Below are 57,671 nucleotides of genomic sequence, written 5' to 3'. Positions count from 1 at the left end.
TCTACAATGGATCAAATGAATCTGGCAACTAGCGAACGCGCCCAATTGGCTACTTTACTTTTAGAAAAAGGGCCAAATGTTCCAACACTTTGTGGTGATTGGAGTACTCAAGAATTGGCAGCCCATCTTCTTATGCGAGAAAATCGTCCATGGATCGCTGCTGGTATGTTTCTTCCAGGTGGGCATCGTATTGTTGATGATGCGATGGGAAAAATTGTTCAACAACCCTTTGAACAAGTAATTATGCAGTGGATGGAGGGGCCGAAATGGGGGCAGCTAGGAAGGTACTTTGATTCGGTAGCTAATCGGATTGAGCACTTTGTGCACCATGAGGACGTGCGTCGAGGTGAAACTACGGTGGGGCAGTGGCAGGATCTAGATCTATTGCCCACACATGCAAAGCCGCGTATCTTATCTGAGCGACATTCGAGAGAGCTTAATGACGCTATGCGATGGGTTGCACCGCTATTGCTACGTCGTTCTGCCTGTCCGGTGGTCATTGAACCGATAGGATTCTCGCGTTTGGTCGTTGCCGACACAGGGGTTGTGTCAGCTCGAGGTGATTCTGTGGTTCATGTCCGTGGGGATATCGGGGAAGTGGTTTTGTGGATTTTAGGCCGTAACCAAGTAGATCTGTTCGTTGATGGACCCACACACTTACTCAAAAAGTCAAGGCTATAGCGTAGATTCAAAAATCTTGTGCGGATTAGTGTTGTGAATGTGATGAATGTGACTTAACAGTCTAAGCTGGAGGCCATGACTGCCAGAAGCAATTCCTCTTCCTCGGGGATCTCCTCGAATAAGCGACCGCGTACAAGCGGTAGTTCGCCGAGCTCGAAATCGCGTAGGGGTTCTGGCAGCGGTCCCGCAGGGCGCAGTCGAAAAACTACTTCGGGAGTGAGCTATCCAACTAGTTCGGCCAGACGTGCATCAGAAACCTCTGAAGAACGTACGGGCAGTGCATTTCGTGCCGTTGGTTCCGGCCTTGGAACTTTAGTTTCTGCTACTGCGCACGGTGTGGGATCGGTGACGCGTGCGGTGGCACGGACACTCCATAGGGAACGCGACGATGAAGAAATCGATTCAGTTGAAGATGCGTTTTCTTCTGAAGAAACTGTTGTCACAAGTAGGAAAAGAAAACCGTCAAGGATGACGAAGACTAAAAAAGATCTTTTTGATGGCGACATCGAAGATCAGCGCGATGATTATGATGAGGATGCCAGTGCTGGGCGTTTTACGTTGGCACTTAGTGACGAGTCAGTCGATGGTATTGGTTTAATCCTTATTGCATTGGCATTTATAGTGGGAGCCTCGGTGTGGTTTGATATCGCCGGTCCGATTGGTGCCGCGATTGCAGCAGGCGTTCACTTCGTCATTGGGGCGGGAGCATTAATACTGCCTTTGGTACTTGTTGCAATAGCCATTGCCTTGATGCTGGGCAAACTACCTGAGCCTGAACATCAACCTCGACTGCTGCTAGGAACAAGCGTCATCGTCATTTCCATGCTTGGCCTCATTCATTTGTTTGCAGGAGACCCCATGGACTGGCAGGGACGTACGCATGCGGGAGGATTCGTAGGTGCCTATTCAGGTGGACTGATCGCTCGCGGATTTTCTGTTTATCTTGCTATTCCGCTTTTGGTGCTCGTGATTATTTATGGCGCGCTGCGCATTAATAATGTCACGGTGAGAGAGCTTTTTGAAGCTATTCAAGATTCTGTACAAGGGCTTCGTGACGACTCTGAAGATGAAGACGATCCGTTATATGCAGATGCTGACGCTGAGATCGAGGCTCGGAGTCGTGGCGAAGAATTGCACCGTCCACAACCACGGCGCGAAAAGCCCCGTCCGGTTCCAGCACGGAGACGAATGAGTACGCCGCTTGTCGACGACGTCGAAGAAGGCGCTGCTTCTCGTCCGCTTTTCGACTCCACCAGCACAACGCGACCGCAAGAAAGTTCTGTCGAAACTCAGCGTGCTGCGCGAGATGTATCTGAGACGGACGAATTCCCTGCAGTAGATGAGCCTACTGTTGTTGTTCCGCGAAAGCTGGGCGCTCCGCGGATGAGCCTTCCACAGACGCCAGTTACTGATGCGGAAGTTGCAGCAGATATCGTTGCGGCTGGCCGAAAAGCCGTTCAAGATGCTGTTAAGGCCCGAGAAGCTCGCAGCGTGAGTTCAGAGCCGGCGCCGGTTCCATCTCCGGCTCAACCATATGAGGCACCTGAGTCGCATTATGCTGTGCCAAGTACACAGCTATTAATTCCTGGAAAAGAAGCAAAGACCCATTCAGAAGCGAATGATCGAATGATCGAAGCTATTTCTGAAGTATTTGCTGAGTTTAAAGTTGACGCACATGTCACTGGGTTCTCTCGTGGCCCAACAGTGACACGCTATGAGGTAGAGCTGGGGCCTGGCGTGAAGGTTTCAAAAATCACGAATTTGCAGTCGAACTTGGCTTACGCAGTTGCAACTGACAACGTACGACTATTGACGCCTATCCCAGGTAAGTCAGCGGTGGGAATCGAAGTTCCCAACACAGATCGCGAAATGGTCCGCTTGGGTGATGTTCTGAACTCGGAGAGCGTACATTCGGATCATGATCCGATGCTGATTGGACTTGGTAAAGACATTGAGGGCGACTTTGTTGCACATTCGGTGCAGAAGATGCCTCACTTATTGGTTGCAGGTTCTACCGGTTCAGGTAAGTCTGCTTTTGTTAACTCCTTGTTGGTATCACTACTTACTAGAGCTACTCCGGAAGATGTTCGTCTCATCTTAGTGGATCCAAAGATGGTGGAATTGACACCATATGAGGGAATTCCTCATCTGATTACGCCAATTATTACTCAGCCAAAGAAAGCGGCAGCAGCGCTTCAGTGGTTGGTTGAAGAGATGGAGCAACGCTACATGGACATGAAGTCCACACGCGTGCGTCATATTAAGGACTTCAACCGAAAAGTTAAGTCAGGCGAAATCCAAGCACCTTTAGGATCTCAGCGGGAATATCATCCTTATCCTTACATCGTCTGTGTCGTCGATGAGCTCGCGGACTTGATGATGACAGCGCCTAAAGAGATCGAGGATTCCATTGTTCGTATTACGCAAAAGGCACGTGCTGCAGGTATCCACTTGGTCCTAGCTACCCAGCGACCTTCAGTTGACGTCGTCACGGGATTGATCAAGACCAACGTTCCATCGCGACTCGCCTTCGCGACGTCCTCTTTGACTGACTCTCGAGTGATTTTGGACCAAGCTGGTGCTGAAAAGTTGATTGGCATGGGGGATGGTTTGTTTATCCCGCAGGGTGGACGTCCACAGCGTATCCAGGGTGCTTTTGTTACTGATGAAGAAATCCAAGCAGTCGTGGAAGCCGCGAAGGCTCAAGGTGAGCCAAACTACACCGAAGGCGTAACCGAAGACAAAGCTGCTGAAGCTAAAAAAGATATTGATGCCGATATCGGCAATGATCTGGAAGATCTTTTGCAGGCAGTAGAATTGGTTGTTACTGCGCAATTAGGGTCAACTTCGATGTTACAGCGTAAATTGCGTATTGGTTTCGCTAAAGCCGGTCGCCTTATGGATTTGATGGAAACGCGTGGCATTGTGGGGCCATCCGAGGGATCAAAAGCCCGAGAGGTATTAATCAAACCTGAAGAGTTAGAGACAACTCTGTGGATGATTAAAGGCGCTAAGCCGGAAGATGCTCCAAAGGAAGATGATTGGCAACCAGCAGACTCTGGTGCTTCTGATGCTTCGGATTCATCGCATGGCGAACATGCTGCGTATAACCCTTCAAGTAATGCTTTTTAAGTTGGATTTTTAGATGCAGTGCCGTGATGACATGCACTGATGATTTCCTAGGTGCGGTGGGATGATGTGATCGGCTACACTGTGGGATTGTAGTTGGAGGGGAGTACCCCACCCACGGCATTGATCGTCAACACGGTTACCATGCGAGGATTCTCGTAAGATCCCGGTCATGTCGGTTTACTTTGATTTAGGTTATTTGCTCGAGCAAACCTAATCAGAGTAAGCGGGGGAGACCTCCGGTTCATCTGCTCAATGATTGAGACCGGAGGTGTCTTTTTATATGGAAGTAAACGCTGTGACATGGGTGATCACCATTGCGGCGATTGCAGGTTTTTTCGTATTTGATTTCTTTTCTCATGTGCGTACCCCACACGAGCCAACGCTTAAAGAATCAGCGCGTTGGTCCGTGTTTTATGTCGTCTTGGCTTGTGTGTTCGGTGTATTTTTATGGCTGACGTGGGGAGAACCTGGCAACCCTCATCAACACGGAATTGAGTTTTTCACCGGTTATGTAACCGAAAAGGCTTTGAGTGTTGATAACCTCTTTGTTTTTGCTCTTATCATGGGAGCATTTAAAATTCCCCGACAGTATCAGCAAAAGGTGCTGCTGATAGGTATTGCATTGGCCTTGGTCTTCCGGCTTGTGTTTATTCTTCTCGGAGCAGCTGTTATCCAAGCATGGTCGGATGTGTTCTATCTGTTCGGCATCTTCTTGCTGTACACCGCCCTGAAGCTGATTTGGGACGAGGTAACCGATAAGCCGGAGACTGACCCTAGTGACATGCGAATTATCAAATGGTTGCGCAAAGTCGTGCATGTTACCCCGAATTACGAGAAAGATCATCTCTACATCCATCAAAAGGGTAAGTTTGCATTAACGCCACTGTTTATCGCCCTTGTTGCGATTGGCATGATCGACTTAATGTTTGCATTCGACTCAATTCCAGCAATTTACGGTATTACTCAAGAGCCATACGTTGTGTTTACTACTAACGCATTTGCGCTCCTAGGATTGCGGCAAATGTATTTCTTGCTGGATGGACTATTGGATCGTCTTGTCTATCTGGCTTATGGCCTCGGACTTATTTTGGCTTTCATCGGTGCAAAACTGCTGTTGCATGCAATGCATGAAAATAAGCTTCCATTCGTCAATGGTGGGGAGCACATCGCTGTTCCAGAAATTGCTACGCACTGGTCGCTTGTTGTGATTGTAGGTATTTTGGCAATCACAATTGTCGCTTCGATTATTAAGTCCAAGCGTGATGACACTCAAGGTGTTGTTCGCTAAGTACGACTCGCTTGACTATTGAAGCCGTTGATTTTCTGCCTAGGCAGAAAATCAACGGCTTCAATTATTTCGATTTAAATTTTAGGCACCAAAAACGTTTAACACTGGATTCCATGTGTGAACTGTTCGTCCTGAGATGGCTCCTTCGGAGTAGAAGGGGTCTTTGTCCATGAGCGCTTGGGCGTCGTCGATAGTTGCAGTTTCTGGCAAAGAGATGACGAGTAACGCTCCACCGTTGCCGTCGATAAATGGTCCAGAACCGATGAGGACACCGTTATTTTTTAATTCGGCACAAAATTCGCGGTGGTGTGGACGATGCTCCGCAATTTTGGGGTTATTGGGGTCGTATTCGTAGAGAAATGCATATGTGGTCATAGGGCACATAGTAGTAGGCAGACAAAAACGGGGGAGGGTACTTCCGTGACGATGCGTGGTAGTACATAAGATTTTGTTTTGAGGGTAGTGTGAGTGAGTGTGAAACAGGAGCGCGAAAATACGTCAGAGCACAGCACACCATCTAATTGGAACGTTCCTAATGTGCTAACGAGCTTGAGAATCATTGTGATTCCGGTGTTTGCATGGTTCGTTCTTCAAAGTGATGGTCATATCACGCGATGGTTATGGTGGGCTTTTGGAACCTTTGTGGCGTTGATGATCACTGACAAACTTGATGGAGATATAGCGCGCGCCAAAAATTTAGTCACAAATTTTGGGAAAATTGCGGATCCGATTGCCGATAAAGCCCTGATGATTACCGCTTTAGTAACTCTCAATATCATTGATTTAGTACCGTGGTGGATAACGATTGTTATCGTCGCACGAGAGCTCGGTATTACTTTGTGGCGTTTCTTTGAGCTGAAGAAAGGCAACGTCGTCCCAGCAAGTAAGGGCGGTAAAATTAAAACCACTTTGCAGGCTCTTGCTGTAGCACTATATCTCTTGCCATTGCCTGATGCAGTACAACCGATTCAGTTCTTTGTAATGTTGTGTGCAGTTGTGGTGACTGTCGTAACGGGTGCTCAGTACCTAATCGATGCCAAGAAGCTTAAAAATGCTTGACGACGCAACCCAAGCTGCTGTAATCCGTATGGTTGATAAATTAAAACAGCAGAACTGCACAATTTCTACGTGCGAATCACTCACTGCTGGGCTAATGGCGGCGACTATTGCCAATTTACCGGGGAGCAGCCAAGTACTGCGAGGTGGATTGATTACCTATGCCACAGACTCGAAAGTCTCAGTAGCAGGTGTTCCCGCTGCTACTGTGGAGGAATATGGTCCGGTTTCATGGCAATGCGCAGAAGCTATGGCAATCGGAGCTAAGCGACAGTTTCAATCGCAATGGGCTGTTTCTTTAACCGGTGTAGCTGGACCAGCTATGCAATGCGGACAATCCGTAGGAACCGTATGGGTTGGAGTTGCGCTGCCTAACGGAACGATGAAATCAAAATTGGTTGCTGAGATTTTATCTGTTTCTGAACAAGTGGTTACTGGTGATCGTCAAGCGATTAGGCTTGCGGCGGTGCGGGCCGCTGCGATGTGGATAACCGATCTGTTAGGGCTCGTGGGCACAACGGAAAATTGAGCTTATAAGACTCAATGATTGCATGGCATGATGTGTACATTGATTAATGTTGGGAACAAACTAGACACGATCGGCGTTTGACTATTTGATGATGAAATACACTGCGGTACTTGACAAGCCTGTGACAGGAAACGAAACAACCGGATCTTTACCGGAACCCTTGCTTCGTGAGGCTCTAGGTGCTGCTCTGCGTGCTTTTAGAGCAGACAAAGGGATTACACTTCGCGAGCTGGCAGAAACCTCACGCGTGTCTCCTGGCTATCTATCGGAGTTAGAACGTGGGCGTAAAGAAGTTTCCTCGGAGCTCCTTGCGTCGGTATGTCATGCGCTTGGCACTTCAGTTTCTGATGTCCTCATTGAAGCAGCAGGCACCATGGCAATGCGCTCAGCCGAAGCTGATCTAGCTAGAGTGTCTTAGTAGCTGTTACTGCCTGCGCTACTATAGCTTTGCGTGATTTTCACAAAATTTATAAAAAATTTCATCACTAATTGATGTGCTGCAGTCTTCAGTATGCGCAGCGAATACATAATGAAAGGGCGATACGTCGATGGCGAATCCTTTTACTAAAGCATGGAAATACCTCATGGCTTTGTTTGATTCGAAAATTGAAGAGAACGCTGATCCTAAGGTACAAATTCAACAGGCTATCGAAGACGCCCAGCGGCAGCATCAAGAGCTGTCTCAGCAAGCGGCAGCTGTGATCGGTAACCAGCGCCAGTTGGAGATGCAACTCAACCGTCGTCTCGCAGAAATTGAAAAACTCCAAGGAAATACGCGTCAGGCAATCCAACTGGCTGACAAAGCTCGTGCTGAGGGAAATATTCAGAAGGCAACTGAGTATGAAAATGCTGCAGAAGCGTTTGCAGCTCAGCTAGTTACTGCTGAACAGGGCGTAGAAGATACTAAACAGCTTCATGACCAAGCGCTCCAGCAAGCTGATGCAGCGAAAAAGGCCGTAGAGCGTAACGCTATGGTTTTGCAACAAAAGGTAGCAGAGCGTACTAAACTTCTCAGCCAGCTTGAGCAGGCAAAGATGCAGGAAAAGGTTGCGGAGTCTATTCAGTCGATGAATTCGATTTCCAACCGCGACACTCCTAACCTTGATCAGGTTCGTGAGAAGATTGAACGTCGATACGCTAATGCCTTGGGCACTGCTGAATTAGCTCAAAATTCTGTTCAGGGACGGATGGCAGAGGTGGAGCAAGCAGGTATCCAACTCGCCGGCCATTCTCGCCTAGAACAAATTCGTGCAGAGATGTCTGGTGGTCAGCTAGGTGCTGGAAATTCTGCTACGCAGCAATCGATTGAATCTGCGCAACAGGCTACGCCAAGTGCCGCAGATGATGCAGTAGCGCGGAAAATGCGCGAGCTTCGCGGAGAAGCTTAAAGCTTTCTGGATGGCTAGCGCGGATCCACTAGAATATGGATCCGCGCTAGCCATTTTTTAATCTCCAGCTCCGCGCGCCATTAGTGCATCCGCAATCGATCGAGCTCGTTTAATAGAACGAATCATCACAGGAGTACCAAGAGCCGTTAGTGAAAAAGCAACGCCACGTGCTTTTCGGGCATCAAGGACCTCATTAACGGTGTTGAGCATTAGCGGCAAAAGCCGGAGTGTGAGGGAAAAGGCCAGAACCCCTGATTCTACTGGGAAACCATATTTCTTCAGGGGCTGGAGCGCACTTTCAAGAGCATCCATCATAGATGCGAGTGTCGACGTTAGCGTGACGAGCACCGCAGCCATTAATCCTGCGTAGATGGTAAGAACTAAACTTGATGAATAGGACAATCCACGTTGCCACCATTGAAATGCGCCCAGAGTTAGCAAAACTGGTAAGGGAAGCCACAATTGTGACCATGCCACGGGCAAAGGGATTTTGGCCACGAAGTAAAGCGAGATTGCCACAACACAGGAACTTAGTGCTCGAAGGGGAGTAGTCCCCCATACAGTCGAGGCAACGATAAAGGCGATCAGAATACCAAGTTTGATCAGCGGTGGAGTTTTGTGGACAACTGATTCTCCAGGAACATATACGCCTAAAGGTATGGTCTGGATCATAGTGGATTCGCCCTCATTAGGGCTTGGTAATGATCAATAACTTCAGATGGAGTCCCGTCAGCAACGATGGCGCCATCATTGATACAAATGACGCGATCAAAGTCTTCAAGGAAATCTAAGTCATGTGTTACCACAATCAACTGTTGTCGTAATTGTGCAAATTCTTTCCTGATGCGCTCACGATTACGCATGTCCAAAAGTGTTGTCGGCTCGTCTGCAATAATGACATTTGGTTGGATTACCAATACTGCAGCTAGGGCCAATAATTGTTTTTGACCACCAGAAAGAAGATGCGGCGACTGCTCAGCATGATCTTCGAGATTAAAACGTACTAGCATGTCATTGACTCGCTGTTCACGTTCGGATTTGCTGAGTTTGAGTCGACGTAACGAAAAAGCAATGTCATCCTTGACAGTAGGCATGACAATTTGATTTTCGGCGTCAGAAAACACGAATCCAACGGCTCGTCGGATGCTCTTGCCGTCTTTGGCGACATGCATGTCATCGACGGATACTGTGCCGCTCGAGGGTTGACCTAACCCATTGATTAAACGCACAAGTGAAGATTTGCCGCTTCCATTGGCACCGATAATGCCGATTCGTTGTTCACTAAGGGTAAGCGAAATATTGTTAAGAATGCACTTGTCCTCAAAGCGAACCGTGACATCCTGAAAAGAAATTGTAGGCATAGTATTTTGTATGAATGCAGTAATGAATAAAGCAGCGGTACAAGGTGTCGCTGCTTTATTTATACTATTTCATTTTGGATGAAGTTCTTAGATCGGGGAATGCTGCGTGGACTCCGATTGCAATGAAAACTGCTACCACCATCTTAATAACGTCTGGGCCAATGAAAGGAACATTGACGAGTAATGCCTTATTGAAGTCCATACCGGCGCGAAGCATAAGTCCTAGGGTGCCAAATGCGTATTGGGTGACAAGTGCCAGTAACGCGGCTACAAGGAATGCTACAAAGGCAAGGGGTTTTGGTTGCTTTGGTGCGTTATAGGCAATAATGCCGGCAACCAGTACTGATACCAAGTAGCCCACCAAATATCCAACGGTAGGGCCGGGGAGTGCAGCAAGGACAGAACGGCCACCTGCTAGAACTGGCAGACCGATGAGACCTAGAGCGAGAAATAGTGCGGTTGCTAGAAAACCTCGCCGTGCACCAAGAATGAGGCCTGCAAGCACGATGACGGCATTTTGCATTACGATGGGCACGCCTGCGGCGCCGGCTGGAATTGACACAAAAGCGAACACGATGATGAGTGCAGCAAACACCGCGATATAAGCGAGATCGAGAAGGTTTTTTTGAGATGAATAAGATGTAGACACAAGCAGTTACTGTACTGTGTCGTGGAGTTTGCGTCACATATCCAACGTTGCAATATCCATACCGATGAGAATAACGAGGAAGACCAATGCGATTGACTGCCTTCTATCAGAAGCTTGAAGAGGAGTTTGGGCAGATGAAGGGCGCTTGGATCGTTCACTCACATGTACTGAGCAGAACTGGAAAAACCGTCGAAGATAGTATCGAACACGAAGTTGACTTAAGGCAGGTCTGGTTTGATTTATGTGATGATTTTAAGATTCCTGAGCAGCGACGTTAATTCTTGATGTTGATATAACAATTTCTATGTGAGGTGCTTGGAGATTTTTGTCGAACATGTATTCGTGTATTCTGGTTTGAGATAACTGGTGTCGTTGGGTCTAGGGCTTATAGTCAATACCGTTCGTTGGGGCGGATCACCGTACAAACGTAAAATTTACCCCTGCTTTCACCCCGTGGATCTTTTGGGTGAGTGAATACGTCTAAATAAAAGAGAACAAGTTTTAAAGAAACGAGAAAAGGAGCACCGATCAATGGCGCCAAGAAAAAATAGTAAAACGCAGCAACCTACTGGAGATAATCGCAAGAAAGCGCTCGACGCAGCTCTTGCAATGATCGAAAAGGATTTTGGCAAAGGTGCGGTTATGCGTCTTGGTGACGAGAATCGTCCACCTATTAGTGCTATCTCCAGCGGTAACACAGCTATCGATGTAGCTCTAGGAATTGGTGGCTTCCCTCGTGGGCGTATCGTTGAGGTATATGGTCCGGAGTCATCGGGTAAGACCACTGTGGCATTGCATGCCATCGCGCAAGCTCAAAAAGCAGGAGGTATTGCGGCTTTTATTGATGCTGAGCATGCTCTCGATCCTGATTATGCACGGAAACTAGGCGTAGACACTGATGCATTGCTTGTTTCTCAACCAGATACCGGTGAACAGGCTTTGGAGATCGCAGATATGCTTGTGCGTTCTGGTGCAATTGACATCATTGTCATCGACTCAGTTGCAGCATTGACTCCAAAGGCAGAAATTGAAGGCGAAATGGGAGATAGCCATGTGGGTCTCCAAGCTAGATTGATGAGTCAGGCGCTCCGTAAGATGACCGGTGCGCTTTATAATTCAGGAACTACGGCAATCTTTATTAACCAGCTACGTGAGAAGATCGGTGTTATGTTCGGTTCTCCCGAAACAACGACCGGTGGTAAAGCCTTGAAGTTCTATGCCTCAGTTCGGTGTGATGTCCGACGGATTCAGACGCTTAAAGATGGACAAGATGCCATTGGTAACCGGACACGTTTGAAAGTGGTAAAAAATAAGGTTTCGCCACCGTTTAAGATCGCAGAATTCGACATCATGTACGGTGAGGGAATTTCACGTGAATCTTCGATTATTGACCTAGGCGTTGATAATGGAGTTATCAAAAAATCTGGTTCTTGGTTCACGTATGAAGGTGACCAGCTTGGACAAGGAAAAGAAAAAGTTCGTCTCTACCTTAAAGAAACACCAGAGCTGGCCGATGAGATTGAAGATAAGATCTTTAGAGCGCTTCATATTGGAAAATACGCTGCATTGAAGGATGCTGACGATGCGCTGACTGATGACCCAGTAGACATGGTTCCCAATGTAGATTTTGATGACTCGGATGACGAATAATCAATCCGATTCTGCTCGTAGTGGCAATGCTTCAGCTGCGCAGTCAGAAAAGATTGCGCAGCTGAAAGCCGCTCTTCAAAATTTTTCTTCATCAAACAGTAACTTGTTCGATCATGCGCTTGAGGAAGAAAAAGCAAAGGTACGCAAGCGTGCTCTTCTGCTTCTCGACCAACGGGCACGATCTGTTTATGAACTCACCAATCGGCTCATTTCAGCTGACTTCGACCCACACATCGTCGAATATGTCGTTGAAGATCTGATTCGCGCAAACCTGCTCAATGATGAGAATTTTTCTAGAGAATGGGTACGACAGCGTCGTCAACGTCGCGGGAAATCTCGACAAGCCCTAACACGGGAACTTCGGGATAAAGGAATAAAACCTGAGATCATTGCAGACGTGGTGGGAGATATCCAGCCTGAAGATGAGCAAAATATTGCACGAGAACTTGCCTATAAAAAGGCTCGATCATTAAAGGAAGAACCGTGTGACTATCCGGAATACCAAAAAGCATTGCGTCGCACAGTGGGGGTTTTGGCACGGCGGGGATTTTCGCAGTCGATGGCACTAGAGATAGCGCGAGAAGCGATTGATGCAAGGATAGATGAAATAAGGCGGTAGCTACTCGTAGCGTCTCAAAAAAATCAAGATCCATAATTGTGCTCGTGTCACATTGGGCTTGTACAATGTCTGCTCGTGTCATCTGCAACCGAACAAAACACTAATTCTGTCATTAACGATTCTGACTTTTCCTCTGAGCGTGCTGCGCAAGAAGAGACGTTTAACGATATAGAGTCTCACCGCGTACCTAATGTAGGTCAGGGAAGATCCTTTGAGGTAAGAACGTTCGGTTGCCAAATGAACGTTCATGATTCGGAGCGTCTATCTGGATTGTTAGAAGAAGCCGGATACCATGCGGTGGCTGATGGTGAAGAGCCTGATCTTGTCGTGTTTAACACCTGTGCAGTGCGAGAAAACGCAGATAAGCGTCTTTATGGCACCCTAGGACAGTTGCGGTCAGCCAAGGAAAAGAACCCTCGCATGCAAATTGCTGTAGGTGGATGTTTGGCTCAAAAAGACAAAGATACGGTCGTCGCGAAAGCTCCTTGGGTTGATGCAGTTTTTGGTACTCACAATATGGGAGCACTGCCATCGCTTTTGAGCCGATCCGAGCACAACAAACGCGCCGAGGTGGAAATAGTTGACTCTCTCGAGCAATTCCCATCAGTTTTACCTGCAAAACGTGAGTCAGCTTATGCAGGATGGGTATCGGTTTCGGTCGGATGCAATAACACCTGTACCTTCTGTATCGTGCCATCGCTTCGCGGTAAAGAGGTCGACCGTCGCCCAGGTGACATTTTGGCGGAAGTCCAAGCCCTCGTTGATCAAGGAGTCAGCGAGGTTACCCTTCTTGGCCAAAACGTCAATGCCTATGGTGTGAACTTCTCTGATCCTGATATCGAGCGTGATCGTTTCGCGTTTTCCAAACTTTTGCGCGCGTGCGGAAAGATTGAAGGACTGGAACGCCTACGTTTTACCAGCCCTCATCCCGCAGAGTTCACACATGACGTGATTGACGCTATGGCTGAAACCTCCAATGTGTGCCCACAGCTCCATATGCCGCTCCAGTCTGGTTCGGACAAAGTCTTGAAGGAAATGCGTCGATCATATCGCTCAAAGAAATTTTTGGGCATTCTCGATGAAGTACGAGCCAAGATTCCGCATGCGTCTATCACAACTGACATCATCGTAGGATTCCCTGGAGAAACCGAAGAGGACTTCCAAGAGACGCTGAATGTAGTAGAAAAAGCACGTTTTACTAGTGCCTATACTTTCCAATACAGTCCTCGCCCCGGTACCCCAGCAGCAGACTATGCAGATCAGATTCCTAAAGAAGTGGTCCAAGACCGATATGAACGACTCCTCGCGCTACAAGAGCGGATTAGTACTGAAGAAAATTCGAAGCTTATCGGTACTGAGGTTGAACTGCTTGTCCAAGCATCTGGTGGACGAAAAAATGATAAAACTCACCGTATGACTGGCCGTTCTCGTGATGGTCGTCTGGTGCATTTCGATCCACACGGACATATTGACGGAGATATTCGCCCAGGAGATGTGATTACCACTGTAGTAACTGATGCGAAGCCATTTTTCTTAATTGCAGATTCTGGTGTTTTACAGCATCGCCGAACAAAAGCAGGGGATATGAGTGCAGCCGGTAAAGTTCCCACCACTGCTCCAGTAGGAGTTGGGTTGGGTCTGCCGTCAATTGGTTCTCCGGCGCAGAAGCATACAAATACGTCGAAAGACAGTGGATGTGGCTGTTAGCTGTAATGTGGCAGTAACCTAGAGCGGTAATAATTCTAAGGAGAAGAACATGAGCGAATCGTCCGGATCTACTACCGAACAGGAACTAAGAATCAAAGAGATTCGAGCTGCACGATTCGTTCATGTAGGGCGATTTCAATGGCGGTTAATTGGCGCGTGGGTGCTGTTTGCTGTGGGATTAGTTCTTCCGCATTCGGGAAACACCCAAGGATGGCAGGTACTGACTTTTTCTAGCATCGCAGCCGATTCTGGAGTAAAGCTTGCGGAATATATTTTCGTTCTTATCGGCTTTATCGCAGTGATTGTGTGTAACCTTTTTCTAATTCTGACGCGTCGAACAGTTGCCGCAAATATTGGATTTTTGCTCAGCGGTATTGCCTTGCTCATGTCATTATTTGCCATGTGGATGCGACTGCAGAGTAAAGAAAACGAAGGTTCCTCCGGAATCGGAATTGGCTTTGGAATCGAAATCATCGCAGTCGTGGTGTTGGTGTACGCTTTGTCTTTTCTAGTTTTTAGTAAGAGTGAAGAACAGCATCAGATCGAACACCTACGTGCAACTACGGAAGTAACTGATGAGGTCGCACTTGTGCAACGCGACCTCCAAAATCAGCGAAGGGGAGAGGAAAACCCATTGCTGATAGATACCCGCCGACGACAAGCTGCTGAAAAGCGTCGTTCGAAATAAAAAGGTTTTTAAAGAGTCAATTGCCAAATTTGGGTTGATGAAACTCGTTGAAAACCAAGGCGAGAGTTAATTGATCCCATGCGAGTGTTGTGCGAACTATAGTCGCTAAACACCCGTTTTACTTTTGGCCAGGTGTTGTGAATATTTTTTAGCCCAGCAGCTTTGACTTTTGTGCCATAACCCTGATTACGGTGATCGCGATCTACGATGGTTAGACCTTGTTCGGCGAGATCAGCACTGCTATTGCCTCGTTGCAATGCTTCGGATAAGGCAAGTACACTGCCAGAACTGTCACGTAGAATCGTAGTCAAAGTTCGATTCCCTCGCTCTTTATTTGCTGTGGCAGATTGTTGGAGGCGTCGTAAAGTCCATGGCTGTGGCTGTCGTAATAGATCGCCAGTTGGGATATCAGTATTTGATTGGTTGAGAAGTTCTAAAATTCCAGGGATGAGCTCATCTGGGAATACTGAATTCTCGTAACATTCAGTACGGATGCTACCCACGTGGTCTAAGACCAGCGGTATGACAACGTAACCGTGATTTTCTTCGTGTGCTAGGCGGTAGCCACGTTGCATTAACTGATTTATACAAAAACTTTGAGCACTCGTCGCTACTTTTCCGTAGGGAAGTTGCAAGTGAATAATAGAGCGACCCAATTCGATGGCAGTCTCTGAAAGGAGATCGAAACAACGCGTGAGTGCCTGTTGTGCCTCTTTATCTAGGTCTTCACCCTCGAGAGGCTGCAATTCTGCATCAAGAAGGATGCTTGCGGCAAGAACATCAGTATCAGCTGCTAAGTAGACTTCAGTTTCCACATAGGCAAGGGGATAGCCTGTAACTTCACAAGGAGAATCGCCAGTTGTAGAGGGAAGACTCAATAATGGATCTCCGTGTTTGACTTGATCTGGATTGTTCTCAACAGAAAATATTCCGAAGGTCCGAGAATATTGTGCGTAACTGCCTTGTAAAGCTGCTAGTACCGTAGTTGCTGAGCACGAGGTTGCGATATCGCCTGTAATGTCTTGAGCCGCCAGATTTGATGAAAATACGAATGACCGAAGCTCATCACTCGGTTCTACAAGAGAGATATTAGTAGATGGCTTCGGTCGCTGAAATTCGTATACGGCAAGCATGCATTGAGTGTATCAATGCGTACTTGACGTCAGAATTCAGACAGTTAACTGTACCGCGTACATGGTTGGCGAAATTACTACTTAGCGATTTTCGACGGCATTAATTGCGGCATCTGCCCATTCCTGCCACTGTTGGGCTTGAGCGCGAAGCTTCTCTGCTTTCTTGGCGTTACCTTTTGCCTCAGCTTCTGCAGCTTGAGCTGTAAATTCTTCTACTTTAGAAATGAATTGAGCTGCGCGTGCTTGAGCAGCAGGATCGGTGCGTCGCCACTGGGCATCGGCTGCTTCAGTAACACGTTTTTCCAAGTTGGCAATTTTTTCTTCGTATTCACGGACGCGATTACGTGGGACGTATCCGATAGCTTCCCACTTTTCTTGCAGCTCGCGAAGCTTTTCGCGGGCAGAATCTAGTCCTTGCGCAGGGTCAATCAATGGGGTGTACTCGTCGATAAGCGCGTCCTTTGCTTCGGCATTGGCGGCAAACTCGCGGTCACGTTGATCGTTAACAGCATTACGGGCGTTGAAGAAGTAGTCTTGTGCTCCCTTAAACGCTGCCCAAAGTTTGTCGTCAACATCTCGTGGGGCACGACCTGCTGCCTTCCATTCGTTCATAAGCTCCTTGAACGCATGAGCAGTATCGTTCCAATCTGTAGATTCTTTGAGGACGTTTGCTTTTTCGACGAGTTCCTCTTTAACTCGGCGGGCTGCAGCACGGCCGCGATCAAGCTCGGCAAAGTGTGAGCCGCGACGGCGATTAAAAGCGTCGCGTGCACGAGAGTAGAGTTTCCAAAGTTCATCGTCTGTTTTGCGGTCGATTCCCTTGATAGTTTTCCACTCATCAAGAATCTCGCGAATGCGATCGCCTGCGACTTTCCAGTCGGTAGATTTTTCGGCGATTTCCTCAGCTTCAGCAACAAGTTTTTGTTTTTGTTTGATTGCTTTTTCTCGCAGTTGCTGTTTCAGCTCGCGCGCTTTTTCTCCAGCAGAGTCTGCTCCATCAATGATGGAATCAAGGCGTTTTTCCAAGGAATCGAGATCGCCAATTACCGCAGCGTCGTCCAGCCCATCACGAATTTCTCCAGCTTTTTCTTTGATATGTGATGCATCGTTCGGATGAGACTTAAGACGAGACTCCAAGAGTGCTACTTCGGTAGCAAGATCTTCGAATCGATGAATGTAATGTTGAAGTCCTTCTTCAGGGGTACCGGCCTGCCATGAACCAATCTTTTTTGTTTCGCCACCGCGAATCAAATAAACCGTTCCATCGTCGTCAACATGACCAAAAGCACGGGCTTGGTTCATCGCGGATACATTGGGGGCTACGACTTTACGTGCAGCGTGAGCTCCAGGACGTGGGCCTGGAACAGCTCCTGGGCGAGGACCTGGCTTGGGGGTGTGCGGAGTGCTCATGACAGGTGGGTTCCTTACTTACTCTAGAGTGCCGCGCGGCGCGGCGCCATGTTCGATCAACAATTCAATTACTTTGACATGCTATCTGGCAAAGCTGTGGGCCACCTGAAAAGGCGGCTGAATTCCACTCCACTAAACTTACCGTGTTGCAGATTAAAGTGTTTGAGTATTACGGACATTATCGAGTAAGGAATAGCTGTGGGATCGGAAATCGATGTGATTCAAAGCATGTATATCACTGACCCTACGCGGATTCTCTTAGTTCCTAGCGGCCCAGTCCTAGTTACCGAACTTTCACCATTTGAGCCAGTCAGTCAGCTCATGAGGACTGCTATAGATGGCATACTGCACGAATTGAACCCGAAGACTATCCGGATCATTTTTTCTTTACGTGATACGGAGTACACAGCGCATACGGGTTCGTTTCGAGCATGGGGCGGAAGAGAAACTGCCGTATCAACCGGAAATTACCTACCAGAGTTGATCGCACGGTTTTTAATAGGTAGATATCTCGAGCGCAATCCCAACGTCGAAGTGCTCACAGGATCTGGACTAGGAGATGCTGAGCCGCATGAGCTTATTATCTACCCTATAGACGGCCCCGCTGCGCTAACCCAACGTGCAGCACTAGGCTTTAATTCGAAGGCTGCGGAATTTCACGATGCGATGGTGAAATGTATATCGCATGCTAATAATAAACGCCACCGTAGAACCAACGTGGTTGCAGTCGGCGACAAAAACAACTTCCGAAGATGATCTATCCCGTGCAGGGGTGGTTAATCCTTCGCAATGGCTAGAGCTATTCCAGTACTCTTATTCATCGGTTCAATTACTGGTGTCGGATTCGACTTTAGGAGTGGGCAGATACGTGGCGTTATTACAGCCTTGCTATTGAATCGAATAATCTGCTGCGTCATTTTCTGAGGAAACAAAATCAAAGAAAGGCAATCCGATTGTATGGATAATCCCACCACACCCATTGCGGTTGTTGGACCGACTGCTTCAGGTAAGTCTGCGCTCGGAGTAGCATTAGCTCATCATTTCAATGGCGAGGTAGTAAACGTCGATTCGATGCAGCTTTATAAAGGCATGGATATCGGTACTGCCAAGCTCACACTTGAGGAACGCGAAGGCATCGTGCATCACTTGCTTGATGTGTGGGATATCTCTGATACTGCGTCGGTTGCGCGTTATCAAAGCCAAGCGATTGCAGTGGTAGAAGACATTCAACGCCGTGGCAAGACCCCCATTTTAGTTGGCGGATCTATGCTTTATGTGCAATCGCTTGTCGACGATTGGCAGTTCCCGCCCACTGATCCCTCCGTGCGCGCGAAATGGGAAACAAAACTTAATGAGGTTGGCGTCGAAGCGCTTCACGCAATATTGGCGAAAAAAGATCCTCAAGCAGCTAGAATCATCGAGCTTAAGGACCCTCGTCGAACTGTACGGGCGTTAGAAGTTATTGAGTTGACGGGAAAACCCTTCAACGCAAGTCAGCCTCCTAAGGATGCCCCGCCACGTTGGAATACCCAGATTATTGGGTTAGAGACCAATGCAGAGTGGCTTAACCCGCGAATCGATCTTCGTACAGAGCTGATGTTTGAGAAAGGATTCGTCCACGAGGTAGAAAATCTCGTAGGAGAAGGCCTTATAGCTGATTCGACTGCTGGCCGTGCAATTGGGTATGCGCAAGTACTTCAAAATTTTGCCGGAGAACTAAGCGTCGATGAGATGATTGAGCACACTAAAATCGGAACTCGTCGCTACGTACGCAGGCAACGAAGCTGGTTTAAACGTGATCCAAGGATCCATTGGATCGATGCGAGCGGAGATACTTGCTCTATGGCGTTATCATTGCTGGTATGACCTATATGAACGCTCACGATGCACAGTTGGCCTTCTATAAAGGGCACGGCACGGAAAACGATTTCGTTATCATCCCCGACTTAGATGCGAAAATTCAGCTCACACCAGATTTTATTGCTGCACTATGTGATCGCCGAAGTGGAATTGGTGGCGACGGACTTCTACGCGTAGCAACAGCTCAAGCGCTGCTTAATACAGGAGTTCTTACAGCCCTTCCAGATGGAGTAGCAGCGACCGATGTGTTTATGGATTACTACAATGCAGATGGATCAACTGCTCAAATGTGTGGTAATGGAACGCGAGTCTTTGCACATTGGGTACGAGCGCATGGGATTAAGGACGAAGACGAGTTTGTTGTAGGTACCCGCGCCGGGGCACGTTTTGTCAAAGTACGTAGCTTTGATGATTCACAGGCTGAAGTTACGGTTGCTATGGGATCGGCGGAAGTCACAGGCGTATCTACATGCACAATTGGGTCGCAACAATTCGCTGGTTTGGGCGTTGATATGGGTAACCCGCACCTAGCATGTGTTGTCCCTGGGTACAGTCGAGAAGATATTAAAAATCTTGATTTAGTCAAACCATCATTTGACTCGATGTTTTTCCCAGAAGGTGTAAACGTCGAAATCGCTACGCCTTTAGTTCAAGGCGTTACGCATATGCGTGTTTTTGAGCGAGGAGTTGGAGAAACTCGAAGCTGCGGAACTGGCACTGTGGCTACAGCTCGCGCGGCATTAGCTGATGCCGGATATGCCGATGGGGAAGTGGTTGTAGTGGTTCCAGGCGGTAAGGTCACGGTGACGATTCAGGGGGATGAATCAACTTTGACTGGGCCCTCACGAATCGTCGCCTCGGGAAATATCAATCTGGCCGGCTTGAAGAAAAACTAATCTGAAAGCTAGTTTTCAGTGTGCCGACGCGCGGCTTGGCGTGCGTCGGTCCACGCCTGCTGAAGTTGAGATGCTCTCTGATCGGTGATGTCGAGAAGTTTTTCTAACTGAGAGGTATTCAGAGACTTGTTGAGATGAAGACGTACACGTTGAATAAAGCGGTCTGAATTCGAAAGTAAATAGTGGAAACTTTCGATCTCAGGAACGGTACTAAAAGTATTGAGCAGTTCGGGGCGTTTTAGTGTGCGATCAGCAATACTGGAAGCATCTGATCCGTGTGCAAAGCGATTATATTGTTCCTCGATATCTTCGATATCTTCTACGGATAAGATGACTGATGACCGTAGAGAATCAATTTCTGCACGGTTGGGGCGATGATCGATCATGTAATAGATCGCGATAAAAAGGATAATGCTCAAGAAGATACCGGGCGTTTTGAGCAGCCAAATTAAGACACAACAAGAAAGAGCGATAACTAGATACGGCCACCAAGGCAGCCGCGAGGAATTTTCCAGTCCAGCAAATTCTGGCATAGTGTCTCGCTCCTTCCATCGAGTTGTGGCAATTACGATTTTGGCGGTAAATCCATGTGATTCGTTAAATGCAACCTTAGTGGCCGCAACCGCAGCCGCCGCAGCCGCCACCACCGCCGCATCCTCCACCTTGTGGGATAACGACGGATCCTACTAGCACTGCGTCTGCTTCTAGGATCATGTCACGTTCGGGAAGCGGCACGCTCGCGGGTAAGCAAATGTCAAAGGGGAAGTTTCCATCCACTGTTACATGAATGAATTGTTCCCCGGTAAGAGCGTTTGTGAGGTACTCCGCAGACAAAACTCGGGCAGCGAAATGTGCGGAAGCGTCTGGGGTGTTAGAGCCGTTTCCTTCTGCAACAATGGCAGCGCCATTACTGAGTAATTCTCCGAGGCGTCCGTTGGGATTGGCGGTTAGATACTCTGCCTCTGTGGCATGTAGTGCGACATTATACGCTAATGCTGTTACGCCGAGCTGCTGCCACCGTTGTTCAGGCTCGTCGACCAGAAGAGGACCTTGGGCCAAATTACAGGTAATGGATGTGATGGATTCTCCGTTGTAGTCCACGATGTCACACAACGCAAGAACATCATTAATCATACTGACGTGGGCAAAGGTCATAGTTGTGGATTGGAATCCAGCGAAAGTAGCAAACGGTTCGACGGCCAAGATATTAATGTTTGCACCAGACTCATCGGTGTATTGGATGAGTTGTCCACCGCGTACTTCTCCTGTAACAGTGAGATTGTCCGTGGCAATTGCTGCTTCGACGGCATCTTGCCATTTATCGAAGGTCATTCCGATGCTGAGGAGGTCATTGCTCATAATCTACGATTGTAACTTCTATCGTCCAGAACTCGGGCATCGAGACGGCTTCTTGTAGGTGGGTGAATAAAGTGTTCGCTGTCAGCGAGAATCCCCGTAAAAGGTGGCCGCACCATCAAGAAACTGGAAGAATGTGTAACAACGATGACAAACAATACTTTTAAAAACTCGGAATCTAGCGCACAGTCTCACATTCTTGCTGTTCAAGGAGGCAAAACCTATAGCTCACATGATGAGCTTTTGGCGCGTGCGTTTAGCGATCATAAACCTGTGACTCGCTCTGCGGATGAGGGCGAGGATTTTACTGGCTTGATTGCGACAAAAGCGGTGTCGGAAGAGCATATGAATGTGGCTGACCACACACCGACTGTCGGTGAATTAGATCTTGAAGCTCGATCGAGTTTAAGGTCGTTGACGCGTGGTTCAGAGATCCATGCGACAGATCAGGACGACGGCTATGACGTGGAATATCGTAAGTTGCGATTGGAACGTGTCATCCTAGTCGGGGTGTGGACTAAGGGCACGACTGCAGAGATCGAAGCAAATATGAATGAATTGGCTTCGCTGGCGGAGACCGCTGGTGCAGACGTGGTCGAAGTGTTGTACCAAAAGCGTGATAAGCCCGATCCGGGTACTTATATCGGTTCCGGCAAGGTGTCTGAGCTCAAGGAAATAGTGGCGTCGACAGGCGTCGATACGGTTATTTGCGACGGTGAGTTATCGCCGAGTCAGATGATTGCGTTGGAAAAAGCCCTCGATGTCAAAGTCATTGATCGCACAATGCTGATCTTGGACATTTTTGCTCAACATGCGAAATCCAAAGAAGGCAAAGCCCAAGTGAGCTTGGCTCAGATGGAGTACCTCATTACTCGAGTTCGTGGTTGGGGTGGCGCGCTATCGCGTCAGGCTGGTGGTCGTGCCGGCTCCAATGGCGGCGTTGGTCTTCGTGGCCCTGGTGAGACAAAAATCGAAGCCGATCGGCGACGCTTACGTTCTGATATGGCTAAACTGCGCAAAGAGATCGCGGGTATGAAGACGGCTCGTGAGGTTAAACGGTCGCAGCGAAAGCAGTCAACGATTCCTCAAATCGCCATTGCTGGGTATACGAATGCTGGAAAATCTTCACTCATCAACGCTATGACCGGCGCTGGTGTTTTGGTAGAAGATGCATTGTTCGCAACATTGGATCCAACAACACGACGTGCGGAGCTTGCAGATGGTCGCGCGGTGGTGTTTACCGATACGGTCGGCTTTGTGCGTCACCTTCCGACTCAATTAGTGGAGTCGTTTAGATCCACTTTGGAAGAAGTCGTTGATGCTGATCTGGTCCTTCATGTTGTTGATGGGTCTGATCCATTTCCTCTCAAACAAATCGAAGCCGTTAATACGGTGGTATCGGAAATCGTTCGTGAGCTTAAAGTAGATGCACCGCCGGAGATTATTGTGGTCAACAAAATTGACCAAGCTGACCCATTAGTTTTGGCTGAACTGCGTCACGCTCTTGATGATGTAGTCTTCGTATCTGCGAAGACTACAGAAGGAATACCCGAGTTAGAAATGCGGGTAGAACAGTTTCTTAATACCCTCGATACTCATGTACGCTTGCTCGTTCCTTACACTCGTGGAGATATCGTGTCACGTCTTCACAGCAATGGCACGGTTCTCAGTGAAGAATATGAAGCAGAAGGCACGCTTATCGACGTTCGGTTACCGGCTGCTATCGCGGCGGAACTTAGTGAGCTACGAGTCGATTAAGCATCTGACTCCATCCGCAATGGGGTAGCCCCATGGCGTTGTATTTGTTTTATTTCGTGTTTGGGAGCCATAATGAGGTTTCGTGAGTACAGCATCTTGGGGTTGGACCCTACACGGAGATGGCAAGACCATCGCATCGGGCGCAGTTGTTGCGCCTGAAGAAAGGCTCAGTTGGAGCCGAACCATAGGCATTGGAATGCAACATGTGATCGCTATGTTTGGCGCTACATTGTTGGTTCCAACCCTCACTGGATTTCCTGTAAACACCACCTTGCTATTCTCCGGAATTAGCACGATGGTGTTTCTTCTTATTACGAGGAATCGCCTTCCTTCGTACTTGGGAAGTTCCTTTGGATTTATTGCGCCTTTGATGGCTTCTCAAGGAGAGGGGATTGGTGTACAACTCGGTGGCGTTGTTGCTACTGGCCTGGCCTTAATTCTTGTGGGATTTATTGTTAAAGCCGCAGGCAGGAAAGTAATTGATTTGGTCATGCCTCCCGCAGTGACCGGTGCCATCGTTGCTTTGATTGGTCTCAACTTAGCTCCAAGTGCAGCTGGAAACTTTCAAACTCAGCCATTAGTTGCGGGTGTAACATTAGCGAGCATTTTGCTGTTTACGGTTGCCGGGCGTGGCATGGTTGCTCGCCTAGGAATTCTTATTGGTGTGATCATTGGTTGGGTTTTTGCAGCTATAACCGGCAATCTTGCTGAAGGTGCGAGCGATAGTATTCGGGAGGCGGCTTGGATTGGTTTCCCACAATTTCATACGCCAGAATTCACAACACACGCTATTTTAGTAACGCTGCCAGTGGTTATTGTTTTGATTGCTGAAAACGTCGGACATGTTAAAGCCGTGGGCGAAATGACTGGGCGTAACCTCGATGATTTGGCTGGCGATGCCCTAATTGCGGACGGTATCGGAACAACTTTTGCAGGTGCATTCGGTGGCTCAGGAACAACGACATATGCCGAAAATATCGGTGTCATGGCGGCTACCAAAGTCTATTCCACAGCGGCATACTGGGTAGCAGCACTTACAGCTGTGGTGCTTGCCTTCATTCCAAAATTTGGAGCCCTAATTTTTACTATTCCAACTGGTGTTCTTGGTGGTGCTGCATTAGTTCTTTATGGATTGATCGGCATGCTTGGCGTTCGTATCTGGCAAGACAACAAGGTTAACTTCAATAACCCAGTTAATCTCACAGCAGCAGCTGTGGCGCTTATCGCCGGTATCGGTAATCTCACCTTAATGATTGGTGGAATCGAGCTTCAAGGAATCGCTTGGGGCTCAATGGGTATTATCGTCTTCTATCCTGTATTCAAGTGGTTGTACCTTCGTGTAGGCGAAGGAAACAACGCACGTTTCTAATAAAAACGATTGCGCCCGAAAACCTGCAGGTTTTCGGGCGCAATCGTTTTTATGTAGGTAACGTATTTAACCGCTATGTCCCTTGAGCATATCTTCAAAATTTGTCAATTCGTCCAAAGGGTCGGAACCGGAATGACGTTTACGAACGTTTTGTCCTTCGGCAGTGACGCCACCTAGTCCACCAACGTTGCCGGATTCCTCGACAATGAGGCTTGCAAGTTCTCCTGCAGCACGAGCGATTCGCTTATTGAATTCCGCTCCTTCTGGGCCTCCGAAATCTTCGGTAGCTGCAAAAACTCCAGTGGGGACTACCACCGCCCGCATATAAGACAACAATGGACGTAGCGCATAATCGAGGACCAAAGAATGTCGCGCAGTACCAGCTGTAGCAGCGATGACCGTGGGCATACCGGTCAACGCATCGGTATCAAGTACGTCGAAGAACATTTTGAATAAACCGGTGTAGCTAGCTTTAAAGACAGGCGTCGCTACAACGAGTCCATCTGAAGCCGAAAGAGCTGACGTAATCTCTTCTAATTTGGTCGTGTGTACCCCAGTCGTCATAGCTGTCATGAGATCTGGGATAAGTTCACTTAGCTCGATAGTCGAAACACTGAGGGCTTCGCCGCGGGCAGAAACCGCTGCGGTTACAGCTTCAGATATTGAGTCTGCGATCTGGCGGGTTGATGAAGGAGTGCTAAGACCTGCGGAAATGACTGTCAGTGTACGCATAATGTATTTTTACCTTCTCCTTTCACGTTTATCCAAGGAAGCCTGATGGTCCGTACACCTATTTTGCGGATGCTTTACCTGGTTCGACTAAAAAGTGCGGGTGCTCCGGATTGGCTTTGAGGAACGAGTGACTTGGAGGATCAGATGGAACATGGTCAGGCCGACGTTCTTCCATGCGACGACGAAGCTCGGGAACAACTTGGGTGCCTAAGATTTCGATTTGGCTAAGAACAACTTCAAGGGGTAACCCAGCGTGGTCGATAAGGAAGAGCTGACGCTGATAGTCACCAACCCAATCAGCGAACTGCATAGTACGTTCGATGACTTGTTCAACAGTGCCAACTGTCAAAGGTGTAAGTTCTGTGAACTCTTCAAGGCTTGGACCGTGCCCATAAACTGGTGCATTGTCAAAGTAAGGGCGGAAGAATTTCTTTGCTTCTGCCTCAGTCTCACCGATAAATACTTGGCCACCGAGTCCAACGATGGCTTGATCTGCGCGACCGTGTCCGTATTTTTCAAATCGTTGGCGGTAAATATTGACCATTTGAGCAGTGTGCTCTTTATTCCAGAAAATATTGTTATGGAAGAATCCATCGCCATAAAACGCTGCTTGTTCGGCGATCTGCACAGATCGAATTGATCCATGCCATACGAATGGGGGAACGTTGTCCAGCGGTGCTGGAGTAGATGTGTAGTTCTGTAGTGGAGTGCGGAATTCGCCCTTCCAATTCACCACAGGTTCACGCCATAGCTTACGGAGTAGATGGTAGTTCTCGACAGCTAGTGGGATGCCTTTTCGGATATCTTTGCCAAACCATGGGTAAACGGGGCCGGTGTTTCCGCTCCCCATCATTAGGTCTACGCGTCCACCAGAAAGGTGCTGTAAAAAGGCATAGTCTTCTGCGATTTTTACAGGATCATTGGTGGTGATCAGCGTGGTAGATGTTGATAGCTGAATATTCTTGGTTTGTGCTGCAATATAAGCCAAATGCGTCGTAGGGGAGGACGGTACAAATGGCGGATTGTGGTGTTCGCCAGTTGCAAATACATCAAGGCCTACTTCTTCAGCCTTTAATGCAATTTGTGTCATTGCGTTGATGCGATCGTGTTCGCTGGGAGTAACTCCGGTGGTGGGATCTGTCGTAACGTCACCGATGGTGAAAATGCCGAATTGCATGATATTTTTCCTTTTGAATGGGTATTCGTGATCTAACATCCACAATCATATATGACATGTCAACAACAGTCAATGTTTTCTATCTAGACTGGAGCCAAAGGGGCGTGGATAAATAAAAAGAGGAGAACAAAAGTTCTCCTCTTGATAATGGTGGCGGCGTTGCTTAAACGGCGTCGAGATCCTTTTCGATCAATGCTGCGATCTTCTCAACAGCCTCAGGGTTTTCGGAGGTGACAGTAACCTTATCGCCCTTCTCTGCACCCAAAGCCATGATCATGAGAGATGAGGCTGCATCGGTCTCATCATCGTCTTCGCCTTCGATGGTGAGGAAGATATCCTCATCAAATTCACCGGCTGCCTCTGCAATGATCGACGCTGGGCGTGCATGCAGGCCGACGGAGGATCCGACAGAAACGGTCTTGGAAGCCATGAATTGGTGTCCTTTCATTTAGCTGTTCGCAGCATCATATCGAAGCTCACGTTACGCGAACAGTGCGATTTTATTACGTACCTCGAGCAACGATGCTGTACTGCAGCATAGCAGTGGCATCGGTTACCTCTGACACCCCGTGCCAGTTTGAGAGCACCTGTGTCCGATTCTATTCTGAATGTTTATTTTTCGCCATCAAACGGGCACAAAAGCAATAGCGATTGATGTCTTTTAGAACACGTCGTTTAAGCCACCGTATTGTCTTTACTGTACGAAGTCGTGGAGATTGGAACAGGTCAAATCCGCTTCAGCAGAATTACGATGAGAGCGGAAATGATCACTTCAATGAGTAAAGCTAAGAGGAATGTCTACGCTGGGGATATTGCAAAGAGCACAAAAATTCCGCCATGCGGAGCATGCGAGCCTGTCGAGTTCACTAGTGGAAAGACCTGCGGTAGCAAATAAATATGCGGCTTTATTTACTGGGCCGCCGAGATCAAAACGCATCATAAGTCCCAGCACAGCACCAAGAATGATGGCTGAAGAGCCAGATAGTCCTGCTAGCCAGTTTTGGAGGGCTAATAGCAATAGCGAAAGGGGTTTGCCCAAAACCAAGAGCATCATCAAAACAACGAAAAGACTGGAAATGAGTGAAACTATTATTACGGGGAATAAGCGACGAGATAAGTGTTGGAACCTGTCTCGTGGAAAACCATCATGCAAGCGTTCCAGACAGTAGGTCTGTGACTAACCCGACCAAAAATCCTGCGCCAACGAAGACTGACACTGCACCGCCAATAAAACCTGGAGCAATTCCTGAGCGTCCAGCGATAGCAAACGCAATGTATCCCGAAAGTGCCGCCACAATAAATTGCATCGACATTGAACCGATTGCAAAGGGCACTGCGCCAAGATAGAGCAAAAGGTCAGAACGTTGGAAATAATGGGATTACCCTGTAGCCGTATCGATGATCACATCGTGGCTGGGCAGATCGGTGCGCGAATGCTGGACGGCTATTGCCTGCCACCCGGTAGCTATGTCGTAGCCGCCTAAGAGAAATCCAAGGGCCAAGAGAAATCCGCCGGCTGCCACAAACGGATCCATGTAAGAAACACCGGTCATTGCAGCGTGGCGCATTTTTCTTTCTAAATCGTAGGCTGTGTCCGAAACACGATGAGTTGTCTGTGGCTGCGCTGCCGTATTCACTGGAGTATTTATGAGTGCAAGTGCGGCACTAAGGGTATCGTTTGGGTCGCGGATAGCCTGTCGTGGGCTGCATTTAAGGATTCGTTTTCCTTTGAATCGTTCCCGGTCGCGAACTCCAATATCGGTCGCAAAGATAACTACATCAGCTGAAGCAAGCGAATCCGCTGCCATATAGGTATGGGCGATCCCAGTAGGACATGTGGTTATTGCCGCGATCATTATGGGAGAACTCGGTGCATTATTCTGGCCATTCGCGGTTTGTGAATCTAGTGATGCAGAAATAATTTTTCTATCTGTGCAGGAGTAGTCGCAGTACGCAAGGATGCTGTGAATGATTCATTGATCAGCGCTCGTGCCAGGGTTGAAAGAATTTTAAGGTGAGCACTTTTCGCACTGGGCGGAACCGCAATGAGAAAGACTAAATCCACAGGGTTTTGGGGGTCGTCGAAAAGCACTTGTTCCCCTAGCGATGCAAAGCTATCACTGGATGCGTTACGGCTGACGTCCTGCAATGTGGAATCGCAACGCCTTGGGGGAGTGCGGTGCTGCCAGATTCTTCGCGTGCGAGGGTATCAGTAATCAGCGTGTCGACGTTGTCCGTAACTCCAGCAGTTTTCATCACATGACAAAGCTCCGTGATGATTGATATCTTATCGCCGCTCCAAGCGGGTTGGATGGCGATAAGAGAACTGTCGATGAGCCCTAGAAGGCATGGGGTCTGTACATGTCCTTGAATGCGTAGGTTTAGTTTGTTACCAATAGGAAATCTAAAGACACATGAGTGTAACAATAGAAGTTGACACTGGGTGGAAAGCGGGGATGAGTTAGGGGAGGGGTGTGACAGATGTGTGATCGACGTCAATTTGGTGAGGGTATGGCATGTGAGTCCCTGCAAAACTAGCAGCGGCTGCGCCGTAAGCGACAGCCTGAGTTAGGCATTTTTCCGGAGGCAGCCCTTCTTCAGAAGCAAGAATAAAACCCGCCAAGGAGGCGTCACCAGCTCCCACTGTAGAAAGCACAGTAATAGGTGGGGGTGCAGCTTTCCATGCATTATCTTTTGTGACTAATACAGCGCCAGCGGCTCCCAGGGTTACGAGCACCTTTTCGACCCCTTGGAGGATCGCTTTTCGAGCTGCACAGACAACGGGCTCGAAGTTTCCTTGTGCTGCTTCTTTTTCTAAAGCATATCCATCAACTCCGACGAGTTGACCAAGTTCCATGCCATTAGGTTTTATTAGTGACAATGCGCAGTGGCCAAACGATTCACCAACTTTTTGTAGTGGCACATCGGAAGTATCAATTGCGATTCGTAGTGAGGGGTGGCGAGAATTGAGCAATTTTGTCACATGTACATACCAGTCAGTAGGGACTCCTGGAGGTAATGAACCCGCGAGAACTGCCCAAGAGCAACCTGCCGCGCGTTCTAGGAGATTTTTCTCTAAGGCTTGCAACTCGTCTTCGTAGATTTGCGGGCCTTGAATATTGAGCTTTGTGGTTGTGCCGTCAGGCTCAGTTACTGTCGTGTTTATTCGCACTTCACCGCGAATTGTCACTCTTTGTGCTGGGATTTGCGACTCACGTATCAGTCTATTAAAAGGATCATCCGGATGGGCTGGGTAAAGAGCTACGGTGTCCGCCTGTGCCTTTGTTAAAGCGACAGCAACGTTTATCCCCTTTCCTCCTGCAACAGTTTGTACACCTGACAAACGTTGTACTTCGCCTCGAGTAAGTACGGAATCCAGCTGGAGGGTCTTATCGATGCTGGGATTTGGGGTAAACGTCAGAATCACGGGATCACCACTTGTAAATTCGGTTCGCCGAGCTGGCGGGAAAGCTGAGGAGGAGAATTGCGATCAGTAACAACAAAGTCGACCTCTGCGAGCTGTGCAAAACTGACTGCCGAACTATGTCCGATTTTTCCGGAATCGCAGAGAATGACAGACGTTTGTGCATGGGCGATCATCTCGTGCTTTACCTTGGCCTCACGCTCATCTGAAGTTGTAAAACCTTTGTGCGGGTCAATCCCGTTAGTGCCTAAAAAGGCGATATCTGCTCGCATAGAGTGCAACGTTTCTATGGCGTGGGGACCAACAATTGCCTGGGTGCGTGCCTTTACAAAACCGCCGACCATGATTACATCGGGAACACCGGCACTACTTAACGTTCTTGCGACGTTCGGCGAAGTGGTAACGACGAGCCAATTTTGTCCTAAGTATGTACGGGCTAAAACGTTGGCAAAAGTTTCTGTAGTTGAACCGGCATCTATAAAGATTGATGCTTCAGGGCCAGGAATAAGTGATAGAGCAGTTAATGCGATGCTTTGCTTGCGTCGCTGCGATTGATGAATTGGCAGATCATCGTCATCGTCTACAGCGAGCACATCGACGTTAAGCTTGGGGCTACCGGAAACAGCTCCTCCGTGAACACGTCGAAGGAGTCCCTGTTGCTCTAGACTTTTCAGGTCGCGCCTGATGGTTTCAGGTGTAACATCAAATTGCTGAGCTAGCTGCGTTACACTTGATCGTCCTGTTTCATTGGTGAGCGAAACGATGGTTGTTTGGCGCAGATTTACTTCTTCTACGGTAGCCACCTTCACTCCTTCATTGAACCAAGAGTTCTTCTTACCCCCAATAGAATTTTTGAGGGCATATTGCAGTTATGTAACGGTAAAAGTCTTTCGTTTCATGGCGTAGCGCCTTGAATGCGCCATGCAAACAAAATATTTGAACTTACACCAAATTTATGCCCACTTCTTTCTGCATGTCAACATTTGCTTGTTGGTTTGGTTGCGGAAATGTTGATTTTGTGGTGATGTAGAAGTGGTATTGACTACTCCCGTGAGGATAGGTGGCGAACGTTGAATAACGTGATGACAGACACAATTATTAAGGGTACTGGCGTAGTTTCCGGTGTCCGTTATGCCAAAGCCGTGTGGATTAGCCCGCGGCCACAGCTTCCCCAGGCAGGAGAGGTTGTTGACGAAGCTGATCGTGCTCAACAGTTAGATAACTTCGTTGCAGCGGCAGATGCTGTGGCACAACGCCTTCTTGATCGTTCCGAACATGCCGAGGGGGCAGCGTCGGAGGTGCTAAAAGCTACTGCAGGAATGGTCAAAGACCGCGGCTGGCAGAAGGCCGTCAAGAAGGGCATTCAAGGCGGACACCCAGCTGAGTATGCAGTTGTTGCTGCGACCACCAAGTTTGTTTCAATGTTTGAGGCAGCTGGCGGAGTAATGGCGGAGCGTACGACAGACCTTCGCGATATTCGCGATCGTGTGATTGCTGAGCTACGAGGAGATCTTGAACCTGGACTTCCAGATGTTCATGAGCACGTTGTGCTTTTCGCCGATGATCTTTCCCCCGCAGATACCGCAGCCTTGAATACCGACTATTTTGTCGGTCTTGTAACTGAATTGGGTGGTCCAACCAGCCACACCGCGATTATTGCACGCCAGCTCAATGTTCCGTGCATTGTCGCAGCCGGTGAGAAAATTCACAAGATTGAAGTGGGCGCAGACGTGCTTATCGACGGTGCATTGGGCACCGTAACTCTCGATGCAGACCCTGAAACCGCTCGTGCAGCTGAATTGGAATCGCGCATGCTAGCTGAGCGCATCGCGCAGTGGAAAGGACCAGCCGAAACTAAGGACGGTCATCGAGTGCAGCTACTTGCGAACGTACAAGACGGAAAAGCTGCACGGATCGCTGCAACGGAGAGTCAGGCTGAAGGTATTGGTTTGTTCCGTACTGAAATGTGTTTCTTGACCGCTACAGAAGAACCAAGCGTTGATGAACAAGCGGCTGTCTACAAAAAAGTTTTGGAACAATTTCCAGATTCCAAGGTTGTTGTTCGTTCGCTAGATGCAGGTTCTGACAAACCAGTTGCCTTTGCCTCTATGGCCGACGAGATGAATCCTGCTCTGGGTGTTCGCGGTCTTCGCGTAGCCCGTGCTAATGAGTCATTGTTGACTCGCCAGTTGGACGCTATCGCACAAGCCGCTCATGAGCTTGGTCGAGATGAGAATTCCCCAACTTGGGTTATGGCGCCTATGGTGGCCACAGCGCGAGAAGCACGCTGGTTCGCAGGGCTTTGCGCAGAACGAGGGCTAACCGCTGGTGCAATGATTGAGGTCCCTGCAGCGTCGCTAATGGCAGATAAGCTCATGCCATATCTAGATTTCGTCTCTATTGGTACTAATGATCTCACGCAGTACACCATGGCAGCAGACAGAATGTCTCCTCAGCTTGCGTATCTGACAGATCCATGGCAGCCCGCAGTGTTGCGTTTGATTAAGCACACTTGTGAAGAGGGCAAACGTTTTAACACCGCTGTGGGCGTGTGTGGCGAGGCAGCAGCAGACCCATTGTTGGCATGTGTCCTTACAGGTTTAGGCGTCAATTCGCTGTCGGCTGCATCGACAGCGATCGCTGGTGTGGGTGCACAATTAGCATCTGTTGATTTTGAAACATGTGTTCGTGCTGCAGAGGCAGCTGTCAATGCAGAAGGCGCAATCGATGCACGAGCCGCTGTGCGTAAGGTATTGCAGCCTTAAGCTCGAGCAATGCTAATGAAGGGGGCGGAAAGAACAACAGTTCTTTCCGCCCCCTTCATTAAGTAGAGCAGAAAATTTAAGAGATTCAAGCTAGGCGATAATGACTTCCACATCACGGTCGCGCAGTGCTTTCACAAAGCTCTCAGGGGCGTTAGCATCAGTGATGATGACATCAATATCAGAAATAGATCCAAAACTTACCAAATAATCAGTACCCATTTTGGTCGAATCGCACAAAACAACAACTTTATGTGCATTAGTAATCATTGCAGATTTAATAGCAGCCTCTTGTGAATCTGCAGTCGATAGTCCGTGATCGATTGTCAACGCGTTTGTGCCGATGAAGGCAACATCGGCTCTCATCAGCGCTAGGGTGCGAAGCGCAGTATCACCAACGACAGCTTGAGTAATGGCCCTGACACTGCCTCCGAGGAGTTGGATTTCATCAAGGCCGGAATTTGCCAAGGTAAGGGCAATTGACAAGCTATTGGTAACGATGGACCAGTGCTTTGCAAAAGGTTGGGCTGCGAGTAACTCGGCCAATGCTGCGGTGGTCGTTCCGGCATCAAGGAACAGACCCCCCTGAGCCTCAGGAAGATAGCTTAGGGCTGCGTGTGCGATTGAGTTTTTAGCTCCAGACGCAGAGCGTGAACGCGTATCCAAGCTAAATTCGGTAGTTTGAAATGTTTGGTTTGCGACAGCTCCGCCGTGCACGCGGTGGACCACTCCTTCTCTATCTAGGACTGCTAAATCCCTACGGATAGTCTCAGCTGTCACGTCGAAGCGTGCTGCTAGCTCTGTAACGTTGACGCGGCCTTCAACTGCGGTCAATGAGGCAATTTGCCTGCGGCGCTCCTCGGAATACATTGGTTTGACCTTTCGTGGATCAATACATCGGGCAAAGCCGAGATTAAGGACTTTTGGTTTTTGTATTTATCTTCCTTCTATCTTTTCATGCAAAAACCAAAAATGTGCGGTCTAGAGTAAAGAAAATTCCCACAACCGGACATGAAACAAACGAATTAGAGGTGAAAACTAACGTAAACAGCGTTTGGTTCAAGAAAAATAAAAAAGTGTGATCTTATACGGAAAATCAGATTCTAGGCCCCTTTGGGGGTGTGTAATGCGTAAACCCCCTGTATTTGAACAAAAATACAGGGGGTTTAGAGTTTCTAACCGAAGGGGCAAATTAGAGTTTCCGGAGGATAGAAACTACTTTTCCCATGATTTCTGCGTGTTCAGCCGGAATGGGATCGAATGCGTCGTTGTGGGGTAAAAGCCATACGCCAGACGAATCTGAGTGGAATTCTTTTACCGTTGCTTCACCTTCAATAAGTGCGGCGACAAATTCCCCTTGTTCTGCAACGGGCTGGGAGCGGACGATAACCCAGTCGTGATGCAGGATCCCCGCATCGCGCATAGATTCACCCTCTACTTGGAGCATGAAAAGATCACCGTCTCCGACGATTTCGGAGGGGAAGGGGAAGTAACCGTCTACGTTCTCTTCGGCGAGAATTGGATTGCCCGCCGCAATGGAACCAACTATCGGTACAAAGCTGGTGGGCGAAGTTTCCGCCGGATCGGGACTTATTGCAACTGTAGACTTTTTAGGCCCTGGTTTACGGCCGGGCTTTGAAGGAATCGGGTCGGGAAGCGCACGAACATCAACTGCGCGTGGCTTATTAGGGTCTCTGCGAAGGTAACCCTTCTTTTCCAACTCTTTAAGTTGATAGGCGACGGATGACGTAGATTGCAAGCCTGCAGCATCACCAATTTCTCTAATGCTCGGGGGGTAGCCACGGAGAGAAACTGCATCGGTGATGACTTCTAAAATTCGACGTTGTCGTTCGGAAAGTTTTCCTATTTGGTTCTTCTTGTTAGAAGATGAATCCTTTGCTGGCATAAGACTTATTTCCTCAAAGTAATCGTGATTTGTTGTGATTTATTTGCGAATAACGTATCAGCAGTGTTCGAAAGGGCTGCCATAATGATCAGGGGGGATGATCGGGCAACGTAGAGGTGATAATCGCCTACCACGTTTCATTGGGCTACTGAAAACATTACCGCATTTCGAAAAAATCCTACACATTTGTTCGAAATATTCTTAAGATGTTGACAAGTTTGTTCGAACGAGTATCATTGAGCACGTAGTAAAATCGAACATGTTGTCGATAGGGTGTTTCTGATGTAGTGGATTACTTGTACCGTTGGCGTTTGTTCAAATTGAAAGATGTGAGGGAAGTATGTCTATTTCTTATGTTTTACCAGCGTCGAAATCACATGATGCACGTCGTGTTGAGGTTGGTCCTGCTTCGGAAATGTGGGATATTTCAGAGTTTACTTCAACTGTAAGTGAACAAAGTGTTCGAACTTTAAGTTATGTAGGTCCTTATGGGGAAGGGCAAGAAAGCAAACCTCATTTGAATGAGGAAGCATCGCAGAGCTTTGGGCATAAGGTTCGTAATGCCCTAATCGGTGCATTGTTAGGTCTAATTGTTGCTACTTCTTTTATTACGGTAGATGGGATGATGCATCCTGAGGAAATGGCTAGTGTGGGCTCAAGCGCGGTAACAAAGTAATGAAAGACTGCGCTGTATTAGATTTCCGCGCTATTTCGGGGCACGCTATAAGATGTGAGAGTCTGTTTTAGTAACCAAGAATGAGCGGGGTTGTGTCGTGTACTGTCCTTTTTGTCATAATGATCAGTCTCGTGTGATCGACTCTCGTGTGATTGATTCAGGTTCAGCGATTAGAAGACGTCGCGAATGTACACAGTGTAAGAACCGGTTTACTACAGTTGAAAAAGCGCAACTCTTAGTGGTCAAACGCAATGGGCTTACTGAGCCTTTTAGTAGGGAAAAGGTTATCGTAGGCGTCCGTCGTGCATGCCAAGGCCGAGATGTAAGTGATGATGCATTGAAACGGCTTGCGCAGCAAGTAGAAGAGCGAGTTCGTTTGCATGGCAGCTCACAGATTCATGCTAACGAGATAGGTCTTGCCATTTTGGAGCCACTGCGGGAACTAGATGAAGTAGCTTATCTGCGGTTTGCATCAGTATATAAATCGTTTGAAAGCGCTGATGATTTCGAATCTGAGATTCGGTTGATGCGACGACGGGATAGATCGAATTAGCCTCAAGAAAATAAGCAGTGGTTCCTACTTTCTGCTCTACAAGAGTAGGAACCACTGCTTATTAAAGAGCTTCAATGAGCTTATGGATCTTTCGTTCCGATACTTTTTCTGCAGTACCTAGTCTCTGAGCAAAAAGACTAACCCGTAACTCTTGAATTTTCCACGCAATATCGTTGATTTTCGATTTTGGAATTCCACCACGATTGGCCTTCGCATAGAGGGCATTTTCAAGTCTATTAATAACCTGCTGTAGTTCCGCATCCTTATAAGAATCTCGGCTCATTGAATCCAATCGAATGGTTATAGCTTCGCAAAGCCGCGGTAGTCGCGTGAGATGACGAATTCCATGATGCGATACTGCAAACGGGGGGAGCAGGAAATCTAATTGCCGACTGATGTCGTTGATGGCGTCGCCTTCCCAGTGTGCAACCTCGTCTTTAGTCTTGAGATAGCAATTGATAGCAGGGGCTAATTGCACGACGGCTTGACGCGTCAGCCCCGGCACTTTGGGGGTAATTTCCTTTTTAAGCACATCAAATTCTTCTGGAGAACGTACCGGCCCGCCACGTTCGATTAGTAGGTCACGAATGACCGCTGCTTTGACATCTTGTACTAATCCGTTACTACTACCGTGAGGATAGTTCTCAACTGCAACACGTTGTTGAAGAGGCAACCCGTTAAGCATTTTCTGGGTGTTAATATTTGATGCCTTCATTAGCATCGCTAACGTTGCCGTCAGCATGGACGCGTCAGCTTCGGCACGTGTAGGTTTGGCCTCGACTGAGAATCCTTGTTTTCCTATTACTAAGGCGGGATACGTCTTGATGAGTTGTCCGTCTACTTTTGTGGAAACTTCTTCAGGAATCTTTCCTAGGGTTGAGGATGTCCAAGTTGTGACGGCGCTTTGGTGCACTGCTTTTCCTATTTTGAGTGCAGACGCACGAATTTTATTTTTTTGACGGGTTTTAAGACGCACAAGATTCTTATCTTTATCGATTACCTTTCCGTGTTTGTCTATTGCTGCGAATGTAATCCGTAAATGATCTGGGAGCACTGATAAATCAAAGTCCTCTGCTTCGATCCCCGTAATTCCGGCGTCTTTGAGCGCATTCGCTATAGCCTGAGTAAGCGGTCCTTTTCGGAACGAAATCCGTGGCTGAATCAGATTCGCATAGTTCGGAGCCGGAACAATTTTTTTTCGTAGATGTTTGGGAAGTGTTTTTAAAGAAGCAGTCAGCAGCTCTTGGATAAAACCGGGAACAAGCCATTCGAAACCACTTTCCTCAAGTGACGCAAGATATGGAACTGGGACGTTGACTGTAACTCCGTCGTCAGGATGGCCAGGTTCAAAACGATAAAGGAGTTCTAGCTCTACACCGTTGTCGTACCAACTATCTGGATACCGTTCTGCATTAACTTCTTCAGCGCTATCAGAAATAAGTTTGTCAGGATCAAAATCGAGTAAATCAGGTTTCTGCGTGCGTGTTTTCTTCCACCAATGATCAAACGCTCGGGTAGAAACGACAGATTGTGGGAGCCGATCATTGTAAAACTCATACAGGGTATCTTCGGTTACTACGATATCGCGTCGCCTTGCTTTTTCCTCCAAGGTATTTGCAGCTTTTAGTTTCTGCATATTGTTTTTGAAAAAGCTGTGATGGGTAGTCCATTGCCCATTAATTAAAGCTTCACGGATGAAGATCTCGCGTGCGCCAACGGCATCGATGGTAGCTAGATTGATCAGTCGGTCGACAACGATCGGCACTCCATAGAGCGTTGAACGCTGGTAAACCATCGCTGCACCACGTTTGAGAGACCAATGTGGCTCCGAATATTGGTGTTTGAGCAAGTTTTGTGCCAGAGGTTCGACCCAACGTGGATCTATTGCAGCGACGTCGCGCGCCCATAGCCTTGACGTTTCGACGAGCTCTCCAGCCATAATAAATTGTGGAGGTTTCTTCGCAAGACTTGAACCAGGAAAGACCATAAAACGCGTATTGCGGGCGCCTACAAATTCTCGGGAATCGCCTTCTTTGATGCCGATATGGGACAAAAGCCCCGCTAAGAGAGCTTGATGAATGCAATCGGTGTCGGTTGCATCCGACCATTCAAACGATTTCCAGCCGACCTGTTCGCCAATGGATTTTAGTTGGCGAACGAGATCAAACCATTCACGAATCCGCATATAGTGAAGAAACTCTTGTTGCATTGCCTTTTTAAATGCGTTTCCTGACAATTCATCGCGACGCTGATTGATGTACGTCCATAATTTGAGATAGCTGGAAAAGTCGCTTTGAGAATCTTTGAATCGAGCGTGGAGTTGATCTGCTTGCGCCTGATAGTCAAGAGGCCGCTCGCGCACGTCTTGAATTGACAGCGCAGCTACAACCACCATGACATGGGCGAGACAGCCTAGTTTTTCTGCTTCGATGAGCATTCTGCCTAGTCGTGGATCGAGTGGAATTCTGGCAAGTGTCGTGCCGATTGTTGTTAACCGTGGAAGATCAGTCCGCGTATCCGTTGTGGTTAATGCACCGAGTTCGTGCAGCAACAGTATTCCGTCACGGATCGATTTGGTATCGGGTGCTTGGATGAAGGGGAAATCGTCAATATGGCCCAAGCGTAGTGAGGCCATTTGCAGAATCACGTTGGCTAAATTTGTTCTCAGAATTTCTGGATCGGTGAATTCAGGGCGTGAGAGAAAGTCCTCTTCGGAGTACAACCGAATCGCAATACCATCGGCGACACGTCCACAGCGGCCGGAACGTTGACGAGCGCTGGCCTGAGAAATCGGCTCGATGGGTAGGCGTTGTACTTTTGTACGACTGGAATATCGAGATATGCGTGCTGTACCTAGATCGACAACAAAGTGAATACCTGGGACAGTCAGTGATGTTTCAGCAATATTTGTTGCAAGAACAATTCGGCGCCCAGCATGTGGCGTAAACACTTTATGTTGTTCTTGGTTAGACAGTCGACCAAATAGCGGCGTGACTTCAACGTTTCGCCATCGTTGTTCTTTTATAGCGTCCATGGCGTCACGAATATCTGATTCGCCGGCAAAGAAACAGAGGATGTCACCGTCGCCGTAGCTCATAAGCTCCTTAATGGCGCTGATTAGGCCGTCGATGGGGTCGACGTCGATAAGCGACGTACCATCTTCAAGCTGGAGGGGGCGATAAAGTACTTCCACTGGGTAGGTTCGCCCGGACACTTCAATAATCGGTGCTGGTGTACCATTCTCGTCCGAAAAATGGCGCGCGAATCGTTCAGGATCAATGGTTGCCGATGTGATGATGACTTTTAGATCTGGACGCTTAGGAAGTAACTGTTTGAGATATCCAAGGATGAAATCGATATTCAGACTTCGTTCGTGTGCCTCGTCAATGATGATTGTGTCGTAAGCATTGAGGTAACGATCACGTTGCATTTCTGCCAGTAAAATACCGTCTGTCATAAGCTTGATAGACGTACTGGGGGAGACACGATCGTCGAAGCGAATCGCGTAACCAATAGATTTACCGATTGGCTGATCTAATTCGTCTGCAATACGTTCGGCAACCGTTCGTGCGGCTAATCGACGTGGCTGCGTGTGCCCAATTAAGCCAGTAATTCCGCGTCCCAAATCAAGACATATTTTAGGAATCTGAGTAGTTTTACCGGAACCTGTTTCGCCAGCGATGATGACGACTTGGTTTTCTTGGATCGCGGCAGCGATTTCGTCCCGTTGTGAACTAACTGGGAGATTGTCCGGATAGGAGATAACTGGGATACTGCTGCGTCGTTTTTCAATTGAGTTAAGCGCTGTTGCGAGGTCCTGCGCAATAGCTTCTAAAGCCCGCGTGCTGTGCGCTTTAGTGATACGGCGCTCAAAAGACCGGTGGAGGGCAGGCCCCAAATCTGATAATTGGGACATACATGATGCTTTTAACTCTTTAACTTCTGGTGAATCTTGAGTCGTTGGTTTTACGCGTCGGTTAGAGTGCTTTAGATTCCGTTTGCCCATAATGAACACATAGTTTAGTGCTCAATAGGGAGTAACAGTAATGCAACAATTGGGGCTAGTTACTGGAGTGCGAAAAACGGTTCCAGTAAGGTCGGGCCTGTATTGAATAATTTTAGAGCCTCACGATAGGAGTGACATGACCACCCCTCGGAATCCTTTTGACCCTCAAGAAAATGAGTACGAACCTTACCCCTCTACTTCCCATCCAGAAGATCGTGGTTTTAACGTCCCAGCTGATGGATACCCCACCAGTTCGCCGCTAGGTAGTTATTCCGGTTCCTATGCAGGTTATGGCAGCGGTGCAAGTTCTGCGGGGGAGCAGAAGTACCATAAAGATCTTAAAGATCCGTTTGTAGAGCACGCCGGCAAGCCAGATATCTTCGCAGCGATAGAATACGGATTCCGAATTGTCTTCAAAAAGCCGCTATGGATACTAGGTGCCTTCCTGATACTTGCGGTTGTTGGAGCTGGGACCGCAACAGCAATGTATCTGTCTTTCGGAGCGAGTGGAGGATTTGAGGATCCTAGCGCAGTACCTGACCCCTCTACAGGAGGTACAGATTTTTTGGTTAATTTTGGATCCATATTGGTCGCAGCTTTTGGTATTCGCCTTGTGCTATTGCAGCTTGATGGTCTTCCTATCACCTTTGGTGAAGTCTTCACCAAAGCTCGTTGGCTTAAGACAACAGCGACGGAATTTTTAATATTCATATTGCTTCTTATTCCCCTGGGAATTAGCCTCGCGGTCCTTTTCGTCACGGCTTTTAACCTGCAAACAGGGGGAAGCTGGGTGCCATTTGTATTGGCACTCATGTTGATTCTTGTTGTTGCCACATTCATTTCACCATTTTTTACCTACGCTCCGTATTTCGTATGTGATGGACGTGCCTCGGTGATAGAAGGAATACGTCTTGGTTTTGTACAGGTTTCTAAAAACTATTGGCAAGCAGTGGGCTTTAGCGTTTTCAACTTCTTGATTTCTACATTCGGGTTGCTAATCACTCTTGGAATAGGCGCGATTATTATCGTTCCCGCCATGATGAATGCTCAGGCTCATATGTATAGGCAAATTGCTCAAGGAACGGTTCCGTTGAAAGCATAGGAAATAAGAGAATGGTGGTGAGGATCGTAAAATCCTCACCACCATTTTTATATGTTAATTCTGCGCGATAACGTCTTGAAACGCTTGGCCAACTATAGAACCTAGCTTTTGAAACTCCTCAGTCCTGGACGATGATGTTCGGTACACCATTCCGACTTGACGCGAAGCACTAACTCCAGGAGCGAAAGTAGCCGTAGCCAAGCCTGGGCGAGAGCATTCTATGGACACTGAGCTTTCCGGCACTAAGGTAGCGCCCATTCCAGCACTGACCAATTGCATAACAGTAGTCAAGCTGGCCGCGCGGGTTTCTGCTGCCTTGTTGTGTGTGGGATTTACGTCAACATGTCGGCATAGATCCACGATCTGGTCGCGAAGGCAGTGTCCGTCGTCGAGAAGCAAAAGATCAAGCTCTTTGAGGTGAGAAAGAGTTAAGTCATTGCGATGCGCCAATGGGTGATCTTCTGTTGTCACCATGCGGAAATCTTCGACATAAAGTGGCATTTCTGTAAAACCGATTTGTTCAGTCGGAAGCGCCAATATTGCACAATCGATATGTCCGTCGCGAAGAAGTGCTATGAGGTGCTTTGTTTGCTCTTCTACGATTCGAAGCTCTAACTCGGGAAACTCGTCACGCACAGCATCGAGCAAATTCGGGAGAATATATGGGGCAATGGTCGGAATGATACCAAGACTCATGGGGCCAGAAAGCGTGCCGGAAGCACCATGTGCATGGGCAAGGAAAGCATCAGCCGCATCAAGTGTGGCCTTTGCGTATGGTAAGAGCATTTCTCCAGCGGGAGTAACAATGACTCGCCGTGTGGAGCGTTCAATGAGCTGAACACCAAGGCCGTTTTCAAGAGCTGCTAACGCTTGCGAAAGCGATGGTTGGGAAATCGAAAGCTTGGCAGCTGCGGTACCAAAATGCTTGTTTTCCGCAATGGTAGCGAACGTGCGCAGCTGTGCAAGGGTTGGCCGATATTCTTTATTGCTCATGCCTATTTATTATAGACACTTTTAAAAGAAAGTCATATTGACAGGTGTTCGCTGTATAGGTATAAACAATGACAGGAGCCAAAACCTTAGTCCCATATTCCGATAAGAGTTATAACTGAGGTAGCGGTCCAATGAAAGAGCTGGTTCTCTCCTCAGCATATTTACTGCGGCGGAGGAAACGGCAAGCAAACGCCTATAACCGTTCGATCCTATTTGGAGGAAATTGTGTCTATCTTGACTGTTGGCGAAAAGTTCCCAGAGTTTAACTTGACGGCGCTCAAGGGCGGTGACCTGCACGACGTTAACGCATCTCAGCCAGAGGACTACTTCGAAACTGTTTCTTTGGACAAGTACGAAGGTAAGTGGAAGGTTGTCTTCTTCTATCCAAAGGATTTCACCTTCGTGTGTCCAACTGAGATTGCAGCTTTCGGCAAGCTCGACGAAGAGTTCCAGGACCGCGACACTCAGATCTTGGGCGGCTCCATTGACAACGAGTTCTCACACTTTAACTGGCGTGCTACCCACCCAGAGCTCAAGACCGTTCCATTCCCGTTGTTCTCCGACATCAAACATGATCTGATCAAGGCTCTTGGCGTTGAAAACGAAGAAGGCGTTGCAGATCGTGCAACCTTCATTATCGATCCTGACGGCATCATTCAGTTCGTATCTGTTACTCCAGACGCGGTTGGCCGTAACGTAGATGAGGTTCTTCGCGTTCTCGACGCACTTCAATCTGAAGAAGTTTGTGCCTGCAACTGGCAGAAGAACGACCCAACCAAGAACATTGATAAGTTCGCTGAGCTCGAGAAGGGCCTTAACTAAATATGTCGTTGGATAACCTCAAATCTGGACTTCCAGAATATGCAAAAGATCTGAAACTCAACCTTGGTAGCTTGGCGCGTTCTACGGAACTTACTGAGCAGCAATTGTGGGGCACATTCCTTGCGGTAGCGGCTGCTACCCGTAACGAGGCTGTCTTTTCTGAAATTTCAGAAGAAGCATCCGAGCATTTGAGCGAAGAAGCTATTAACGCTGCCCTTGGCGCAGCGTCGATTATGGCCATGAACAATGTGGCTTATCGTGCAAAGGGATGGCTCGGCGATGACTACACTCAGGTAAAAATGGGCCTTCGCATGAACATCATCGCAAAGCCAGGTGTGGATAAAGTTGATTTCGAGCTGTGGTCACTAGCAGTTTCTACGGTTAATGGCTGTGAACACTGCACCATTGCTCACGAAAAGACTGTCCGTTCCGAAGGACTAACTAAGGAACAGATCTTTGAAGCTGTCAAGATTGCTGCGACATTACAAGGTGTTGCCCAAGCAATCGAGATTGAAGCTTCGCGATAATCAGCCCTAGTTAAAGGCGTACGTGTGCTCAGTCGCTGCGTTAGTAGCAACTGAGCACACGTACGCCTTTGTCTTTCAGCTGTCGATGGAGAATTTCGTGAAACGGACCTCGTTGGCCGCATCGGAAGCGTCGAGATCTACAGTTGCGGCAAATGAGAACGCGTGGTCATCGTTTGGATCTTTGATGATTTGGCGCACAGACCAAATACGACTGTCTTTCTTTAGCAAGAAATACTCACGTCCACGTGCATCAGGACCAACATCTAGATCCGAATATTCGTCAAAGTAATCGTCTAGTGCTTTTGAAAAATCTGGCTGTTCATCAAGATATTCTGTCAGTGCTTCAAGTTTTTCTTCTTCTTCGGCTGCAAACAGCTGCACCATTCTAAACATTAGATTTCTCACCATTACGGCAAAAGCGCGCGAATTTGCCGTAATCGCATTAGGATCCTCAACGCCAAAAGCTCGTTGTTGGTCGACTGTATCTTGAGAAATCGGGGCATCAGGATCAGCCATATTTGCCCATTCATCTATCAATGAGGAATCTACCTGTCGGACAAGCTCCCCAAGCCATTCGATAATCTCTTCGAGCTCATCTGAAACATATTCTGTGGGTACGGAATGCGACAAGGTTTTCCATGCGTCCGTCAAATAGTGGAGCACTACGCCTTCGGATCGTGATAGTCCGTACGTTGCGATGAGATCACTAAAGGTCATTCCATGTTCGATCATATCGCGCACTATGGACTTCGGACTCAGCGTGAATTCCTTGGCCCAAGGATGACCATCACAGTACGTATCAAATGCTGGTTCGAGGATTTCTTCCAATGGTTTCGGCCAGGATATTTCCTCAACGATGTTCATTCGCTCGGTATATTCCACGCCTTCAGCTTTAAGAGCTGCTATCTCTTCACCACGAGCCTGTTTTTGCTGAGCAATGAGAACGACACGAGGATCCTCCAAAATCGATTCAAAGACACTAATCACGTCGAGGGCATAGGAAGTCGACTCTTTATCCAAAATTTCAAGTGCGGCGAGTGCAAAAGGCGCAAGTGGCTGGTTAAGAGCAAAATCACGACGGAGATCTTCCGTGATTACGTATCTGCGGCCATTCGAATCAGGGAAGTCTAGCTTTTCGACGATTCCCGCTGCTACTAGTCCACGGAAAAGCTCGAGAGCTGTAAGAATGTCTTTGTTCTGCTTATCGCGAGTGTCATGATTCGTTCGTAGCAAATGCTTGAGGTGTATATAGGCGTCGCCGGGACGAGCAATTACATTGAGCAACATTGAGTTGGAAATGCGGAATTGACTTTGAAGATTTTCTGGTTCTGCCTCAGACAAGCGCTCGTAGGTTTTTTCGCCCCAAGTGACTTCGCCATCTCGGGCTGATTTTTTCCGCAATTTTTTCAGTTTTTTAGGATCACTTCCAGCCCGCTGCCGAAGTCGCCAGTTTTCAATTTCATGTTCTGGCGCTTCAATAACGACATTTCCGACGGTATCGTAACCAGCGCGGCCAGCTCGTCCTGCAATTTGGTGGAATTCTCGGGAAGCCAATATTCGTTGTTTGCTACCGTCAAACTTTGCTAATCCCGTGAATAAAACCGTACGAATAGGGACGTTGATACCTACTCCGAGGGTGTCTGTACCACAAATGATTTTGAGCAGTCCGGTTTGCGATAATTTTTCTACTAATCGGCGGTACTTGGGAAGCATTCCAGCATGATGGACTCCAATCCCTTTGCGCAGGAGTTTCGATAAAGTGTGTCCAAAAGTAGTGGTGAATTTAAAATTCCCGATTTCGGTAGCAATCTTTTCTTTTGTTTCGGAATCGATGACTGTCATACTCGTGAGAGATTGTGCGCGCTCAATCGCTTCTCGTTGAGTGAAATGTACAACGTAGATTGGTGCATTGTTGGTATCCAACAAATCTTGAATGGTTTCGTGCACAGGGGTGTATACATATGAGAACTGCAACGGTACTGGACGTGTTGCTCCAGCGACTAGGCTGGTGGTTCTGCCCGTTCTGTCACTCAAGTCTTTTTGAATAAAGGTGGTATCACCCAATGTTGCGGACATAAGGAGGAATTGTGCCCGCGGCAGTTCAAGTAACGGAACTTGCCATGCCCAACCACGGCCTGGCTCAGAATAATAATGGAACTCATCCATAACTACTTGATCGATATCAGCGTCGGTTCCATCTCTTAACGCGATATTTGCCACGATTTCTGCTGTAGCACAGATGATAGGGGCGGATCCATTAACAGTCGCATCACCTGTCATCATGCCGACTGACTCGGGGCCAAAAATATCGCAGAGGGCAAAGAATTTCTCGTTAACCAAGGCTTTGATGGGAGCAGTGTAAAAGCTTCGCTGCCCGCGAGCCATGGCAATAAAATGAGCAGCGATGGCAACCATTGACTTTCCAGAGCCAGTAGGTGTGGCCAAAATGACGTTATCGTCAGCTAAGATCCCTAATGCTGCCTCTTCTTGGGCGGGATAGAGCGCTAAACCTTTACTTCTAGTCCAACTCAGAAACGAATCGAAGATGGCTTCGTCGAGAAGCGATTCTGGGACATCGTCGAGATCAGGCAGCATCTGGGTAAGGTTCATAGAATCTAGCCTACTGAACAACGGCCAACAGCCTAATCATCGGAGCCATCTTCTTTATCAATGTTTGCGAGGAAACGCTCGAATTCTTCGCCTAGCTCCTCTGCATCAGGTAGATCACCTTCAGCAATTTCGAGTGCTTTAGGATTGCGTTCACGATATTTTGCGAGCTCTTCATCGTATTGTTGCTCAAGAATTTTGACTACCGACTCGATTTCTTGAGATCCGGAGACCTGTTCTTCTACCTGCAGTGCTGCCTTTTGAGCATCTGCTTCTAACGTCTTCAACGGGAAATCAAGGTTAGTAGACATGGTGATTGCCTCTAACAATTTAAGTGTTGCCAGCGGGTATGCGGATGCAGATAAATAGTGAGGTACGTGAGCAGTGTAACCAGCGACGTCGATATTATTCTTATTAAGCAATCGCTCAATATGTAGGGATGCAGAACCAGGTATCGTGACTTTGGAATCAATACTGAAATGATGCTTGATTAAATCCAAAGAATTGCCATGTGCGGAAACAATAAGCGGACGGGTATGCGGCACCGTCATAGGGGCAGCATAAATACAGATCGTGCGCCTTACTCCGAAGCGACGGACGAGATCTGCGACGGCTTGCGAAAACGCATCCCAACGCAAATCTGGTTCCGGGCCAGACAAGAGTAAGAAGGGGGTACCATTTGAATCTCTAAGTACATCCATACTGAGCTTAAGCTCATTGGCATCAATAACGATGTTGTGGTCGATGGTTACAGAAGGACGCCTGGATCGGTAATCAATGAGCTCGTCATTGTTGAACACTGCTACTGGCCGGTGTTCCAGAGCTGAAAGTAGGTGGTCAGCACTAGCTTCAACTGCCAAACCAGCATCAGCATAGCCTTGCATCGCGATGATGAGAGTAGGGCCGTCAACACCATCAGAAGCTACATCGGGTGCGGGAAACTCTAACTCATACATTTTTGCTTCTCGCTCATTCATAATTTGCTTCTCCTCACTCAGACCGAAATCGATGCACAAGCTCTTATGACCATAACTCATTGAGGGGTTATACAAAACGCGACTCGGTCCTATACACGATAACGCGTTATTGTGCTGGATTGTTCCTCATTATTGAGAAATCTGTGGATAACTCGGTGAAAAAACCAGGTTTCCGAGCTTGCATGGATATTTATCCACAGGTGTTTTGTCTGAGTACAGCAGACTTGTTGTTGTTAGTGCGATTATCCACTTATGACTTCAACACCACATTCGCCTAGCGAAATGTTTGCTAGCATTCCAGGAATTTTTGGATTTTATCCCGAAGAGTCAATTGTCGTACTTACACTGATGCATACAGAAGAGTCATGTTACCAGCTGGGGCCAGTCATGCGGCTTGATTTGAAAGATCTTCGTTACCTTTCAGATATTGGCGACACTCTTTCTACAATCGAGCCAGATCTAGTCTTTGGTCTTATTATCTCTGAACAGAAGCCAGAGGCCATTGAAGATCTAAAAGGATTGATTGAATTTGTTGCGGATTGTGAAATAGTTCCATTTGACGCGTGTTGGTATACCTCTGCGATTGAATCTGGCGGAAAGTATGACGCTATTTGGCTAAATGAAGCAATGACCGAGGCTGCACTTGAATATCAATCGTGGCGCAACGGTCGGATTCCACTCATCGCGAATACTGGAATAACGGGTGAAATGATTCATGCTGGACACCTTCCTGAGCTTTCACGAAAGGACATTGAAAAACATTACGCGCAAGCTGAGGAATCAGAGCAATGGGATGAATATCTAATTGCAGAGCGATACGCGGAGCTTTTCGACGATCCATCGACTTCATTTAGATCTGCACAGGAATGTATTGATGCTTTTTCACAAGCGGTGGAGTTGATGCGGACAGAAAAACTCATCACAGATGCCGCATTGACGGTAGCAGCGTTTCTCAAGAATAAAATGTCGAGAGACATCATCATCGAATACTGTGTACTAAACGCAAATACTGTTAAGGGAGCTCTGTGTTACGTATCGCGTCATACTAAGGGGTTTGTACGGGCAAATGCATTGGCTTTGTACGCTTTATGCATTGTCGATTCCCCGTGGGGTAACCACATAACTTGTGTTCTGCAAGCAGCTCATAATACCCTGCCTTTTCACCATCTCACGGCTCTTGTAGCAGAAGCTTATTATCGAGGTTTATCTGGATCCATTATTGATCTTGTTATCAATGGGAGTCAGGAAGCTCAGAAACATTTCGGTGAGTCAACAAATGTAAAATCTGCGGTGTGACTACTAAGTAATCACACCGCGGACTGTAAAAGATAAACCTACTCGTTGTTATCCGCGAGAAGCGCTATGGGCTTTGTCTCCGAGTTGAGACGTAAAATCCCAAGCATCAGAAACGATCGTGTGCAGATCAGTGCGTTGTGGCTTCCATCCTAGTTCGGATTGTGCCTTAGCCGATGATGCAATGAGCACTGCAGGATCACCAGCCCGTCGAGGAGCCACCTCAGCGGGGATGGGATGACCGGTAACTTCTCTGCAGGTATCAATGACCTGTTTGACTGAATATCCTTCACCGGATCCGAGATTAAAGATCCGGTGGCTGCCTTCGACGTTACTTTGAAGTGCCAAAATATGGGCATCTGCAAGATCGCGAATATGAATGTAATCGCGGATTGGGGTTCCATCTTCAGTTGGCCAGTCATCACCAAACAGGAAAATCTTGTCACGGTGTCCCAGTGCTACTTGTAAAACGAGCGGAATGAGATGGGTTTCTATTTCTCGATTTTCACCCACCAAACCATATGCGCCAGCTACGTTGAAGTATCGCAGACTCGTCGCAGCAAACCCATATGCATGCGCATATGATGTGATCGCGTAGTCGATAGATAGCTTGGTTGCGCCGTATGGATTTGTTGGGTGGGTAGGGGCGTCTTCAGTAATCGGGACTGTTTCGGGTTCGCCGTATGTAGCAGCTGTCGAAGAAAAGACAATATTTCGCACGCTATTACGCTTCATGGCATCAAGAAGTGCGAGTGTGGTCACCATGTTGTGCTGCCAATATTCATCTGGCTTTTCAACTGATTCGCCTACAAGTGAACGAGCTGCGAAGTGAAGAACCGCGTCAAAAGAATCAGATGATAAAACGTTTTCCGCAACGTCTTTGATATCACCCTCGATAAAAGAAGCTCCCAGCGGAACAGCATCGCGATTGCCGGTTGTAAGATTATCGACAATGGTTACTTCGTGCCCCTGTTCGAGCAGAACAGTGGAACAGACACTTCCTACGTATCCGGCACCACCGGTAACGAGGAGTTTCATCTAATTTCGCCGCCTTTAGTATTTAGAGTTCTTCGATACGAATAGTGTGAGCCAGATCATCGATAAGTTCGACATCTTTTCCATTACGGCTCAACGTGATGTGGCCGTCTCTATCGACAATTTCGACTTCTGATCCAACACGGATATCAGCATCGAGGAGCTGTGTGAACTGATCCGTTTCAACTTGGAAGATTTCGTTAATCTGAACAATGCGCACTTTGCGGGGCATACTGGTGGCAGCGTCGATAACGCGAGTTCCGGGGGCTGCCACGTCAGAATTGCCTACGCCGAGTTCGTCAAGACCTGGAATTGGGTTTCCGAAGGGGGACCGACTGACATCTTTTAGTACTTTTACGAGCCTGCGTTCAACTTCGTCACTCATAACGTGTTCCCAGCGGCAGGCTTCATCGTGAACTTTATTGATATCTAGGCCAATGATATCGGTAAGAAGACGCTCAGCTAAGCGATGTTTACGCATGACTGCAGTCGCTAAAGTGCGGCCTGTCGGCGTCATTTGTAGACTGCGGTCTGAGGCGACAACGACAAGTCCATCGCGCTCCATACGGGCAACGGTTTGGCTAACTGTAGGTCCAGATTGTTCCAGACGCTCAGCGATCCTAGCGCGAAGAGGAGTGACTCCCTCTTCTTCCAACTCATAGATAGTACGTAAGTACATCTCTGTGGTATCGACTAAGTCCTTCATTGTAAGCCTCTTTCCTTATAATGCCAGTGGAGACTGCGTTGTGTGCTGGTGATCAATTCCTATCAATCTACAACGAATTGTAGCGTGAACAATATGGAATCGTTTTCTTGTTGAGTTGTAGTCCCGCAGCGCGTTTTTCGATGAGACTTTAATTATAACGCCTAATCTAAAGATGACTTTTAATAGGCGTTTATGTCTTTATTGGTAGGCATATCTAAGCAAACGCTTTATTGTGCGTATGCTCGAAGTTTTTCGGCACGGGCACCGTCACGCAGTTTCGACATGACCTCGCGTTCAATTTGGCGGACTCTTTCACGAGACAGTCCAAATTGACGACCAATTTGATCTAAAGTGCGGGGAACTCCATCATCGAGCCCATAACGAAGGCGAATAACGTCCTGTTCACGTTGCTCCAAAGTGTCCAAAACCGTTCTGATATCAGAGTGGCGCAACGAAGCAACTACAGCTGATTCGGCATCAGTCGCCTCGGAATCCTCGATAAAATCACCAAGTGGGGCCTCTTCATCGGCACCAACTGGCATATCTAGGCTTACTGGGTCACGAGACTGGCGAAGCAACATTTCAATTTTGGATTCTTCAATGCCAGATTCTTCCGCAAGCTCTTCATTGGTTGCTTCACGTCCGAGCTGTTGATACATCTCGCGTTTGATTCGAGAAAGCTTGTTTACTTGCTCTACGAGGTGGACAGGTAAGCGAATTGTTCGGGACTGATCTGCCATGCCGCGTGTGATGGCTTGGCGGATCCACCAAGTGGCATAGGTGGAAAACTTAAATCCCTTGGAGTAATCAAACTTTTCCATTGCGCGGATGAGTCCCAAATTACCTTCTTGAATGAGGTCCAGTAGGGGCATGCCGCGACCGGTGTAACGCTTTGCTAGGGATACCACAAGACGTAAATTGGCCTCTAGTAGGTGAGAACGTGCCTTGCGCCCTTCCTTGACCAGCACTTTAAGGTCCCTTTTCATTGCGCGGGTCAGTGGCTCTTGGGAATTCTCTAAGAGATATTCCGCATAGAGGCCAACTTCAATGGTCTGTGCGAGCTCGACCTCATCTTCGGCATTGAGTAGGGCAGTTTTACCGATGCCATTGAGGTAGACACGAACGAGATCTGCTGAAGGGTTATCATTCGTTTGATTCCTGCGGCTACCGCGGTCGACGGTCTCCGTGGATGCTTCCACGTCGGAAGGGCTTGTCATAATGACCTCCTAGCTCTCGTTGCTACACATGGAATAACGGTAGATCGATAAATCTAGTTCCATTACCCCCATGTGTGGGGAAACTAAGGGCATTCGACGATTACGGTGAACGGTCCGTCATTGACGGATTCCACCTGCATATCTGCTCCGAACCTTCCTTCATAAACGGATATTTCGCGGGACCGCAGCCCGTTTGTGATCTTGGTGATGGTTTCTTCGGCTTTGAGGATTCGAAGCACTGCAATCTTGCGAGTCATCGTTTCCCATGCGGCAGCACTGTCATCGCGGTCGACTCCGACCAAAGCAAGAATCCCTCCAGCGGAAGGGCAGTTTCTTTCCCCAACGACAACATTATCGACGGTCACAGAAGCGCTGAGTACTCGAGTCAATACAGCTCGCACGGTTGAGTAGTCACCATCCCTTTGTGATCTCGGCTGGTAGAAGAATACCGTGGCGGACAAGGGCCACGACTGGATCAATAATGGCATCAACAAAGGATTCGTCGTCAAGCCCATTGCTGACCGCATAAAGCGTGGCGACGTCTTCAAGCGTCAAGCCTTCAGGATGTAATCCAGCGATGACAGAAACAATGTGTTCGTCAACCTCATGGCTCCAGCGTGGACCATCAGTCCTCGTGATTCGATATTTGAGATGTGTAAATCCCATTCCAGAGTCAATGTCGGTGACTGAAACGGATTCTTTTGCAACCCCTGGCCGTAGATAAAACTGTGACTGTGCGATGCCGTCAAGGTCTTTTTCACGAAGCCAATCCACACGCACAAAAAACTCTTCAATCTCATCACCGAGATAATCGTCAATCTGATGCGTCAACTCCTCGAAATAAACTTCAGAAGGAATGGAATCATCGACACGTTGGATGGCTACATAGCCAAATCCCACAGCTTCGACTTTTGCTCTCGAAAAATGGTCCAACCATGACCGAGTTCGCTTAAAACCGATTTCAGAGCGGGGATCGATAGACTCGTCACGTAACCAAGTATTGACATATTGAATTGGATCCACCGAGTCGCGCTGCAAAAACCAAGCGATTACGCCGTGGCTGGGAATCCACTCTGCGACACGCGAAGCAACAGACTCGCCATTTTTATGGACCCATGACCCCAAAAGGTGTGCCGTGCCATTGGAATGAAGATGATCTACTGCTCCACGAACCACCGTTTCCGTTGCGCCATCTAAATCAAGACCTGAGTCCCGATAAACATGCTCGATTTCGGGTGGACCCACCACAAAAGGTGGGTTGGCTACGATGCGGTCGAACTTCCGATTCTTAATGGGTTCGAACCAAGAACCATCGAGAATTTCTACATCGAAATGCGCTCCAGCAAACGTAGCCTCCGCGAAATCGAGAGCTCGGGAATGTACATCGGTTGCTGTGACTGATCGAGCATGTCTCAATTGTCCTAGTGCCTGCACACCAGAACCAGCACCTAAGTCCAAAACAGAATTAACTGGTGAACGCGGGGTAGTCGCTAGTAGTGAAAGACTTGCCGCCCCAACGCCGAGCACATGATCCTTGCCAGGAACATAGTCGGCAATCATTGAAGCATCGGTGTCGGAAAATACCCAAAATAGGTCATCTTCAAGCTCAAGCCAACGAATATCGATTTTTGCGGTGAGATGCGCTTCCGATGCTTCGGCAATTTCGAGAACATGAGTTTCCGTCAATTGATCCGTTAGCGATCCACCTAGAACTCGACGCAATGCCTCGGTAGCCACTGGGCGATGAAGAATAAACGTTGCGATCAAAGGATAGAAATCACAGTCTTCGTTTTCTCTCATGGCATAGAGCACAGAAGCCGGTTCGCCTCTACTGATTGCCGCAAAGCCTGGGCGTCCAAGAAAATCTCGAATTGACGAAGGCGTAAAACCCAGCTCGTGGAATCGTTGAACCAATTGAGGTGTGACGGAACTTAAGGGGGTGCGCATTGCTGAATATCCTGACTGCTGTTGGTAGACGAATCTTTGATCCTAATCGGAATCCATATCGATCACCATCGGGTTCGTATCATCTAAACAATCGCTGGACTTCTGGTCTAAATCCCTACGGTTTGTCTGATTGAGCGCTACATATTCGGCCTGTTCACGGGCTACAGCAGGTTTGTACACGGCTTTTTTACGAGGATCACGTTTCTCGCCCACACCATTAGCGATCACAACTGCGATCCAAGGCAATGGAATACAAATAACAAATAAAATTACTGAAACGACTACGTTATGCAACCACATGTACGTAGCCATCGAAGCGACTAAAAAAGGGATGCGAAGCCCTTGCAGCCATACATATACGACTTCGCGATGACGTCGATCTTGTTCTGGACCACGAGATGCATCCGTGACTAATTCGACACGATGACCCAAGATACGTCGAAAAGCACGTTTACCAGAACTAATATGCACTTCATTTACAGAATGATGAGAAAAATCCGCGTGCGTATGTGTCAGTGAGTCCTCGTCCATGAGTCATAAGGGTAGACCCGCGTAGGCAAGTTGGCGCAAAATGGTGCAATATAGGGGGCGTGAGTACTAGCACGAAAACTATCGAACGTCCTGACATAAGGGAAGAAACAAACACCGGAGATGACACTCCAAAGTTCTTCCATTATGTGAAGAAAGACCAGATCGTGGATTCGGCGGTGTCCGGTCGAATGGTAGTTGCTTTGTGCGGAGAAGCATTCCCCGTGACTAAGCAAGCAAAACCTGGATCACCTGTGTGTCCTGATTGCGAACGCGTGTATCGGGGACTGCGTAAAAAGTGATGGGACTACGCGCTTGGCAGCGAAAAGCGCTGACTAAGTATATGATGCAAGCCCCCAAAGACTTTCTCGCTGTTGCTACACCTGGAGCAGGCAAAACGACCTTCGCATTGCGCGTGGCTACAGAGTTGATGGGGAACAAAACCGTAGATCGAGTTATTGTTGTCGTGCCCACTGAACATTTGAAGATTCAGTGGGCTCAATCGGCTGCTAGGGTAGGGCTTTCTTTAGATCCCCACTTTAAGAACTCTGACGCAGTCAACCCGCAATATGACGGCGTTGTGGTGACCTATGCCCAAGTTTCTATGCATCCCTTTAAACACTATGCTGTAGCTACTTCCAAAAAGACGTTGGTAATTTTGGATGAGATCCATCACGGAGGCGATGCAAAGAGCTGGGGTGACGGCATAAGAGAGGCATACGGAGACGCTGAACGTCGATTAGCGCTTACTGGTACGCCATTTCGTTCCGACGATTCTACGATTCCATTTGTCAGGTACGAGGAGGACGGTGAAGGTCATCTTGTCTCGAGATCAGACCACACCTATGGATACTCAGATGCTCTTGCTGACGGCGTAGTGCGTCCAGTTGTATTCCTCGCATATTCTGGCGAAGCTCGATGGCGGACTAGCGCAGGCGAAGAATTCTCTGCACGACTAGGAGAACCACTTAATCCAGAACAAACTGCTCGGGCGTGGAAGACTGCTCTTGATCCTAAAGGAGATTGGATACCTGCCGTATTGCAAGCTGCTCACACTCGGTTATTGCAGTTACGGCGGAGCATTCCCGATGCTGGCGGATTAGTTATAGCAACTGATACGACAACAGCTCGAGCGTATGCCAAGATCTTGGAAAAGATTTCGTCGACTCCAGTAACTGTCGTGCTTTCAGATGAAGTCGGAGCATCGAAACGAATTGAAGACTTTAGCGACAATACCGATGAATGGATGGTCGCAGTTCGTATGGTGTCGGAAGGTGTGGACGTACCTCGGCTAGCTGTCGGCGTGTACGCTACCTCTGCTTCAACTCCTTTGTTTTTTGCACAGGCAATCGGCCGATTCGTGCGTTCACGTAAAAAAGGAGAGACCGCCTCAGTGTTCTTACCATCAGTTCCAGTGTTGTTAGATCTTGCGGCCAAATTGGAAAACTCCCGTGACCATGTACTCGGTAAACCGGACCGGCCTAACGAAGGATGGGATGACGAACTATTAGCGCAAGCAAATAGGGAAGAAACAGAAAAAGACGAGCTTCGTTCTTACGAATCAATTGGTGCGGAAGCCGAGCTTGATTCGCTTATTTATGATGGTTCTTCTTACGGAACTGGTACATTTACGGGTTCTGATGAGGAGGCTGATTATCTTGGCCTTCCAGGACTGTTAGATGCAGATCAGATGCGAGCGCTATTACGTAAACATCAGACCGAGCAGCTCAATGTCCGAGACGAAGAAGCGAAAAAACGCCAACAACTAGAAAATGAAGAAAGGGAGAAACGGAAAAAGGAGCGCGAATCTGAAGTTCATGATGTCGCATCTGTGAAGATTCCACAGTTGCGAAAAGAACTAAATGCCCTAGTCTCGATCACTGCAGGTCGCACGGGACGACCGCATGGTGCAATTCATACAGAAGTGCGAAAAAAATGTGGTGGTCCACCTACTGCAATGTGTTCTGCTGAGCAACTTCAAGCGCGTATCGATTATCTACGACGTTGGTAAAAGAATATAAAAATTTTCCTCATACAAGCTCACTTTTGTGCATAATAGAAAAAGCAATGCTTTATTAAAAGAAGTAAAGTGCAAAATTCAGTCTATTGAAAGGGAACCGTGACTACACCAAATGATTCTTACCCTGCCGGTGAACCACAATTTGGCAATGATCTAGGCAATGGGGGCTATCCAACAGCGGGCTACCCAACTGATCTTCCAATAGACGAGCAGTTACCAATGAAAAATGCTTTGGCCCCTTGGGCCTTAGGCTTGGCAATCGTTTCTGTCGTGGTACTTCTCAGTATTTTTGGTACTGGTTTTGCTTGGATGCCAGCCGTCATTTCGGTCATTCTCGCGATTGTTTCTCTCATCAAACTTCGTAAAATGCCTTTGGGCAGCGAGCCCCGAAAAGGCATGACGATTTCTGCCCTCATTATTGGTTTGGTTGTTACCATCATTTCGGTAGCGGCAGCTATATTGGTGTTCATCGTACTCAAAGACAATTTCGTAGAATGTGCATCCCTAGAAACCTCTGAGCAGCAGCAAGAGTGTGTAAATCAAAAAGTCAATGAATTAAACCAAAACAAGTGATAGCCGTATTTTCGCAATAACTGGGAAAATACGGTAGTGGCGGCTGTTTTGTAGCATTCAAGCTGCTCTTCATAATCTGGTGATGTTAACCATTCCAGATTATGAAGAGCAGCTTTTTGCGATTAACAAGCTTGCAACGAAATCTGAAACAGAAAGCGGAACCCATTAGCAATCGAGAGGCATGAAAGAATAATTGTAGAGGCTTGGGTCGAAAATTATTTCGGCCCAAGCCTCTACAATAGCTTCGAATGTAAAGAGGTCGTTACCTTTTTTAGAAGTTTTTCCTCCGCAGTTTCGTTGAGTGCTGTCAACGAACAAGTGTGGTGTTAATCGAGATAGTCTCGGAGTACCTGCGAACGAGATGGGTGACGCAGCTTTGACATCGTCTTGGACTCAATCTGACGAATACGTTCACGAGTAACACCATAGACCTGACCAATCTCGTCTAAAGTCCTTGGCATTCCATCTGTAAGTCCGAAGCGGAGCTTGACTACGCCAGCTTCGCGTTCGGAGAGTGTATGGAGAACATCTTGAAGTTGATCCTGTAACAACGTGAACGAAACGGCATCAACTGCAATAACAGCTTCAGAATCTTCAATAAAGTCTCCGAGCTGACTATCACCCTCGTCACCGATGGTTTGATCCAAAGAAATAGGCTCGCGAGCGTACTGCTGAATCTCAAGGACCTTTTCTTCAGTGATATCCATCTCTTTAGCGAGTTCTTGGGGGGTAGGCTCGCGACCGAGATCTTGAAGAAGCTCACGTTGAATCCGTCCGAGCTTATTAATGACCTCGACCATGTGTACCGGGATACGGATGGTGCGGGCCTGATCTGCCATTGCACGCGTGATTGCTTGGCGAATCCACCAAGTAGCATATGTGGAGAACTTGTAGCCCTTGGTGTAATCAAACTTTTCCACAGCACGAATAAGACCCAAGTTGCCCTCTTGAATCAAATCCAAGAACGCCATGCCACGGCCCGTATAGCGCTTAGCGAGTGACACAACCAAACGAAGGTTTGCTTCTAGTAGATGATTTTTGGCTTTGCGCCCGTCTCTTGCGATTGCGCGAAGGTCGCGTTTGACAGCTGGAGTAAGTTTTGCTTCCTTATCCCCGTTATTAAACGCTTCTTCCATTTGCTCCATGCGGTAAGTGGCATAGAGGCCTGCCTCGATACGTTTAGCCAAGGAAACTTCTTGCTCTGCATTCAGCAAGGCTACCTTGCCAATTTGTTTCAAATATGCGCGAACGGAGTCTGCAGATGCAGAAAGCTCCGCATCTTTACGTGCTTGACGTAATGCCGCTGACTCGTCCTCATCCCAGACTGAAGAACCCTCATCTTCATCTGAATCATCATCGGAAGAGTCATCTTCTTCGAGATCTTCTCCAAGCTCGTCGGTGTGCATCTCATCGTCGTCGTCAAATTCATCCAGATGCGGGTCATAGTCTTCATCTGAATCTTCGCCAGCTAGCGATTCGAGCTCGCCCTCGGTCCCTTCGCTGGAGTGTTCCGCTTCTTCAGGAACTGGAGCAGCGTCTTTTTTAGCGGATTTGCGAG

General features: G+C 47.9%; 56 protein-coding genes and 1 pseudogene (1 of these 57 cut by a window edge). 27 read left to right on the top strand and 30 right to left on the bottom strand.

What is annotated here, in order from left to right; genetic code table 11:
* The first annotated feature begins 15 nt into the window (after positions 1-15).
* The 3 genes from CIP100161_RS07440 to CIP100161_RS07430 all read left to right on the top strand — a co-directional run bounded on the left by CIP100161_RS07440 (position 16) and on the right by CIP100161_RS07430 (position 5,101).
* Complete coding sequence (locus CIP100161_RS07440; protein ID WP_155873240.1) at positions 16-681, top strand: TIGR03085 family metal-binding protein; 666 nt, start codon at positions 16-18, stop codon at positions 679-681.
* A 75-nt stretch (positions 682-756) separates the two neighbouring features.
* Positions 757-3,813 (top strand): FtsK/SpoIIIE family DNA translocase, encoded by a 3,057-nt coding sequence (locus CIP100161_RS07435; RefSeq protein ID WP_155873238.1) that lies wholly within the window; start codon positions 757-759, stop codon positions 3,811-3,813.
* Between the two features lie 280 nt (positions 3,814-4,093).
* A complete protein-coding gene (locus CIP100161_RS07430) occupies positions 4,094-5,101 on the top strand; it encodes a TerC family protein (RefSeq protein WP_155873236.1) in 1,008 nt (335 codons plus the stop codon).
* A gap of 81 nt (positions 5,102-5,182) precedes the next feature.
* Here the strand turns inward: CIP100161_RS07430 and CIP100161_RS07425 are convergent, their stop codons facing one another.
* Positions 5,183-5,476, bottom strand: coding sequence for a YciI family protein (locus CIP100161_RS07425; RefSeq protein ID WP_155873234.1), 294 nt, complete (start codon positions 5,474-5,476; stop codon positions 5,183-5,185).
* Between the two features lie 93 nt (positions 5,477-5,569).
* On the opposite strand from CIP100161_RS07425, the gene pgsA reads away from it, so the two are divergent.
* From pgsA to CIP100161_RS07405, 4 genes are all read left to right on the top strand, one after another.
* Positions 5,570-6,160, top strand: coding sequence for a CDP-diacylglycerol--glycerol-3-phosphate 3-phosphatidyltransferase (gene pgsA / locus CIP100161_RS07420; protein WP_155873232.1), 591 nt, complete (start codon positions 5,570-5,572; stop codon positions 6,158-6,160).
* A complete protein-coding gene (locus CIP100161_RS07415) occupies positions 6,153-6,686 on the top strand; it encodes a CinA family protein (RefSeq protein WP_155873230.1) in 534 nt (177 codons plus the stop codon). The genes pgsA and CIP100161_RS07415 overlap by 8 nt, the downstream gene beginning before the upstream one ends.
* 88 nt (positions 6,687-6,774) lie before the next feature.
* The gene (locus tag CIP100161_RS07410) at positions 6,775-7,104 is read left to right on the top strand and encodes a helix-turn-helix domain-containing protein (protein ID WP_071574634.1); all 330 of its coding nucleotides are present in this window, start codon (positions 6,775-6,777) and stop codon (positions 7,102-7,104) included.
* Between the two features lie 130 nt (positions 7,105-7,234).
* Positions 7,235-8,074, top strand: a complete 840-nt coding sequence (locus CIP100161_RS07405) for a PspA/IM30 family protein (RefSeq protein ID WP_155873228.1) — start codon at positions 7,235-7,237, stop codon at positions 8,072-8,074.
* A 57-nt stretch (positions 8,075-8,131) separates the two neighbouring features.
* Here CIP100161_RS07405 and CIP100161_RS07400 read toward each other — a convergent pair whose 3' ends face one another.
* The 3 genes from CIP100161_RS07400 to CIP100161_RS07390 form a co-directional block, all read right to left on the bottom strand.
* Positions 8,132-8,746: an energy-coupling factor transporter transmembrane component T family protein gene (locus CIP100161_RS07400; RefSeq protein WP_155873226.1), complete on the bottom strand. Its 615-nt coding sequence runs from the start codon at positions 8,744-8,746 to the stop codon at positions 8,132-8,134.
* On the bottom strand, positions 8,743-9,435 hold the full coding sequence (locus tag CIP100161_RS07395) for an energy-coupling factor ABC transporter ATP-binding protein (RefSeq protein WP_155873224.1): 693 nt from the start codon (positions 9,433-9,435) through the stop codon (positions 8,743-8,745). Before CIP100161_RS07395 ends, CIP100161_RS07400 begins: the two co-directional genes overlap by 4 nt.
* A gap of 64 nt (positions 9,436-9,499) precedes the next feature.
* A complete protein-coding gene (locus tag CIP100161_RS07390) occupies positions 9,500-10,084 on the bottom strand; it encodes a biotin transporter BioY (protein WP_155873222.1) in 585 nt (194 codons plus the stop codon).
* Between the two features lie 86 nt (positions 10,085-10,170).
* Between CIP100161_RS07390 and CIP100161_RS07385 the strand changes: the two genes are divergently transcribed.
* The 5 genes from CIP100161_RS07385 (at position 10,171) to CIP100161_RS07365 (ending at position 14,748) form a co-directional block, all read left to right on the top strand.
* Entirely contained in the window at positions 10,171-10,362 is a 192-nt protein-coding gene (locus CIP100161_RS07385; RefSeq protein ID WP_155873221.1) for a DUF3046 domain-containing protein, read from the top strand.
* Positions 10,363-10,615: 253 nt separating this feature from the next.
* Complete coding sequence (gene recA / locus CIP100161_RS07380) at positions 10,616-11,734, top strand: recombinase RecA (RefSeq protein WP_155873219.1); 1,119 nt, start codon at positions 10,616-10,618, stop codon at positions 11,732-11,734.
* Positions 11,724-12,353: a recombination regulator RecX gene (recX, locus tag CIP100161_RS07375; RefSeq protein ID WP_155873217.1), complete on the top strand. Its 630-nt coding sequence runs from the start codon at positions 11,724-11,726 to the stop codon at positions 12,351-12,353. The genes recA and recX overlap by 11 nt, the downstream gene beginning before the upstream one ends.
* A gap of 168 nt (positions 12,354-12,521) precedes the next feature.
* Complete coding sequence (miaB, locus tag CIP100161_RS07370) at positions 12,522-14,060, top strand: tRNA (N6-isopentenyl adenosine(37)-C2)-methylthiotransferase MiaB (protein ID WP_197737882.1); 1,539 nt, start codon at positions 12,522-12,524, stop codon at positions 14,058-14,060.
* 49 nt (positions 14,061-14,109) lie between these two features.
* Positions 14,110-14,748, top strand: a complete 639-nt coding sequence (locus tag CIP100161_RS07365; protein ID WP_155873213.1) for an Rv2732c family membrane protein — start codon at positions 14,110-14,112, stop codon at positions 14,746-14,748.
* 8 nt (positions 14,749-14,756) lie between these two features.
* On the opposite strand, the gene CIP100161_RS07360 is transcribed toward CIP100161_RS07365, so the two are convergent.
* Both CIP100161_RS07360 and CIP100161_RS07355 read right to left on the bottom strand, forming a co-directional pair.
* A complete protein-coding gene (locus tag CIP100161_RS07360) occupies positions 14,757-15,881 on the bottom strand; it encodes a GNAT family N-acetyltransferase (protein WP_155873211.1) in 1,125 nt (374 codons plus the stop codon).
* A gap of 81 nt (positions 15,882-15,962) precedes the next feature.
* Entirely contained in the window at positions 15,963-17,291 is a 1,329-nt protein-coding gene (locus CIP100161_RS07355; RefSeq protein WP_155873209.1) for a DUF349 domain-containing protein, read from the bottom strand.
* Positions 17,292-17,489: 198 nt separating this feature from the next.
* Here CIP100161_RS07355 and CIP100161_RS07350 point away from each other — a divergent pair, with 198 nt between their 5' ends.
* The 3 genes from CIP100161_RS07350 to dapF all read left to right on the top strand — a co-directional run bounded on the left by CIP100161_RS07350 (position 17,490) and on the right by dapF (position 20,047).
* Positions 17,490-18,047 carry a hypothetical protein gene (locus tag CIP100161_RS07350; RefSeq protein WP_232053125.1) on the top strand — a complete coding sequence of 186 codons (558 nt, stop codon included), beginning with the start codon at positions 17,490-17,492 and terminating at the stop codon, positions 18,045-18,047.
* A 201-nt stretch (positions 18,048-18,248) separates the two neighbouring features.
* Positions 18,249-19,157, top strand: coding sequence for a tRNA (adenosine(37)-N6)-dimethylallyltransferase MiaA (gene miaA / locus CIP100161_RS07345; RefSeq protein WP_155873207.1), 909 nt, complete (start codon positions 18,249-18,251; stop codon positions 19,155-19,157).
* Entirely contained in the window at positions 19,154-20,047 is an 894-nt protein-coding gene (gene dapF, locus CIP100161_RS07340; RefSeq protein ID WP_155873205.1) for a diaminopimelate epimerase, read from the top strand. Before miaA ends, dapF begins: the two co-directional genes overlap by 4 nt.
* Before the next feature lie 8 nt (positions 20,048-20,055).
* Here the strand turns inward: dapF and CIP100161_RS07335 are convergent, their stop codons facing one another.
* Together CIP100161_RS07335 and CIP100161_RS07330 are read right to left on the bottom strand one after the other, a co-directional pair.
* Positions 20,056-20,580 carry a hypothetical protein gene (locus CIP100161_RS07335; protein ID WP_155874560.1) on the bottom strand — a complete coding sequence of 175 codons (525 nt, stop codon included), beginning with the start codon at positions 20,578-20,580 and terminating at the stop codon, positions 20,056-20,058.
* A gap of 76 nt (positions 20,581-20,656) precedes the next feature.
* Positions 20,657-21,406, bottom strand: coding sequence for a hypothetical protein (locus tag CIP100161_RS07330; RefSeq protein WP_155873203.1), 750 nt, complete (start codon positions 21,404-21,406; stop codon positions 20,657-20,659).
* A gap of 144 nt (positions 21,407-21,550) precedes the next feature.
* Between CIP100161_RS07330 and hflX the strand changes: the two genes are divergently transcribed.
* Positions 21,551-23,161, top strand: coding sequence for a GTPase HflX (gene hflX / locus CIP100161_RS07325; protein WP_155873201.1), 1,611 nt, complete (start codon positions 21,551-21,553; stop codon positions 23,159-23,161).
* 82 nt (positions 23,162-23,243) lie between these two features.
* On the top strand, positions 23,244-24,530 hold the full coding sequence (locus CIP100161_RS07320) for a uracil-xanthine permease family protein (RefSeq protein ID WP_155873199.1): 1,287 nt from the start codon (positions 23,244-23,246) through the stop codon (positions 24,528-24,530).
* Positions 24,531-24,596: 66 nt separating this feature from the next.
* On the opposite strand, the gene CIP100161_RS07315 is transcribed toward CIP100161_RS07320, so the two are convergent.
* The 9 genes and pseudogenes from CIP100161_RS07315 to CIP100161_RS07270 all read right to left on the bottom strand — a co-directional run bounded on the left by CIP100161_RS07315 (position 24,597) and on the right by CIP100161_RS07270 (position 30,666).
* Positions 24,597-25,262: an FMN reductase gene (locus CIP100161_RS07315; RefSeq protein WP_155873197.1), complete on the bottom strand. Its 666-nt coding sequence runs from the start codon at positions 25,260-25,262 to the stop codon at positions 24,597-24,599.
* Between the two features lie 58 nt (positions 25,263-25,320).
* Positions 25,321-26,439, bottom strand: a complete 1,119-nt coding sequence (locus CIP100161_RS07310) for a CE1758 family FMN-dependent luciferase-like monooxygenase (protein ID WP_155873195.1) — start codon at positions 26,437-26,439, stop codon at positions 25,321-25,323.
* A 163-nt stretch (positions 26,440-26,602) separates the two neighbouring features.
* Positions 26,603-26,869: an HPr family phosphocarrier protein gene (locus tag CIP100161_RS07305; RefSeq protein ID WP_003851840.1), complete on the bottom strand. Its 267-nt coding sequence runs from the start codon at positions 26,867-26,869 to the stop codon at positions 26,603-26,605.
* 342 nt (positions 26,870-27,211) lie between these two features.
* Positions 27,212-27,493 carry a hypothetical protein gene (locus CIP100161_RS07300; protein WP_155873193.1) on the bottom strand — a complete coding sequence of 94 codons (282 nt, stop codon included), beginning with the start codon at positions 27,491-27,493 and terminating at the stop codon, positions 27,212-27,214.
* A 91-nt stretch (positions 27,494-27,584) separates the two neighbouring features.
* Positions 27,585-27,752: a hypothetical protein gene (locus CIP100161_RS07295; RefSeq protein WP_155873191.1), complete on the bottom strand. Its 168-nt coding sequence runs from the start codon at positions 27,750-27,752 to the stop codon at positions 27,585-27,587.
* A 66-nt stretch (positions 27,753-27,818) separates the two neighbouring features.
* Positions 27,819-28,247 (bottom strand): PTS sugar transporter subunit IIB, encoded by a 429-nt coding sequence (locus CIP100161_RS07290; protein WP_155873189.1) that lies wholly within the window; start codon positions 28,245-28,247, stop codon positions 27,819-27,821.
* A 95-nt stretch (positions 28,248-28,342) separates the two neighbouring features.
* Positions 28,343-28,866 (bottom strand): annotated as a pseudogene (locus tag CIP100161_RS12575) (PTS sugar transporter subunit IIA).
* A gap of 34 nt (positions 28,867-28,900) precedes the next feature.
* Positions 28,901-29,866 carry a 1-phosphofructokinase gene (gene pfkB / locus CIP100161_RS07275; protein WP_155873184.1) on the bottom strand — a complete coding sequence of 322 codons (966 nt, stop codon included), beginning with the start codon at positions 29,864-29,866 and terminating at the stop codon, positions 28,901-28,903.
* The gene (locus tag CIP100161_RS07270) at positions 29,863-30,666 is read right to left on the bottom strand and encodes a DeoR/GlpR family DNA-binding transcription regulator (protein ID WP_155873182.1); all 804 of its coding nucleotides are present in this window, start codon (positions 30,664-30,666) and stop codon (positions 29,863-29,865) included. The genes pfkB and CIP100161_RS07270 overlap by 4 nt, the downstream gene beginning before the upstream one ends.
* 279 nt (positions 30,667-30,945) lie before the next feature.
* Between CIP100161_RS07270 and ptsP the strand changes: the two genes are divergently transcribed.
* Positions 30,946-32,628, top strand: coding sequence for a phosphoenolpyruvate--protein phosphotransferase (gene ptsP / locus CIP100161_RS07265; RefSeq protein ID WP_155873180.1), 1,683 nt, complete (start codon positions 30,946-30,948; stop codon positions 32,626-32,628).
* A 90-nt stretch (positions 32,629-32,718) separates the two neighbouring features.
* Here ptsP and CIP100161_RS07260 read toward each other — a convergent pair whose 3' ends face one another.
* The gene (locus CIP100161_RS07260; RefSeq protein ID WP_155873178.1) at positions 32,719-33,495 is read right to left on the bottom strand and encodes a DeoR/GlpR family DNA-binding transcription regulator; all 777 of its coding nucleotides are present in this window, start codon (positions 33,493-33,495) and stop codon (positions 32,719-32,721) included.
* Between the two features lie 322 nt (positions 33,496-33,817).
* A complete protein-coding gene (gene lexA / locus CIP100161_RS07255) occupies positions 33,818-34,531 on the bottom strand; it encodes a transcriptional repressor LexA (RefSeq protein WP_155873176.1) in 714 nt (237 codons plus the stop codon).
* A 340-nt stretch (positions 34,532-34,871) separates the two neighbouring features.
* Between lexA and CIP100161_RS07250 the strand changes: the two genes are divergently transcribed.
* Entirely contained in the window at positions 34,872-35,207 is a 336-nt protein-coding gene (locus CIP100161_RS07250; RefSeq protein ID WP_155873174.1) for a cell wall hydrolase, read from the top strand.
* Positions 35,208-35,304: 97 nt separating this feature from the next.
* Entirely contained in the window at positions 35,305-35,760 is a 456-nt protein-coding gene (nrdR, locus tag CIP100161_RS07245; RefSeq protein ID WP_003851822.1) for a transcriptional regulator NrdR, read from the top strand.
* Positions 35,761-35,821: 61 nt separating this feature from the next.
* On the opposite strand, the gene hrpA is transcribed toward nrdR, so the two are convergent.
* A complete protein-coding gene (gene hrpA / locus CIP100161_RS07240; protein ID WP_155873172.1) occupies positions 35,822-39,766 on the bottom strand; it encodes an ATP-dependent RNA helicase HrpA in 3,945 nt (1,314 codons plus the stop codon).
* 136 nt (positions 39,767-39,902) lie between these two features.
* On the opposite strand from hrpA, the gene CIP100161_RS07235 reads away from it, so the two are divergent.
* Complete coding sequence (locus CIP100161_RS07235; protein WP_155873170.1) at positions 39,903-40,868, top strand: hypothetical protein; 966 nt, start codon at positions 39,903-39,905, stop codon at positions 40,866-40,868.
* A 54-nt stretch (positions 40,869-40,922) separates the two neighbouring features.
* Here CIP100161_RS07235 and CIP100161_RS07230 read toward each other — a convergent pair whose 3' ends face one another.
* A complete protein-coding gene (locus tag CIP100161_RS07230; protein WP_155873168.1) occupies positions 40,923-41,861 on the bottom strand; it encodes a hydrogen peroxide-inducible genes activator in 939 nt (312 codons plus the stop codon).
* A 225-nt stretch (positions 41,862-42,086) separates the two neighbouring features.
* On the opposite strand from CIP100161_RS07230, the gene CIP100161_RS07225 reads away from it, so the two are divergent.
* Both CIP100161_RS07225 and CIP100161_RS07220 read left to right on the top strand, forming a co-directional pair.
* Complete coding sequence (locus CIP100161_RS07225) at positions 42,087-42,683, top strand: peroxiredoxin (protein ID WP_003851816.1); 597 nt, start codon at positions 42,087-42,089, stop codon at positions 42,681-42,683.
* 2 nt (positions 42,684-42,685) lie between these two features.
* Entirely contained in the window at positions 42,686-43,210 is a 525-nt protein-coding gene (locus tag CIP100161_RS07220) for a carboxymuconolactone decarboxylase family protein (RefSeq protein WP_155873165.1), read from the top strand.
* 75 nt (positions 43,211-43,285) lie between these two features.
* Here CIP100161_RS07220 and CIP100161_RS07215 read toward each other — a convergent pair whose 3' ends face one another.
* Entirely contained in the window at positions 43,286-45,820 is a 2,535-nt protein-coding gene (locus tag CIP100161_RS07215) for a DEAD/DEAH box helicase (protein WP_155873163.1), read from the bottom strand.
* Positions 45,821-45,852: 32 nt separating this feature from the next.
* The gene (locus CIP100161_RS07210) at positions 45,853-46,794 is read right to left on the bottom strand and encodes a PAC2 family protein (protein WP_155873161.1); all 942 of its coding nucleotides are present in this window, start codon (positions 46,792-46,794) and stop codon (positions 45,853-45,855) included.
* A gap of 252 nt (positions 46,795-47,046) precedes the next feature.
* Here CIP100161_RS07210 and CIP100161_RS07205 point away from each other — a divergent pair, with 252 nt between their 5' ends.
* Positions 47,047-48,090 (top strand): DUF4192 domain-containing protein, encoded by a 1,044-nt coding sequence (locus CIP100161_RS07205; RefSeq protein ID WP_155873159.1) that lies wholly within the window; start codon positions 47,047-47,049, stop codon positions 48,088-48,090.
* A gap of 48 nt (positions 48,091-48,138) precedes the next feature.
* On the opposite strand, the gene galE is transcribed toward CIP100161_RS07205, so the two are convergent.
* The 6 genes from galE to CIP100161_RS07175 form a co-directional block, all read right to left on the bottom strand.
* Positions 48,139-49,125 (bottom strand): UDP-glucose 4-epimerase GalE, encoded by a 987-nt coding sequence (gene galE, locus CIP100161_RS07200; protein ID WP_155873157.1) that lies wholly within the window; start codon positions 49,123-49,125, stop codon positions 48,139-48,141.
* 22 nt (positions 49,126-49,147) lie between these two features.
* Positions 49,148-49,828 (bottom strand): metal-dependent transcriptional regulator, encoded by a 681-nt coding sequence (locus CIP100161_RS07195; RefSeq protein ID WP_155873155.1) that lies wholly within the window; start codon positions 49,826-49,828, stop codon positions 49,148-49,150.
* A 227-nt stretch (positions 49,829-50,055) separates the two neighbouring features.
* Complete coding sequence (locus CIP100161_RS07190) at positions 50,056-51,045, bottom strand: sigma-70 family RNA polymerase sigma factor (RefSeq protein WP_003851800.1); 990 nt, start codon at positions 51,043-51,045, stop codon at positions 50,056-50,058.
* An 83-nt stretch (positions 51,046-51,128) separates the two neighbouring features.
* Positions 51,129-51,446, bottom strand: a complete 318-nt coding sequence (locus CIP100161_RS07185; RefSeq protein WP_155873153.1) for a D-aminoacyl-tRNA deacylase — start codon at positions 51,444-51,446, stop codon at positions 51,129-51,131.
* Positions 51,447-51,456: 10 nt separating this feature from the next.
* Positions 51,457-52,992, bottom strand: a complete 1,536-nt coding sequence (locus CIP100161_RS07180) for a DUF7782 domain-containing protein (RefSeq protein ID WP_155873151.1) — start codon at positions 52,990-52,992, stop codon at positions 51,457-51,459.
* A 42-nt stretch (positions 52,993-53,034) separates the two neighbouring features.
* Positions 53,035-53,523 carry a DUF3099 domain-containing protein gene (locus CIP100161_RS07175; RefSeq protein WP_155873149.1) on the bottom strand — a complete coding sequence of 163 codons (489 nt, stop codon included), beginning with the start codon at positions 53,521-53,523 and terminating at the stop codon, positions 53,035-53,037.
* A gap of 59 nt (positions 53,524-53,582) precedes the next feature.
* On the opposite strand from CIP100161_RS07175, the gene CIP100161_RS07170 reads away from it, so the two are divergent.
* From CIP100161_RS07170 to CIP100161_RS07160, 3 genes are all read left to right on the top strand, one after another.
* Entirely contained in the window at positions 53,583-53,822 is a 240-nt protein-coding gene (locus CIP100161_RS07170) for a DUF3039 domain-containing protein (RefSeq protein ID WP_014316792.1), read from the top strand.
* A complete protein-coding gene (locus CIP100161_RS07165; RefSeq protein ID WP_155874558.1) occupies positions 53,822-55,531 on the top strand; it encodes a DEAD/DEAH box helicase in 1,710 nt (569 codons plus the stop codon). The genes CIP100161_RS07170 and CIP100161_RS07165 overlap by 1 nt, the downstream gene beginning before the upstream one ends.
* A 108-nt stretch (positions 55,532-55,639) precedes the next feature.
* Complete coding sequence (locus CIP100161_RS07160; protein ID WP_155873147.1) at positions 55,640-56,113, top strand: YidH family protein; 474 nt, start codon at positions 55,640-55,642, stop codon at positions 56,111-56,113.
* A gap of 326 nt (positions 56,114-56,439) precedes the next feature.
* Here the strand turns inward: CIP100161_RS07160 and CIP100161_RS07155 are convergent, their stop codons facing one another.
* Positions 56,440-57,671 carry the 3' portion of an RNA polymerase sigma factor gene (locus tag CIP100161_RS07155; RefSeq protein ID WP_155873145.1) on the bottom strand. It continues 361 nt past the right edge of the window, so 1,232 of the gene's 1,593 nt are visible here — the last part of the coding sequence; its start codon lies off the right edge, out of view; the stop codon is at positions 56,440-56,442.

Source organism: Corynebacterium rouxii (assembly GCF_902702935.1).
GTDB lineage: Bacteria > Actinomycetota > Actinomycetes > Mycobacteriales > Mycobacteriaceae > Corynebacterium > Corynebacterium rouxii.
The sequence above is the reverse complement of the archived record's forward strand: the minus strand, read 5'-3'. Positions and strand labels throughout refer to the sequence as shown.

Excerpts from the sequence above, each read along its gene's own strand:
- CIP100161_RS07440 (WP_155873240.1), top strand. The coding sequence starts at position 16 with ATGAATCTGGCAACTAGCGAACGCGCCCAATTGGCTACTTTACTTTTA.
- CIP100161_RS07435 (WP_155873238.1), top strand. The coding sequence starts at position 757 with ATGACTGCCAGAAGCAATTCCTCTTCCTCGGGGATCTCCTCGAATAAG.
- CIP100161_RS07430 (WP_155873236.1), top strand. The coding sequence starts at position 4,094 with ATGGAAGTAAACGCTGTGACATGGGTGATCACCATTGCGGCGATTGCA.
- CIP100161_RS07425 (WP_155873234.1), bottom strand. The coding sequence starts at position 5,476 with ATGACCACATATGCATTTCTCTACGAATACGACCCCAATAACCCCAAA.
- CIP100161_RS07415 (WP_155873230.1), top strand. The coding sequence starts at position 6,153 with ATGCTTGACGACGCAACCCAAGCTGCTGTAATCCGTATGGTTGATAAA.
- CIP100161_RS07410 (WP_071574634.1), top strand. The coding sequence starts at position 6,775 with ATGATGAAATACACTGCGGTACTTGACAAGCCTGTGACAGGAAACGAA.
- CIP100161_RS07405 (WP_155873228.1), top strand. The coding sequence starts at position 7,235 with ATGGCGAATCCTTTTACTAAAGCATGGAAATACCTCATGGCTTTGTTT.
- CIP100161_RS07400 (WP_155873226.1), bottom strand. The coding sequence starts at position 8,746 with ATGATCCAGACCATACCTTTAGGCGTATATGTTCCTGGAGAATCAGTT.
- CIP100161_RS07395 (WP_155873224.1), bottom strand. The coding sequence starts at position 9,435 with ATGCCTACAATTTCTTTTCAGGATGTCACGGTTCGCTTTGAGGACAAG.
- CIP100161_RS07385 (WP_155873221.1), top strand. The coding sequence starts at position 10,171 with ATGCGATTGACTGCCTTCTATCAGAAGCTTGAAGAGGAGTTTGGGCAG.
- recA (WP_155873219.1), top strand. The coding sequence starts at position 10,616 with ATGGCGCCAAGAAAAAATAGTAAAACGCAGCAACCTACTGGAGATAAT.
- recX (WP_155873217.1), top strand. The coding sequence starts at position 11,724 with ATGACGAATAATCAATCCGATTCTGCTCGTAGTGGCAATGCTTCAGCT.
- CIP100161_RS07365 (WP_155873213.1), top strand. The coding sequence starts at position 14,110 with ATGAGCGAATCGTCCGGATCTACTACCGAACAGGAACTAAGAATCAAA.
- CIP100161_RS07360 (WP_155873211.1), bottom strand. The coding sequence starts at position 15,881 with ATGCTTGCCGTATACGAATTTCAGCGACCGAAGCCATCTACTAATATC.
- CIP100161_RS07355 (WP_155873209.1), bottom strand. The coding sequence starts at position 17,291 with ATGAGCACTCCGCACACCCCCAAGCCAGGTCCTCGCCCAGGAGCTGTT.
- miaA (WP_155873207.1), top strand. The coding sequence starts at position 18,249 with ATGGATAATCCCACCACACCCATTGCGGTTGTTGGACCGACTGCTTCA.
- dapF (WP_155873205.1), top strand. The coding sequence starts at position 19,154 with ATGACCTATATGAACGCTCACGATGCACAGTTGGCCTTCTATAAAGGG.
- CIP100161_RS07335 (WP_155874560.1), bottom strand. The coding sequence starts at position 20,580 with ATGCCAGAATTTGCTGGACTGGAAAATTCCTCGCGGCTGCCTTGGTGG.
- CIP100161_RS07330 (WP_155873203.1), bottom strand. The coding sequence starts at position 21,406 with ATGAGCAATGACCTCCTCAGCATCGGAATGACCTTCGATAAATGGCAA.
- hflX (WP_155873201.1), top strand. The coding sequence starts at position 21,551 with ATGACAAACAATACTTTTAAAAACTCGGAATCTAGCGCACAGTCTCAC.
- CIP100161_RS07315 (WP_155873197.1), bottom strand. The coding sequence starts at position 25,262 with ATGCGTACACTGACAGTCATTTCCGCAGGTCTTAGCACTCCTTCATCA.
- CIP100161_RS07310 (WP_155873195.1), bottom strand. The coding sequence starts at position 26,439 with ATGCAATTCGGCATTTTCACCATCGGTGACGTTACGACAGATCCCACC.
- CIP100161_RS07305 (WP_003851840.1), bottom strand. The coding sequence starts at position 26,869 with ATGGCTTCCAAGACCGTTTCTGTCGGATCCTCCGTCGGCCTGCATGCA.
- CIP100161_RS07300 (WP_155873193.1), bottom strand. The coding sequence starts at position 27,493 with ATGATGCTCTTGGTTTTGGGCAAACCCCTTTCGCTATTGCTATTAGCC.
- CIP100161_RS07295 (WP_155873191.1), bottom strand. The coding sequence starts at position 27,752 with ATGTCGATGCAATTTATTGTGGCGGCACTTTCGGGATACATTGCGTTT.
- CIP100161_RS07290 (WP_155873189.1), bottom strand. The coding sequence starts at position 28,247 with ATGGCAGCGGATTCGCTTGCTTCAGCTGATGTAGTTATCTTTGCGACC.
- ptsP (WP_155873180.1), top strand. The coding sequence starts at position 30,946 with ATGACAGACACAATTATTAAGGGTACTGGCGTAGTTTCCGGTGTCCGT.
- CIP100161_RS07260 (WP_155873178.1), bottom strand. The coding sequence starts at position 33,495 with ATGTATTCCGAGGAGCGCCGCAGGCAAATTGCCTCATTGACCGCAGTT.
- lexA (WP_155873176.1), bottom strand. The coding sequence starts at position 34,531 with ATGCCAGCAAAGGATTCATCTTCTAACAAGAAGAACCAAATAGGAAAA.
- CIP100161_RS07250 (WP_155873174.1), top strand. The coding sequence starts at position 34,872 with ATGTCTATTTCTTATGTTTTACCAGCGTCGAAATCACATGATGCACGT.
- hrpA (WP_155873172.1), bottom strand. The coding sequence starts at position 39,766 with ATGGGCAAACGGAATCTAAAGCACTCTAACCGACGCGTAAAACCAACG.
- CIP100161_RS07235 (WP_155873170.1), top strand. The coding sequence starts at position 39,903 with ATGACCACCCCTCGGAATCCTTTTGACCCTCAAGAAAATGAGTACGAA.
- CIP100161_RS07230 (WP_155873168.1), bottom strand. The coding sequence starts at position 41,861 with ATGAGCAATAAAGAATATCGGCCAACCCTTGCACAGCTGCGCACGTTC.
- CIP100161_RS07220 (WP_155873165.1), top strand. The coding sequence starts at position 42,686 with ATGTCGTTGGATAACCTCAAATCTGGACTTCCAGAATATGCAAAAGAT.
- CIP100161_RS07215 (WP_155873163.1), bottom strand. The coding sequence starts at position 45,820 with ATGAACCTTACCCAGATGCTGCCTGATCTCGACGATGTCCCAGAATCG.
- CIP100161_RS07210 (WP_155873161.1), bottom strand. The coding sequence starts at position 46,794 with ATGAATGAGCGAGAAGCAAAAATGTATGAGTTAGAGTTTCCCGCACCC.
- CIP100161_RS07205 (WP_155873159.1), top strand. The coding sequence starts at position 47,047 with ATGACTTCAACACCACATTCGCCTAGCGAAATGTTTGCTAGCATTCCA.
- galE (WP_155873157.1), bottom strand. The coding sequence starts at position 49,125 with ATGAAACTCCTCGTTACCGGTGGTGCCGGATACGTAGGAAGTGTCTGT.
- CIP100161_RS07195 (WP_155873155.1), bottom strand. The coding sequence starts at position 49,828 with ATGAAGGACTTAGTCGATACCACAGAGATGTACTTACGTACTATCTAT.
- CIP100161_RS07190 (WP_003851800.1), bottom strand. The coding sequence starts at position 51,045 with ATGACAAGCCCTTCCGACGTGGAAGCATCCACGGAGACCGTCGACCGC.
- CIP100161_RS07180 (WP_155873151.1), bottom strand. The coding sequence starts at position 52,992 with ATGCGCACCCCCTTAAGTTCCGTCACACCTCAATTGGTTCAACGATTC.
- CIP100161_RS07175 (WP_155873149.1), bottom strand. The coding sequence starts at position 53,523 with ATGGACGAGGACTCACTGACACATACGCACGCGGATTTTTCTCATCAT.
- CIP100161_RS07165 (WP_155874558.1), top strand. The coding sequence starts at position 53,822 with ATGGGACTACGCGCTTGGCAGCGAAAAGCGCTGACTAAGTATATGATG.